At 66.2% G+C, this 57671-nt stretch carries 47 protein-coding genes, 1 tRNA gene and 1 riboswitch (1 of these 49 running past the window's edge); of the genes, 16 read left to right on the top strand and 32 right to left on the bottom strand.

Annotated elements, in window-relative coordinates:
* Nucleotides 1-26 precede the first annotated feature (26 nt).
* Nucleotides 27-1079 (bottom strand): glycosyltransferase family 2 protein, encoded by a 1053-nt coding sequence (locus tag KO490_RS00525; RefSeq protein WP_216017451.1) that lies wholly within the window; start codon nucleotides 1077-1079, stop codon nucleotides 27-29.
* A gap of 106 nt (nucleotides 1080-1185) precedes the next feature.
* Complete coding sequence (locus KO490_RS00530) at nucleotides 1186-1791, bottom strand: TetR/AcrR family transcriptional regulator (protein ID WP_252726921.1); 606 nt, start codon at nucleotides 1789-1791, stop codon at nucleotides 1186-1188.
* Nucleotides 1792-1939: 148 nt separating this feature from the next.
* Between KO490_RS00530 and KO490_RS00535 the strand changes: the two genes are divergently transcribed.
* Nucleotides 1940-2503: a carboxymuconolactone decarboxylase family protein gene (locus tag KO490_RS00535; RefSeq protein WP_216017453.1), complete on the top strand. Its 564-nt coding sequence runs from the start codon at nucleotides 1940-1942 to the stop codon at nucleotides 2501-2503.
* 870 nt (nucleotides 2504-3373) lie between these two features.
* Here the strand turns inward: KO490_RS00535 and KO490_RS00540 are convergent.
* The 4 genes from KO490_RS00540 to KO490_RS00555 form a co-directional block, all read right to left on the bottom strand.
* Complete coding sequence (locus KO490_RS00540; protein WP_216017454.1) at nucleotides 3374-4441, bottom strand: hypothetical protein; 1068 nt, start codon at nucleotides 4439-4441, stop codon at nucleotides 3374-3376.
* Nucleotides 4438-6150, bottom strand: coding sequence for a hypothetical protein (locus KO490_RS00545; protein WP_216017455.1), 1713 nt, complete (start codon nucleotides 6148-6150; stop codon nucleotides 4438-4440). The genes KO490_RS00540 and KO490_RS00545 overlap by 4 nt, the downstream gene beginning before the upstream one ends.
* Before the next feature lie 729 nt (nucleotides 6151-6879).
* Nucleotides 6880-7128, bottom strand: a complete 249-nt coding sequence (locus tag KO490_RS00550) for a DUF6552 family protein (RefSeq protein WP_216017456.1) — start codon at nucleotides 7126-7128, stop codon at nucleotides 6880-6882.
* Complete coding sequence (locus KO490_RS00555) at nucleotides 7118-7822, bottom strand: SDR family oxidoreductase (RefSeq protein WP_216017457.1); 705 nt, start codon at nucleotides 7820-7822, stop codon at nucleotides 7118-7120. Before KO490_RS00555 ends, KO490_RS00550 begins: the two co-directional genes overlap by 11 nt.
* 135 nt (nucleotides 7823-7957) lie before the next feature.
* Here KO490_RS00555 and KO490_RS00560 point away from each other — a divergent pair, with 135 nt between their 5' ends.
* Nucleotides 7958-8827 (top strand): LysR substrate-binding domain-containing protein, encoded by an 870-nt coding sequence (locus KO490_RS00560; protein ID WP_252726922.1) that lies wholly within the window; start codon nucleotides 7958-7960, stop codon nucleotides 8825-8827.
* Between the two features lie 228 nt (nucleotides 8828-9055).
* Here KO490_RS00560 and KO490_RS00565 read toward each other — a convergent pair whose 3' ends face one another.
* The 8 genes from KO490_RS00565 to KO490_RS00600 all read right to left on the bottom strand — a co-directional run bounded on the left by KO490_RS00565 (nucleotide 9056) and on the right by KO490_RS00600 (nucleotide 20891).
* Complete coding sequence (locus KO490_RS00565; protein WP_216017459.1) at nucleotides 9056-10309, bottom strand: MFS transporter; 1254 nt, start codon at nucleotides 10307-10309, stop codon at nucleotides 9056-9058.
* Nucleotides 10310-10468: 159 nt separating this feature from the next.
* Entirely contained in the window at nucleotides 10469-12679 is a 2211-nt protein-coding gene (locus tag KO490_RS00570) for a hypothetical protein (protein ID WP_216017460.1), read from the bottom strand.
* A 211-nt stretch (nucleotides 12680-12890) separates the two neighbouring features.
* On the bottom strand, nucleotides 12891-14648 hold the full coding sequence (locus KO490_RS00575) for a cytosine permease (protein ID WP_216017461.1): 1758 nt from the start codon (nucleotides 14646-14648) through the stop codon (nucleotides 12891-12893).
* A gap of 220 nt (nucleotides 14649-14868) precedes the next feature.
* The gene (locus KO490_RS00580; protein WP_216017462.1) at nucleotides 14869-15462 is read right to left on the bottom strand and encodes a hypothetical protein; all 594 of its coding nucleotides are present in this window, start codon (nucleotides 15460-15462) and stop codon (nucleotides 14869-14871) included.
* Between the two features lie 105 nt (nucleotides 15463-15567).
* Complete coding sequence (locus KO490_RS00585) at nucleotides 15568-17331, bottom strand: biotin carboxylase N-terminal domain-containing protein (RefSeq protein ID WP_216017463.1); 1764 nt, start codon at nucleotides 17329-17331, stop codon at nucleotides 15568-15570.
* Entirely contained in the window at nucleotides 17315-18880 is a 1566-nt protein-coding gene (locus tag KO490_RS00590; protein ID WP_216017464.1) for an urea amidolyase family protein, read from the bottom strand. The genes KO490_RS00585 and KO490_RS00590 overlap by 17 nt, the downstream gene beginning before the upstream one ends.
* The gene (locus tag KO490_RS00595) at nucleotides 18877-19647 is read right to left on the bottom strand and encodes a LamB/YcsF family protein (RefSeq protein WP_216017465.1); all 771 of its coding nucleotides are present in this window, start codon (nucleotides 19645-19647) and stop codon (nucleotides 18877-18879) included. The genes KO490_RS00590 and KO490_RS00595 overlap by 4 nt, the downstream gene beginning before the upstream one ends.
* Before the next feature lie 14 nt (nucleotides 19648-19661).
* Nucleotides 19662-20891: an NRAMP family divalent metal transporter gene (locus KO490_RS00600; RefSeq protein WP_216017466.1), complete on the bottom strand. Its 1230-nt coding sequence runs from the start codon at nucleotides 20889-20891 to the stop codon at nucleotides 19662-19664.
* A 209-nt stretch (nucleotides 20892-21100) separates the two neighbouring features.
* Between KO490_RS00600 and KO490_RS00605 the strand changes: the two genes are divergently transcribed.
* Nucleotides 21101-21760: a GntR family transcriptional regulator gene (locus KO490_RS00605; protein ID WP_216017467.1), complete on the top strand. Its 660-nt coding sequence runs from the start codon at nucleotides 21101-21103 to the stop codon at nucleotides 21758-21760.
* Nucleotides 21761-21799: 39 nt separating this feature from the next.
* Here the strand turns inward: KO490_RS00605 and gyrB are convergent, their stop codons facing one another.
* The 7 genes from gyrB to mutM form a co-directional block, all read right to left on the bottom strand.
* Entirely contained in the window at nucleotides 21800-24235 is a 2436-nt protein-coding gene (gene gyrB, locus KO490_RS00610) for a DNA topoisomerase (ATP-hydrolyzing) subunit B (RefSeq protein ID WP_216017468.1), read from the bottom strand.
* 98 nt (nucleotides 24236-24333) lie between these two features.
* Entirely contained in the window at nucleotides 24334-25410 is a 1077-nt protein-coding gene (recF, locus tag KO490_RS00615) for a DNA replication/repair protein RecF (protein ID WP_216017469.1), read from the bottom strand.
* Nucleotides 25407-26525 carry a DNA polymerase III subunit beta gene (gene dnaN, locus KO490_RS00620; RefSeq protein ID WP_216017470.1) on the bottom strand — a complete coding sequence of 373 codons (1119 nt, stop codon included), beginning with the start codon at nucleotides 26523-26525 and terminating at the stop codon, nucleotides 25407-25409. Before dnaN ends, recF begins: the two co-directional genes overlap by 4 nt.
* 89 nt (nucleotides 26526-26614) lie before the next feature.
* Nucleotides 26615-27967: a chromosomal replication initiator protein DnaA gene (dnaA, locus tag KO490_RS00625; RefSeq protein ID WP_216017471.1), complete on the bottom strand. Its 1353-nt coding sequence runs from the start codon at nucleotides 27965-27967 to the stop codon at nucleotides 26615-26617.
* A 544-nt stretch (nucleotides 27968-28511) separates the two neighbouring features.
* The gene (gene rpsT / locus KO490_RS00630) at nucleotides 28512-28778 is read right to left on the bottom strand and encodes a 30S ribosomal protein S20 (RefSeq protein ID WP_216017472.1); all 267 of its coding nucleotides are present in this window, start codon (nucleotides 28776-28778) and stop codon (nucleotides 28512-28514) included.
* Between the two features lie 154 nt (nucleotides 28779-28932).
* Nucleotides 28933-29709 (bottom strand): enoyl-CoA hydratase, encoded by a 777-nt coding sequence (locus tag KO490_RS00635; protein WP_216017473.1) that lies wholly within the window; start codon nucleotides 29707-29709, stop codon nucleotides 28933-28935.
* A gap of 73 nt (nucleotides 29710-29782) precedes the next feature.
* Complete coding sequence (gene mutM / locus KO490_RS00640) at nucleotides 29783-30628, bottom strand: bifunctional DNA-formamidopyrimidine glycosylase/DNA-(apurinic or apyrimidinic site) lyase (RefSeq protein WP_216017474.1); 846 nt, start codon at nucleotides 30626-30628, stop codon at nucleotides 29783-29785.
* A 76-nt stretch (nucleotides 30629-30704) separates the two neighbouring features.
* Here mutM and ubiE point away from each other — a divergent pair, with 76 nt between their 5' ends.
* The 12 genes from ubiE (at nucleotide 30705) to argC (ending at nucleotide 45073) form a co-directional block, all read left to right on the top strand.
* Nucleotides 30705-31451 carry a bifunctional demethylmenaquinone methyltransferase/2-methoxy-6-polyprenyl-1,4-benzoquinol methylase UbiE gene (gene ubiE, locus KO490_RS00645; protein ID WP_216017475.1) on the top strand — a complete coding sequence of 249 codons (747 nt, stop codon included), beginning with the start codon at nucleotides 30705-30707 and terminating at the stop codon, nucleotides 31449-31451.
* Nucleotides 31452-31455: 4 nt separating this feature from the next.
* On the top strand, nucleotides 31456-32994 hold the full coding sequence (gene ubiB / locus KO490_RS00650) for a 2-polyprenylphenol 6-hydroxylase (protein ID WP_216017476.1): 1539 nt from the start codon (nucleotides 31456-31458) through the stop codon (nucleotides 32992-32994).
* A gap of 550 nt (nucleotides 32995-33544) precedes the next feature.
* The gene (locus KO490_RS00655) at nucleotides 33545-34900 is read left to right on the top strand and encodes an ABC transporter substrate-binding protein (RefSeq protein WP_371822251.1); all 1356 of its coding nucleotides are present in this window, start codon (nucleotides 33545-33547) and stop codon (nucleotides 34898-34900) included.
* 67 nt (nucleotides 34901-34967) lie between these two features.
* Nucleotides 34968-35963: a carbohydrate ABC transporter permease gene (locus KO490_RS00660; RefSeq protein ID WP_216017477.1), complete on the top strand. Its 996-nt coding sequence runs from the start codon at nucleotides 34968-34970 to the stop codon at nucleotides 35961-35963.
* Nucleotides 35963-37090 (top strand): carbohydrate ABC transporter permease, encoded by a 1128-nt coding sequence (locus tag KO490_RS00665; protein WP_216017478.1) that lies wholly within the window; start codon nucleotides 35963-35965, stop codon nucleotides 37088-37090. Before KO490_RS00660 ends, KO490_RS00665 begins: the two co-directional genes overlap by 1 nt.
* Entirely contained in the window at nucleotides 37083-38627 is a 1545-nt protein-coding gene (locus KO490_RS00670) for an alpha-amylase family glycosyl hydrolase (protein ID WP_371822252.1), read from the top strand. Before KO490_RS00665 ends, KO490_RS00670 begins: the two co-directional genes overlap by 8 nt.
* 17 nt (nucleotides 38628-38644) lie before the next feature.
* A complete protein-coding gene (locus KO490_RS00675; RefSeq protein ID WP_216017479.1) occupies nucleotides 38645-39862 on the top strand; it encodes an ABC transporter ATP-binding protein in 1218 nt (405 codons plus the stop codon).
* Between the two features lie 82 nt (nucleotides 39863-39944).
* Nucleotides 39945-40916 carry a GAF domain-containing protein gene (locus KO490_RS00680; RefSeq protein ID WP_216017480.1) on the top strand — a complete coding sequence of 324 codons (972 nt, stop codon included), beginning with the start codon at nucleotides 39945-39947 and terminating at the stop codon, nucleotides 40914-40916.
* A 115-nt stretch (nucleotides 40917-41031) separates the two neighbouring features.
* Nucleotides 41032-42558 (top strand): aldehyde dehydrogenase, encoded by a 1527-nt coding sequence (gene adh / locus KO490_RS00685; RefSeq protein ID WP_216017481.1) that lies wholly within the window; start codon nucleotides 41032-41034, stop codon nucleotides 42556-42558.
* Nucleotides 42559-42658: 100 nt separating this feature from the next.
* On the top strand, nucleotides 42659-43732 hold the full coding sequence (locus KO490_RS00690) for a DNA topoisomerase IB (protein ID WP_216017482.1): 1074 nt from the start codon (nucleotides 42659-42661) through the stop codon (nucleotides 43730-43732).
* Nucleotides 43729-44058: a DUF779 domain-containing protein gene (locus KO490_RS00695; RefSeq protein WP_216017483.1), complete on the top strand. Its 330-nt coding sequence runs from the start codon at nucleotides 43729-43731 to the stop codon at nucleotides 44056-44058. Before KO490_RS00690 ends, KO490_RS00695 begins: the two co-directional genes overlap by 4 nt.
* A 70-nt stretch (nucleotides 44059-44128) precedes the next feature.
* Nucleotides 44129-45073 (top strand): N-acetyl-gamma-glutamyl-phosphate reductase, encoded by a 945-nt coding sequence (gene argC / locus KO490_RS00700; RefSeq protein WP_216017484.1) that lies wholly within the window; start codon nucleotides 44129-44131, stop codon nucleotides 45071-45073.
* 13 nt (nucleotides 45074-45086) lie between these two features.
* On the opposite strand, the gene KO490_RS00705 is transcribed toward argC, so the two are convergent.
* The 8 genes from KO490_RS00705 to gcvT all read right to left on the bottom strand — a co-directional run bounded on the left by KO490_RS00705 (nucleotide 45087) and on the right by gcvT (nucleotide 53536).
* Nucleotides 45087-45350, bottom strand: a complete 264-nt coding sequence (locus KO490_RS00705; protein WP_216017485.1) for a DUF982 domain-containing protein — start codon at nucleotides 45348-45350, stop codon at nucleotides 45087-45089.
* A 122-nt stretch (nucleotides 45351-45472) separates the two neighbouring features.
* Nucleotides 45473-45679, bottom strand: coding sequence for a cold-shock protein (locus KO490_RS00710; protein WP_216017486.1), 207 nt, complete (start codon nucleotides 45677-45679; stop codon nucleotides 45473-45475).
* A gap of 860 nt (nucleotides 45680-46539) precedes the next feature.
* Nucleotides 46540-46615 (bottom strand) — tRNA-Ala (locus tag KO490_RS00715).
* A gap of 94 nt (nucleotides 46616-46709) precedes the next feature.
* The gene (locus KO490_RS00720) at nucleotides 46710-48602 is read right to left on the bottom strand and encodes a pyrroloquinoline quinone-dependent dehydrogenase (protein WP_252726924.1); all 1893 of its coding nucleotides are present in this window, start codon (nucleotides 48600-48602) and stop codon (nucleotides 46710-46712) included.
* 5 nt (nucleotides 48603-48607) lie between these two features.
* A complete protein-coding gene (locus KO490_RS16375; RefSeq protein ID WP_252726925.1) occupies nucleotides 48608-48970 on the bottom strand; it encodes a hypothetical protein in 363 nt (120 codons plus the stop codon).
* Nucleotides 48971-49130: 160 nt separating this feature from the next.
* Nucleotides 49131-51968, bottom strand: coding sequence for an aminomethyl-transferring glycine dehydrogenase (gcvP, locus tag KO490_RS00725; RefSeq protein WP_216017488.1), 2838 nt, complete (start codon nucleotides 51966-51968; stop codon nucleotides 49131-49133).
* Nucleotides 51969-52043: 75 nt separating this feature from the next.
* Complete coding sequence (gcvH, locus tag KO490_RS00730) at nucleotides 52044-52403, bottom strand: glycine cleavage system protein GcvH (protein ID WP_216017489.1); 360 nt, start codon at nucleotides 52401-52403, stop codon at nucleotides 52044-52046.
* A gap of 11 nt (nucleotides 52404-52414) precedes the next feature.
* Nucleotides 52415-53536: a glycine cleavage system aminomethyltransferase GcvT gene (gene gcvT / locus KO490_RS00735; RefSeq protein WP_216017490.1), complete on the bottom strand. Its 1122-nt coding sequence runs from the start codon at nucleotides 53534-53536 to the stop codon at nucleotides 52415-52417.
* 153 nt (nucleotides 53537-53689) lie between these two features.
* Nucleotides 53690-53779, bottom strand: a riboswitch (glycine riboswitch).
* A 146-nt stretch (nucleotides 53780-53925) separates the two neighbouring features.
* Between gcvT and KO490_RS00740 the strand changes: the two genes are divergently transcribed.
* Nucleotides 53926-55653 carry a glycosyl transferase family 90 gene (locus KO490_RS00740; RefSeq protein WP_216017491.1) on the top strand — a complete coding sequence of 576 codons (1728 nt, stop codon included), beginning with the start codon at nucleotides 53926-53928 and terminating at the stop codon, nucleotides 55651-55653.
* On the opposite strand, the gene KO490_RS00745 is transcribed toward KO490_RS00740, so the two are convergent.
* The 3 genes in view from KO490_RS00745 to rpe are tightly spaced (at most 51 nt apart) and all read right to left on the bottom strand, a layout consistent with a single transcriptional unit that may run on beyond the window.
* On the bottom strand, nucleotides 55617-56726 hold the full coding sequence (locus KO490_RS00745) for an ABC transporter ATP-binding protein (protein WP_216017492.1): 1110 nt from the start codon (nucleotides 56724-56726) through the stop codon (nucleotides 55617-55619). The two genes, KO490_RS00740 and KO490_RS00745, sit on opposite strands and share 37 nt — an antisense overlap.
* A gap of 19 nt (nucleotides 56727-56745) precedes the next feature.
* Nucleotides 56746-57525: an SDR family oxidoreductase gene (locus KO490_RS00750; RefSeq protein WP_216017493.1), complete on the bottom strand. Its 780-nt coding sequence runs from the start codon at nucleotides 57523-57525 to the stop codon at nucleotides 56746-56748.
* A gap of 51 nt (nucleotides 57526-57576) precedes the next feature.
* Nucleotides 57577-57671, bottom strand: partial view of a ribulose-phosphate 3-epimerase gene (gene rpe / locus KO490_RS00755; RefSeq protein ID WP_368500150.1) — the 3' end only. 583 nt of this gene lie beyond the right edge of the window; the window shows 95 of its 678 coding nt (coding positions 584-678); the start codon falls outside the window, past its right edge; it ends in the stop codon at nucleotides 57577-57579.

Below are 57671 nucleotides of genomic sequence, written 5' to 3' on the forward strand. Positions count from 1 at the left end.
ACCGTGGAAACGCAAGGTGACGATGGTCACGCCCCGCCGCGCAGCAAGGTCTCGTTGCGACGCATCCGGAACAGCGCATTCAGCAGACGGACCTGCGTGTCCATGTCGAATTGCGACCCCCGAAGATGCCGAAGCACGCGGCTGTAGAGATAGAACGGCTCCGATCGAAGGATCAGCTCCTCGAAACGCCGACGCCGCCAGGCAACGCCCGCAAGGTGAAGTCCCGCCAGGATCTCGTCGCGCATGAACATCTCGATCAACGTGCCAAGCGCGGCATCGTGCCGCCCGATCGAGCTGTCCGGCACCTCGTTCAGATCCCGGTCCATCCAGTAGTCCAGCCCGATGCCCTGATCCAGGTGGTTCGGCTTGCCACGATCGGCCTTGACGATGAAGCTCTCCAGTGAACCGAGCGGATAGTGGTTGATCTGCGCCAAACCGTATCGCGGACCCGTCTTCGGAACCACCGTTCCCATCACGCGCGAAAGGCGGTCCCCGTTGTCGTCGTGCCATCGCAGCCCCGTCTCGTCGGTGGCGGATGACCGCGATTGCGGCTTGTGCACCCCCAGCCGAAGCCGGTCCGGATCGTTTCGATAGAACGCCTTGAACTGCACCGCACGCCACGGCCAGACCAGGGCCTCGGGCGCGCAGCGCGTGAACTGGCGCGTCACCGGAACGTCCTCGAACTCCACGGCTCCGCCGCTTCCGAACATTCGCCATGACAGCAGGAAACCGTCTGCCGATGGGCAGGCGCCGATCAGGTCGTCCAACCTGCCGGTCCCGGTATGGATGTTCAGGAACTCGTCGCAATCGGCAACATAGAGCCATTCGGAATGCTTCACATAGGGGTGGTTCTCGGCCCGCTTCAGCGCCGTCCATTGGACGGGCTTCTTGCCGCGACGCGGGTTGCGCAGATGGGCCAGGTAACCAAGCTCCTGAAGCCGGTCCAGCATGGCATCCGTGCCGTCGTCGCAATCGTTGCTGTAGACCAGAATGTTGTCGAAACCGATGAGCCGGTGATAGGCGACCCATTCCAGAATGAACGGCGCCTCGTTGCGCATGGTCGTGACAACGGTCTTCATCGGCTATCCAAGGTTGTGCAACTGACGGGGTTCACCGGGCAAATATGGCATGCCGCCACACTGGCCCGTGGGGCCGGCGGGGACAACCGCCCATCATGCGTGGGGATCAGGCGTGGCCTCGATGCGCGGGCGTCACCGTCAGGCGGCCGATCTCGTCCGCGAGGTCCGCACAAAGGCTGTGCATGCGTTCGGGGTCGCTTTCGCGCTGCGCCTGGATCTTCAGTCCGAAGATGTAGGTCTGCAACCGTCGGGCGATGCGTCCCGCATCGCTGTCCCGCGGGATCTCGCCCAACTGGGCCGCTCGGGTCACTGCCTGCGTCAGAAGCGCCTCGATCCGGTCCAGCTGGTCCATGATCGCCCTGCGCAGTTCGTCCCCCGCGGAAACTTCGAGAAGGGATTTCACCAGCATGCAGGCGGTCGAGGGTTTGTCGCATGGGGCAAGATCGGCCAGGCCCAGCAGATGCGCCTGCAGCGCAGCGATGGGCGAGGGGGCATCCGCGATCAGCGTTTCCAGATCATGGGCCATGCGCGCGGCATAGCGATCGATGGTGGCGCGGAACAGCGCCTCCTTGCTGTGGAAGGCGGCATAGATGGATCCCGGGCGCATCTGCAGCGCATGTTCCAGATCCTTGAGCGAGGTCGCATGATAGCCTTGGGCCCAGAACAGACCCATGGCCGCGTCCAGCGCCGTATCCCGATCATATGAAGCCATGCGTGCCATCGTCACTAGATACGCCCGCTCGCGCATAAAATGAAGGGGGTCGGAAAAAATTTGAGCGTTTGCTCAAATTGCCCCTTGAGTGAGCGCTCAAGAATTGCCATCTGTTGTCGGCAAGCGAATGACAGCAAGGATTATCGCCATGACCAAGTTCGAGCGTTTCGACGAGAACACCGCCCCCGAAGCCGCCCTGCCGCTGATCGAGAAGTCCAAGAAGGCATTCGGTCGCCTGCCGGGCCTGCACGCGGTGATGGCCGGTTCGCCCGCCCTGCTGGACGGCTATCAGGTTCTGCACCGCCTGTTCGCCGAGGAAACGGCCTTCGACGCCGATGAGAAGACCGTCGTGTGGCAGACGATCAACGTCTATCACGAATGCCATTACTGCGTTCCGGCCCATACCGGCATCGCCAAGGCGATGGGCGTCAGCGACGACATCTCGAACGCGCTGCGCGACGAGACGCCGCTGCCGAACGCCAAGCTGGAAGCTCTGCGTGATTTCGTCCTGATCATGCTGGACACCCGCGGTAACCCGACCGACGCGCAAATGCAGGCCTTCTTCGACGCAGGCTATGAACAGCGCCACGTGTTGGACATCATCCTGGGCATGGCCCAGAAAGTGATGAGCAACTTCACCAACCACGTGGCCCAGACCCCGGTCGATGCGCCGATGCAGAAATTCGACTGGACGCCCAAGTCCAAGCGCTGATGCGTCCGCAGCGATGATCGGCATGCGGGCACCCTTCGGGGTGCCCGTTCGCATTTCCGGACCTGTTCGTCCAGGGCGACCGTCCTGCCCCCGGGGGCCTTCGACATCTGACAGTGCGGGGCCTGCGTTCCCATCGGTGTCGGTCGGAAGACGATGCGGCCCAAGCGCCCGCCCGTCATCGGCATTTCGGGCCGAAGGGTCGCGCACGATCTGAATGTCGCCAAGGTCCAAGGCAACCGCCTACATCTTCGGCGACGCCTGCGCCCGGCCCAGCTGGCGGATCGTCCTGAAACGGGCCGGAAAACGGCGTTGCTAGGCGCCGCATCGCCTCGGACAAACCGCTGCAGAATTCTTTCATCGAAGCGTTCGACGACCACGGCGCGACGAGCTGCAGATCTTTCGATGCCTTGGCTGATAAGCCCCGTGAAATCGCTCTTTGGCCCTACTGCAATGACGTCACGCCGCGTTCCCCGTTCGCCAAGCGGAGGCCGCTCGAGGAGCGCCGCCCTGAAACCAGCTGGCGACTGGTAATCCCGAGCCGGCTTGAATGCAGGGGCAGGTCAGGGATCATCGTGCCTGACGATGCGGCGGACCCGACGTTCCGACAGGAAAGCTTGCCGCGCAGATCCGTGCGACGGGCCCATTTCGCGCCGTTGCCGGCTGATTTCGCGACCATACGGCAGAAACCGAGCGGCGCAGAGCGGTTGCAACCCCTGCGGCCGCTGATCGGAAGGCGTCAGACCCGGCCTTGTGCCGTGCCGAATCGCAGGGGAACTCGGCGAATGGGGTGACCGTATCAAGGTCCGGCCAGGATCTTGCCGACAGGGCCGCAGCTGACCACTGACGGCCTGCCTTGAAGAGGATGGCCGTTCAGGGGCCGTAGATGCTCCAGAAGAACAGCCGCAGCTTGTCGCTTGGTTGATAGCCCTCGAAATTCGCCTCGAATGCGGCATCCAGCAGCGAAGGCCGGGTCAGCACCAGCTCGGACAATGTGCGCGAAAACCGCATGAGAAGCTGTGCCTTGACAGGTTCGGCATCATCGGGATTTCGCATGAAGATCACATAGCGATCATCGCTGTAGGTCGTGGCAGCGGGACGGAAGTCGCAGGTGCCGAACAGCTTCAGGGCCCGGTTCACGATTTCCAGATCCCCGACGTAATACTGCAGCCGACCCGCACAGAAGGCCTCGGCGACCTGTTGGTGGTCGTCGAAATCCATGATGGGCGGGCTTCTCGGCTGGGGCGGTGCATCGATGGCCCCAAGGTCGTCCGATCCTTCGGGCGCCGACGCCGGTTCGGGCTGGGCCGTCAGGCCGCAGGTCGGGTTCGACGCCATCCAGCCTGTCGGGTTGTGCATGTATTTCAGAAGCCCCTCGCGATAGTTCTTCCATTCGTTGCCATCGAGAATCCGCATCAGCCCCTGATCGAAGGCGGTGGTGCTCTTGACCAGCCCGATCTGGGGCGGGCAGGGCGATTGCCGGATCTCCTCGCGCGGCTGCGCGGCAAAACCGATGCCGGACATGTAGAGCGGCAGCGAGGCCGTGAATTCCCGGACCCGGTCGCGCGTGACGGTCGCCGGGTCGCACAACACGTCCACCGCATCGTCGACCCCTTGGGCGCGCAGCTTTTCAAAGCGGTTTGCGGCGGTTATCTCAACGATGCGGATGTCCAGGCCTGCAAGGCTGCCGCGTTCTTCCATCTCATCGAGGACGCGATCGCAGATATAGACCATGTACCCGGCATAGCCCTGGCCGGCCAGCCGACCGCTGCTGGTCCCGGGCGGCAGCAGCGTATCGCCCGGCCGGTAGGAAAAGGGCGGCGCATCGGCCCGCACGGCAATGACCAGCTCGGTGCTGCTGTCGGCCTGCGCGGGCGCCTGATCGGGCTGCGCGGTCGCAAGGGATGCCGTGGCGATCAGGATTGCTGCGGCTCTGATCATGTCACCTGCACCTCCTGTGTTGCGTCCGGGTTCTCGGACAGTTCGAGCAGCAGGGCATAGGCGGCCAGAAAGATCGTCATCGGTGCCAGAAGGAACAGGGTCTCGCGCAGGGTCCACAGGCTGCGCATGAACGGGCTGGTCCCGGTGCTGAAATTCGGGACCGCGAAGACGACGCAGCTCAACGCGACGACGAAGGCGGGGATCGCAACCATCAGGGTCGATCGCAGCGTCATGCGTGCGGCCAGTTCGTCATGCTGATCGGTCGCCATCAGGACACCGATCGACACCAGCGTCGCCAAGGGAATGAAGAACACGAGATACAGCGCCATGCCTTGCAGGAAATAGGCCAGCTGCGCCTGCGTGGTGATGCGTCCCGCCCCCCATTCCCAGATCACCATGATTGCACCCACGGCCGCCATCCCCAGAAGCCCCGGCACGATGGAGGTCGTCAGCAACCGCGCATAGGGAGGAGAGGAGAGCGACCATTTCCGCCATTTGCCCTGTTCCCGCCGGATGTCACGGATCAGCAGCGCAAGGGCACTGCTGACAAAGCACATCGCCGGCGCGGTCAGGGCGAAGCTGGCAGAGTCGCCGGCGATCGTCGCGATGATATCGGTCGAAAAGCGCATGCCATCCAGCGAAGCCGGCGGCGCGATCAGGACATAGATCACATAGAGCAGTCCGACCGCCACGAAGGTGCCGACGGCACAGGCCAGGGTGGCACCCACGACGGCATCCATGTTCGCCTCGGTCTCGTGGCGCAGACGGTCGTTGATCTGGCGCAGCAACCTGTCGCGCGGCCGCGTCGAGGTTTCCGACAGGGTCGAAAAGTTGCGCCCGTTGCGGATGAACTGGACCGCGAAAAGGGCCAGCACATTGTCGCGCAAATCGCGTGCGTGATCGTAGAACAGCGTCTGCTGTTCCAGGCCGCTGCCCTCCCATGCCGTCAGGTCCTGGCGCAAGGTGGCATAGCTCTTGCTCAGCGCATTGCGCAGATCGCCCATCGAGGCGGTGGACGATGTGCTGAACAGCCGGTTGCGCGCGGCCCCCGTCACAGTGGGCAGCAGCAGGTCGATCTGGGCCAGATAGCTGCGCAGATCCTCGCGCGCGGTGTCCGGCAGGTGCCACTTGTCGCCCTTCGGGATCTTGAGATCGAGCAGGGCGACCAGTTGCCCGCCTTCTTGTTCAAGCGCCGCCTGCACATCCGGATTGCCAAGGTCGAAGGTTTCCAGCCCGTCCACGATGCGGAAGACACCGTTGGGAATATTGGCCGCCCTGTGCGCGACATTGCGGATCGCACGTTCCACCGGGGCCAGGATGCCCGATACCATCGCGACCATGATTGCCGTCGCGATATAGAAGGGTCGGGCCAGATCCTTGTCGACGGCCAGTCCCTGTCCATTCCCGGGGTCGTCCGCAAGAAAGTCGATGCCGCTCGGGCCGACCCGGTCGCCGGATGCATCGGAAAAGATCCGATACAGCTCATCCGAACCGATCAGGACCGCATACAGCACCAGATAGATCAGGACATACAGCGTGGCGCCCCGGGCTCGTTCGCCCAGGGTCGAGATCGAATCGATCTGAACGCCGCGCAGGATCGAGAACCGATCGGTGGACACGTGCTGCGAGGGCTTTCGAAACTGCTGGATCGCCTCGGCCGCAAGCACGATCGCACCAGCAAGCACGACGGTCAGACTGGCAAAACTCATGCCCGCACCTCAGAGGCAGGTCTTGGCTTCAGGGTTGCACGGTCCGACAGCGACGGGGGCATCGGGACCCTGCAGGGTCGCATCAGACAGAATGATCGCAAGCATGCCGGCAAGGGCGATTTTGGATAAGGAAAACATGGGGCACCTATTTTACGAAGTTACCACTGGAATATAACATATTAATTATTTCCGGTCATTAATTAGATTCTTGAATATATTATGTGCGCATCAATTAATTTGATAATATAAATGAATTGCGTTTATCACCTATTTAGGCAAGGAGGCGGTAAGACCATCCAGATGCCGGCTCGGTTCTGCCTTTCCGTCATCTCGATGTATCTCGGGCGATTCTTCAGCGCTCTTCTTGGCTGAACATCCGTCGCGCCGAAATGTCCTGGGTGGCGAAACGAGCGGGCAGTCCGGGTGATCACCGAACTGAAACCGCTCGCTGACATCTGGCCGCGGATGCCGAATGAGATGTGTCCGGCAGGGTGTGAATGGACGATCGGCAGAGATTCTCCGCATTGCGGCTCGGTGACCCTGTCGGTGCTGCGTGGTCGAACCTGCCGACCGGGGCTCGACCAATGCGGGGACCGTCGTCTCCAGGTCACGCTGGCCCCCGCCGCAGGGCCACAGGCCTGCTGCGTTTAATGCTCGCACCGAACTAGGGCGTCCTCCTTGGCTGTGATGGAGGGGCCGCCGTGAGCCTGAGGTGTAAGATCTGTCAGGTCACTGAGCAGCCATCCCCGCCAGCATGGAACCCAGAGCGACGAGATGTATCAGCATGATCGCCCTGTCGTTCCAGAGGATGCCGACGATCAGCCATCCCAGAACGCCGACGAGGAACAGATAGAGGTTCCAGGGCGTCCAGCCGAAACCGGTTCCGGCATAGCCGAGAATCTGGATGATCGAGGCCACCCATTTCACCACGAACGCCGTCCGGCCGTGCCCGCCGATGGTCGTTGCATCAGACGCCATGGGTCAGTCCTCCGTCGATCCGCCAGTTCTGCCCGGTGACATAGCTGCCGCCTTCCGATGCAAGCCATCCGATAAGCGAGGAGACCTCTTCCTCCCTGCCGTATCGGCCCATCGGGATGCGCGTTCGGCGTTCCTCGGTTTCTGGCAGGCTGTCGATGAAGCCCGGCAGGACATTGTTCATGCGGATGTTCTGCGCGGCATGCTTGTCGGCAAAAAGCTTGGCGAAACCGGCAAGCCCGGCGCGGAAGATCCCCGAAACCGGAAAGAGCGGGTCGGGCTCGAAGGCTGCGAAGGTCGAAATGTTGATGATCGCCCCGCCACCCTGCGCCGCCATGATCGGGGTCACGAGGCGGGTGGGACGGATCACGTTCAGAAGATAGACATCCAGTCCTGCATGCCAGTCATTATCGGTGATCTCGATGATGTCGCCATTGGGTCCATGCCCGGCAGAGTTCACCAGGACATCGATGCGGCCCCACCGGTCCACCGCCCCGTTCACGAGGCGCGCAAGATCCTCGATCGACCGGTTCGATCCGGTGACGCCGAAGCCACCGAGACCTTCGGCAAGCGCCTTCCCCTTGCCCGAGGAAGACAGGATGCCGATCTTGAAGCCGTCGGAGGCCAGGCGTTTCGCGGCACCGGCGCCCATCCCGCTGCCTCCTGCCGTGACCAGGGCCACTTTTTCTGTCTCCATGATCCTGCGCTCCTTACCCGGCCCAAGATGCCGTCTGCCTCTGTCATCCTGCAGATAAGGGGGATAGGGTCATCTGACCAACCAGCCGGGCTGTTACGAGAGTGTAGGAAATCTATCGTGTCGAATGATATCGGCTTGCCTCCCCTGAACGGCCTTCGGGCATTCGCGGCGGCAGGCAGGCATCTGAACTTCCGCGCGGCGGCCGAAGACCTCGGCGTGACCCAAGGGGCGGTGGCCCAGCAGGTCCGGGGGCTCGAGGATCATCTTGGCCTGCGCCTGTTCCTGAGAGAGCCGCGCGGGCTGACCTTCACCGAGGAGGGGCGCGCTTATCACGCGGCGGTTTCGCGGGCTTTCTTGCAGCTGTCGGAGGCGACGGCGGCACTTCGGGCGGCACCATCGCGGGTGACGATCAGCGTGACCCCCACCTTCGCGTCGAAATGGCTCATCCCGCGACTTGCAGAGTTCACCGAGGCCCATCCCGGGATCGACCTGCGCATCACCGCGACCGAGCGTGTCTCGAGCTTCCATGCCGACGGGATCGACCTTGCGGTGCGGCAGGGACGACCGCCCTTCGGGGCGAGCCTGCGCGCCGATCTGCTGTTTGCACAAGAGGTCGTCGCGGTCTGCTCGCCCAACCTGATCGCCGGTCGGGACCTTCCGCTTGGCGCGGCGGATGTGTCGCGCATGGTGCTGCTGCACGATTCGCACGATCTGTGGCCAAGATTCATCGAGGCGGCCTTCGGGGATGGGACCGAGCTGTCGCGCGGAGTTCGGTTCAACCAGACGACACTGACCATCGACGCGGCCCTGGCAGGGCAGGGTATCGCGCTGGCAAGCCGTTTCCTCGTTCAGCGGGACCTGAAGGCCGGGCATCTTGTGCAACCGCTTAACTGCGCGCTGGACGGTGGATTGGACTTCCACCTTCTGACGCGGCGTCAGGGCGCGTCCGATGCCGCGTTGCGCGTCCGGGACTGGCTGCTTGGCATGGCGAACCGGCGCGACTGAGGCGATCGACCTGCTTCGTCGCGCAGAAGACAGCTTGTCCGCCGGACCGGCCTGCGGGACGGAACGGCGGGGCCACCCCACCGCTTTTATCGGGTGATAGGCTGGTCGTTCCATATCGCGCCGCAGAAGGTGCTGGCCATGGGCAAGGGCGGATCCCAGGGCCTTGGACCCGGGGCCTTCCACGCAGCATTGGGCAGTCCGGTAGGAAAGGCAGGGCGGCTTATGGCCTCAGCCCTCTCGCTCGTTCGCCGCCTGCTCGGCCGACCAGTTGCCTGCGGCCTCGACCGCGATGGGGGATGTCGTGGGAAGGACCCCGAGATAGCTTTCGGTCTGATCGACCGGAACGGTCGTGGTCTGCGTCATCCGATACAGCGCATAGACCGCGATCATCGCGAAAAGCGACCCCAGAACCGCCCAGAAGGCGAAGGGGCCGAAGCTCTGCATGGCCCAGCCCGCGACCAGGGGGCCCGCGATCGCACCGAGGCCGAAGGTGAAGACCAACCCGCCCGAGGCGGCGGGCATGTCCTCGACCGGCAGGGCATCGTTGGTATAGGCCAGAAACAGCGCATAGAGCGGCGTGGTCACCCCGCCGGCGAAGAATGCGGCCGCCATCATCCCGATCAGGTTCCAACCCGCCAGGCTGCCCGCCGCGCAGCAGGCCGCACCGATGGCCGAGGCCGCGAAGATGAGCCTGCGCCGGTCCATCCTGTCGGACAACCAGCCGATCGGAACCTGCAGCAGCAACGCGCCCGCGAAGAGCATGGCCACGAACAACGAGATCTGTCCCGAACCCATCCCGATCTGCGTCCCGAAGACCGCGCCCATGCCCGATTGCGTCGCATAGACGGCACCCAGCAGAAAGATCCCGACCGTGCTGAGGGGCGCGGCCTTCAACAGCGTCGCCATGGACATCGGTCTGGTGATCTCGGCGACGGGGGCGGGGGTGACCGACAGCAGGATCGGCGCGAAGGAAACCGAAACGAGGATCGAGGCGCCGATGAACAACTCGGACGTGCCGGCATCGCCAAGCGTCAGCAGGCCCTGCGCCCCGATGATCCCCAGGGTCTGCGCGATCATGTAGGCCGACAGCACCTTGCCGCGCGTCTCGTTCGTCGAGGCCGCGTTCAACCAGCTTTCGGCCGCGACATAGATGCCCGACATGCAGAAGCCCACCAGCAGGCGCAGCATGGTCCATGCCCAGGGCTCGGTCAGAAGCGGCAGCGCGATCAGGGCAGCCGACATGAAGCTGCCGAGCGCGGCGAAGACGCGGACATGGCCGACGCGGCGGATCATCACGGGCGTGTAGCGCGCCCCCGACAGGAACCCCATGAAATAGCCCGAGGTCACGACGGCCAGCTGGACCGAGGAGAATCCCTCGATCCCGCCGCGCAGGCCCACCAGCGTGAAATGCATGCCGTTGCCCAGCATCAGCAGCACGATGCCTAGCAGCAGCGCCCAGACCGTCGACAGGATGGTGATCATTCCGCATGCCTTTCCGCGATAAGCGATCCGGCCTGCATCTGGTCACGGAATCCCGGCCCGGGCCAGCCATTGAACGGCAGCGCCCCGGCGGTTTGCGACATGTCCGGCATGCAAGGTCAGAATCCGGGCACTGCCCGCCGGCCATGCGCGCCCTGGGGGTCAGGTATCGCGCCCGTCACCAAGGGCTTTCATGCCCAGCCTGACCGCCCGGTTCGGTCCGCGCGCCAGCACCCATCTGCCGACCCTGCGCGCAAGGTCCGGGCGTTCCCGCGCCACGGCACGCTTGAACAGCTCCTTGTGATAGCGCGGGAAATCGCGGCGGGCGCGGAGCGTGCGATAAAACTCGACCTCGTCCAGATCCCCGGACAATGCGCGCAGGATCGTCGGCGTCAGGATGCCCATCTGCGACAATGACGATCCGAGCCGGTGGCCCATCAGCGGACAGCGCAGCTTCACCACGTTGTCGCTAGTGAAGCGGCCGACATGCCCGCTGTCTAGCGGCTCGTAGGGGTCATAGAGGATCGTGACCTTCGCCGCCGTTTCGCTGACCTTCGCGGCATCGCCATAGGGCCCCGAATAATCCAGATCCCAGGCCGTGCGGTATCGCGTTTCCCAGGGCACAAGGCTGCGGTCCAGCGTGGATTGCGGGCTGATCGCGACGACATGGGCGCCGGGGCAGGCGGCACTGAAGGCCGCAGCCGCATAGCCGCCCATCGACGCGCCGTAGAAGACCACCCGCCGGAATCGGGCGAAGAAGCCGCTGTCGCGCAGGCGGTCGAATTCCTCGGCCACCCAGGGCTCGCGGTACCAGGTCCACCCCCCGGCCAGCACGCCCAGCATGGACCAGCCCTGCTTCTCGATGAAATCGTGGCCCCATGGCCGCCGATCGGGGCGCTTGTTCATCGCGATGTCCAGATTGTCGAACGTGACCACCAGGACGTCGGAATTGCGGGGGACGTGCAGGAAGCTGTGCCCCTTCGGTCCTTCGCGAAAGAAGCCGTCCGTGCCGGCAAGCTGGGTGGCGATTTCGGCCCAGCTGCCGTCGGATTGCGGCGCAGGCGGGTCTGGCTGCATCACGACGCGCCGGACGGTGCCATTCTCGCGTTCGGACAGGATCTCGGTGTTGCCATGCGCGTGGAAGAAGGGGAAGGCGCCCGAACCCTTGCGGATGTCGGAATAGAGGCGGCTTTCGGAATGCAGGCAGCGTTCGAGGATCGGGGTCAGGCGCTTGATCTTGGCCTGATCGCCGAAGCCGCGCAGGTTCAGCAGCACATCGGCCGGCGCAAGGTCCTGCTCTCGGGTGATGATGCGGATGGCATCCGGATCGACGCCGTTGCGCACCAGCGTCGCCCGGTAATCCTCCATCGCGTCGGGGCGCTGGCCGAACCTGCCGTCGCGGTCCATGTCGATCAGCCGGACCTCGCAGCCGTCGCGCATGTGAAGCGAGATGACCAGCGAACGCGCCCCGCCGCTGATATCGCAGACCGCGCCCTCGATCGCGGGGATCCGCTCCAGCAGGGCGGTATCGAAACTGGCGATGTTGCGGCCCGTGATCGGGGCCAGTGCGGGTTCGATCCCGTGCTTTGCCAGCGCCTTTTGCCACCAGGACCCCGGCGGCGGCAGGCCGAGGTGATGCTTGCCCAGTTCCCTCTTGTTCGAGGCCCAGACATGCATCGCGGTCGTCCGCGGCGCGATGCGTTCCTCGACCCGTTCGGCGTGGCCGTTGAACAGCATGCATTCGCGGAACGTCACCGGATAGAATGCGGCCACGGGCTGCACGCGATCCGTCAGACCGAATTCCCGGATGTAATGGGTCAGCATGGTCGGGCCCCAGATGCCCCAGGGCTGCTGGCAGACATGGACCGGACGGCCCGCATCGCGCGCCGCGGCATAGGCCTTGCGATCCGCCATGGACAGGAAGGGCGCGATGGAGTGCCGATCCGACGTGAATTCGATCATGGCCGCCAGGGCGGGGCTGTCGGCAGGCATGCCGAGGACCGCGTTGTTCACCCTGTCGCTACCTGGCAGTTCGAAGCCGAAGACGTGGTCGTCATCGTAATCCATCACCTTCTGGCAATAGACATCCGTATCCACCCAGATCATCCCGGGATTGCACCGGATCATGTGCAGACGGAACAGGTCCGCGAACAGGGCATAGCTGTTCTTGCGTTCATACTTGATGAAATCGTCGGTATCGATCACCTCGCGCCCGTCGCGACAGATCACCCCATCGGGGACGTTCGGGATATCCTCGTAATGGAACAGGGTGATCTTCTGACCGGCATCGACGAAGGACATGAGGCAGAGCTGTTCCATCCAGCTCAGGGCGCCACCGATCCACAACGTGCCGACTTCGCGCATCCTGCCCATGCCGATTTCTTCCCCCCATTGCCCGCAACCCCGCCGGTCGCGGAACGCGCCTCTTCCCGAGGCTTGCGTCATTGCTATCGTTGAAATGGCGGCATCGCAAACGTCCACATCCGCAAGTTGCGAAGATCGGGCATGCCCTCTGGGCGACATGTGAAAAACCCCGGCGGACCGCATGGTCTGCCGGGGTGTTTCGATACTGCTGATGTCGCGATCAGCCGGCGGCGACGCTGGCCGTCGCAGGCGCATGGGTGCGCGACTTGGACCGTTTCAGATCCCACCATGCGAACAGGAAATAGACCGCCGTGCACCAGATCGTCAGGTCGTAGAACAGTTCCCGGTTGGCATGGTAGCTTGCCAGATCGGGGCTGGCGAACAGCACCCGCGCGGCAAGGATCGCGGGAACCAGCAGGCCCACGATCATCCAGGTTGCCCGGATCGCCTTGGTCGCGAAGGAACCGTCGCGCACATGCTCGACCGTTTCGGTCGCTTCCAGATGGCGGTGGTGATCGGCGATGGCCGCGTTCAGCTCGTCCAGTTCCCGCTCGGCCTGGGGCCAGCTGCCATTCGCGCCCGCGCGGCGCGCCAGCAGCGTGTAGGTCGCGATCGACAGCATCCAGGTCGGCACGAAGAGATAGTAGAACGGCATCACCTGCAGCAGGTTCAGGCCGAAGCCGAAGACCAGCGCGACGGCCCAGGTGACGATGGCCGGCAGGTTCTGATGCGACCCGCTCAGCTTGTGCCAATAGGTCTTCATGCCCAGTTTCGGGAACAGATGCTGTTCGGCGAAGACGATGCCGCCGACCGGGACCAGCAGAAGGCCGGCATAGGTCAGAAGCGGCAGGAAGCTGCGATAGATGATCGGGAAACAGCTGCCCACGACCACGGCGGCCCCCACGATCAGCGTGACCTTGGTGCGCGACGTGTTGGGAAAGACTGCCTGCGCGGCCAGGCCTGCCCGATAGAGGTTCGAGTTGGCCGTCGTCCAGCCCGCCACGATGACGATCACGAAGCCGCTGGCCCCAAGCGCCAGATAGGCCACGTCGCCGGGCGACACGACCGCGATCGAGGTCTGCATGAAGCTGGCGGTGGCCGCGCCCATCATCGCGGCCGAGATCCAGGCCACGTAATGGCCGAACATCATCCCGGTGGCGGTGGCCAGGCCATAGCGTTTCTTGCGGGCATAGCGCAGCAGCGCCATGTCGATCAGGCCGAAATGGGCGAAGGTGTTGGCGGCCCAGCCGAAGCCGATGACCTCCCAGATGCCGATGCCCGGCTGGCCGTCGGCATTGGTGCCGGTGAAGACGGTCGCGCCCGCAAGCTCGAAGAACTCCGAGAAGCTGGCAAGCATGGTGTGCCCGGTCAGCGATTCGTTCAGTGCGGGGATCAGCACCATGCCGCCCGCGGTGAACATCAGCATCAGCCAGGGCGCGCAGATCGAGGCGAATTCGCTCAGGACGTTGAAGCCGTAATAGGCCACGAGAACGGCGATGACGCTGGCGGATGCGGCGACCGCGACGAAGGCGGGGCTGGTGGGCCAGGGTCGGATCTGCGGGGGAATGTCGAACAGCAGCTGCAGCGCCGTGGCGGACACGGTGATCATCGCGGCCGAGATCACGACGAAGATCAGCACGTTGGCGCCGTTGTACAGCCTCGAGAACATCTCGCCCATGTTCTGTTCGAGATAGGTATAGAGGCTGAGGCGCGTCTTGACGGCGATCGGCGCGGTGATCAGCCAGAAGCTGAGCACGGCCAGCAGGTTGCCGATCAGAAGCCCGATCAGGATGTCGTGGATCGTCGCGCCAAGCGCCACGAAGGCCGCCCCGATAACGAATTCGGTCGCCGCGACATGCTCGGCCGCATAGAGGCCCAGGAAATGTCCGGGTCCGTGAAGCCGGTGCCGGGGCACGGGAAGCTGCTCGTCATCCATTCCAGCAATGGCCTGGCGCATTTCGACTGAAGTCTTTGCCATCTCGTCCATTCAATTCTGTCGGCCCCGATCGGCGGCGCGATGCGCTTCGGGGACGTGTTCGTACCGGGAAGGCGGCTGGATCCTCCGATGCGGCCACCTGTCGCATCCCCGCGGGAAGGGTCCCGCCGGGCGTCCGGGGCTTCTAGCGCCAGAATGTCCCGCATACCAGCGGGTGATGGCTGTCCCCGTCAGGCTGACGCTGCGTAAACCGGGGCGCGGCTCAACTAGCCGCCTCGTAGAGTTCGAACTCGCGCGGGAGTTCGCGTTCCAGCAGCCGGATATCGGCGGGCGTGACCTGGTTCTCGCGCCTGGGCGAACGGTTGAGATCCTGCGGCGGGGCGACCCTCGCACCCAGCCGCTCGCACAGGAAGGCATCCGCGGCAGACCGATTCTCGTGACGATAGAGGATGTTTGCGCGGAACGGGGGCTCGGGGGATGTCAGCATGATGCTCTGCCGCCCGACATCGGCGCGGGGCGGGGGGGCCGCGGACAGGTGTTCGCGCAGGAAGGTGGCAAAGCCGATATCGGCGGTCGATCCGGGGCGGCCCGCGATCTCGGGGCGGCTGCGATACCGATACCAGCTCCAGAGCCAGTCCGCCGGATGCCGCACGAAGCCGAAATGATCGAGGCCCTCGCGGTTCTCGGGCAGCAGCGGCAGGATCTTCTTCGTGAATCGGCGCAGGCCCATGTGCTTGATGGTCGTCGGATGGCGGAAGACCATGTCGGCATGGGGATGCAGATGGTCGATATAGCTGTGGGTCCCGGTCCTGGGGACCGAGAACATCACCAGCGACTTGCGCCAGAAGATCATCATGGGCGGGGCCTTTCTGCCGGACGGGGCGGCGTCACGCTGTGCCGGATACCGCCCCGATGCAAGGCTTGCCCTTGGTGCAGGGCCCGCCCCTGTTGCATTGCCGGATCAGGCCTCGATCCGCGCCACGGGCGCGTCATGGGCCAGCGTGTCGCCCTCGGTCGCGATGCGGGTCAGCCGGCCGTCGCGATGGGCCTCGATGCGGGTCTCCATCTTCATGGCCTCGATCACGGCGATGACCTGGCCCTGCCGGACCTCGGCCCCGTCCTCGACCTGCCAGGCCGACAGGGTGCCCGCGATGGGGGCGGGGACCGTCGCCTCGTCGTTGGTCTGCTGTTCGGCCACGGGGGCGGCGCTGCCCATGCCCGCCAGAAGCGATTGCGGCAGCGCGATCATGTGACGCCGACCGTCGATCTCGATCGGCAGGCGCAGCATCACGGGATCGAGGTCGGGCGAGACGCGCGGTGCAGGCGTCAGCGCCGCGTCCAGCCGTTCGGCAAAATCGGTCTCGATCCAGCGGGTATGGACGCCGAAATCGCCATCCTCGGCGCGGAACTCGGGGGCCTTCAGCACTTCGCGGTGGAAGGGCAGGACCGAGGCGACGCCTTCGATGCGGAATTCCGCCAGCGCGCGCGCGGCGCGGGCCAGCGCGGTTGCGCGGTCCGGGCCGGTGACGATCAGCTTGGCCATCATGGAATCGAAGGCACCCGGCACCGTGCCACCCTGTTCGACACCGCTGTCCAGCCGCACGCCCATGCCGCCCGGGGCGGCGAAGACCTCGATCGGGCCGGGGGTGGGCAGGAAGCCGCGGGCCGGATCCTCGGCATTGATGCGGAACTCGATCGCGTGGCCGGTGGGGGCGGGCACATCCTCGTCCGCCAGCCGTGCACCTTGGGCCACGCGGATCATCGCGCGGACGATGTCGATGCCGGTCGTTTCCTCTGTCACGGGATGTTCGACCTGCAGGCGGGTGTTCACCTCGAGGAACGAGATGGTCCCGGATGCCGACAGCAGGAACTCGACCGTGCCTGCGCCGGAATATCCCGCATGGGCGCAGATCGCGCGGGCCGAGGCATGGATACGGTCGCGCTGGTCGTCCGACAGGAAGGGGGCGGGGGCTTCCTCGACCAGCTTCTGGTTGCGGCGCTGAAGCGAACAGTCGCGCGTGCCCAGCACCTTGACCCGCCCGTGGCGGTCGGCCAGCACCTGCGCCTCGATATGGCGGGGCTTGTCGAGGAACTGCTCGACATAGCATTCGCCGCGACCGAAGGCGGTGACGGCCTCGCGGGTGGCGCTGTCGAACAGCTCCTCGACCTCGTGCAGGGACCAGGCGACCTTCATGCCGCGACCGCCGCCGCCATGGGCCGCCTTGATCGCCAGCGGCAGGCCGTGTTCCTGGGCGAAGGCCAGCGCCTCGGCGCCGCTGTTGACGGGGCCGGGGCTGCCCGCGACCAGCGGCGCGCCCACGGCCTCGGCGATCTCTCGGGCGCGGATCTTGTCGCCCAGGGCCTCGATCACCGCGGGATCGGGGCCGATCCAGATCAGGCCGGCATCCTGCACGGCACGGGCGAAATCGGCGTTCTCGGACAGGAAGCCATAGCCGGGATGGATCGCCTGCGCGCCCGTGCGCTGGGCGATCGCGATGATCTTCGCCCCGTCCAGATAACTGTCGGCAGGTTTCGCCCCGCCAAGCGCATGCGCCTGGTCGGCCAGCCGCACGAAGGGCGCGTCGCGGTCCGGGTCGGCATAGACGGCGACGGATTCGATCCCCTCGTCCCGGCAGGCGCGGATGACGCGCAGCGCGATCTCTCCTCGGTTGGCGATCAGGATGCGGGTGATGGGCGAATGCCCCGTGTCAAGAAACAGCGTCATGGGAAGGCTCCAGTGTCAGCGGGGCAAAGGGGTCGCGGGCGACGAAGCGGATGCGTGCGCCGGGCGGGATCTGGGCGGCATCGTCCAGTGCGGAAGGGTGGACCGTCGCGATCACGGGATAGCCGCCGGTCAGCGGGTGATCGGCAAGGAACAGGACCGGCTGGCCCGAATGCGGGACCTGGATCGCGCCGATGGCCGTGCCTTCGGAAGGCAGCTCGGCCCCGTCGCGGGTCAGCGCATCGCCCTGCAGCCGGATGCCCACGCGCGACGATTGCGGCGTGACCTGCCAGTCCTGCGACAGGAAGGATTGCACCTGATCGTCGGTGAACCAGTCGGTGCGCGGGCCCAGGGTGACGGGCAGGGTGACGGTCTGGCCCACTTCGGGCAGTTCGGGCGCGGGTTCGGGCAGCCCGGTCGCGTCGGCGGGCAATCGGGCGGGCGTCAGCGCATCGCCCGCCTTCAGCGGCTCGGGTCCGATATTCGACAAGGTGTCGGTCGAGGCCGATCCCAGCACGGGGGCCACATCGAACCCGCCCCGCAGCGCCAGATAGCTGCGCATGCCGCGCGCGGGCGGGTCGATCCGCAGCCGGTCGCCCGCATCCATCGCGAAGGCCGCACCGGGCGCGATCGGCGCGTCGTTGACATGCGCCGTCGCGGCACCCGTCAGGGCCAGGGTTAGCGCTTCCTCGGCCAGCATGTGGACCGGCCCAAGCGTGATTTCCAGAACCGCATGGCCATGCGGGTTCCCCACGGCCCGGTTCGCGCGGCGCATCGCGCCCAGGTCCAACGCGCCGGATTCCGTGACGCCCTGCGCGGCCTGACCGGCGCGCCCTTCGTCCTGCAACAGGATCGGAAAGGCGGTGCGTTCGATCCGCAGCCCCTTGGCCGGCGCCGGTGTCGGCACCGTCACGGGATGCGGCTTTGCACGGCCTTCGACGAAGCGCGCGCGGGTGCCCGGTTGCAGCAATGCGGGCGGATCGCGGGTCAGGTCGAACATCGGCAGCTCGGTCCGGCCGATCAGCTGCCAGCCGCCGGGGCTGGCCTGCGGATAGATCCCGCCGAAACGTCCGGCCAGCGCGACCGAGCCCGCCGGGATCCGCGTGCGCGGTACCGCGCGGCGCGGCAGGTCGAAGCGCGGATCGTCGCAGGTCATATAGGCGAAGCCGGGCGCAAAACCGCAAAAGGCCGTCTGCCAGGTCGCGGCCTGATGGGCGGCGATCACCTCGGCCGTGGTCAGGTCCATGAGGCGGGCGACCTCGTCCAGATCCTCGCCGTCATAGGTGACGGGGATCTCGATCAGGCGGGCATCGCGGGGGGCGGGGGCCGTGCCCGGACGCGGCGCGGCCTGCGCGATGCGTCGGGCCAGCGCCCCGTCGGCAGGGGTGCCGGGCGCGGTGCGGATCATCAGGCTGCGGGCGGCGGGAACGATCTCGGCCACGCCCGGGACCGGATCGGCGGCCAGCGCGTCGAACAGCGCCAGCGTGGCCTCCAGATCGGCAAGCTCGATCAGGAAAGCGCGGGGGCCTATGGGCAGGAAACGCAGGCTCATGCCGCGCCGCCCGCGAAGGGGGCGATGTTCACGCCCTCGGCCAGAAGCAGGTCGCGGATGCGGGCGGCCATGGCGACGGCGCCGGGGCTGTCGCCATGCACGCAGATGCTGTCGGCCTGCAATTCCAGCATGCTGCCGTCGATGGCCTGAATGCTGCCCGTGCGCGCCAGATGCAGCATCCGCGCGGCCACGGCATCGGGGTCGTGCAGCACCGCGCCGGGATCGCGGCGCGACACCAGCGCACCGCCGGGGGTATAGGCGCGATCTGCGAAGGCCTCGGCCACGGTGGCCAGCCCGGCATCGCGGGCGCGGGCCAGGATCGGCGCCCCGGCCAGCCCCATCAGCACCAGCGACGGACCGACCGCCAGGATGCCCGCGATCACCGCATCCCCCTGACGCGCATCCGATGCGATGGTGTTATAGAGCGCGCCATGCGGCTTCACATAGGCGACGCGCGTTCCCGCCGCCTGCGCCAGCCCCTGCAGCGCCCCGATCTGATAGATGACATCGGCGGTCAGGTCACCCGGCGCCACATCCATCGCGCGCCGTCCGAAGCCCACCCGGTCGGGATAGCTGACATGCGCCCCCACGGCCACGCCGCGTTCGGCGGCCATCCGCAGCACCGCCAGCAGCGATGCCGGGTCGCCCGCATGAAAGCCGCAGGCGATGTTGGCACTGCTGACGATGTCCAGCATGGCGCTGTCGTCGCCCATGGTCCAGGCGCCATAGCCCTCGCCCAGATCGCTGTTCAGGTCGATCGTCGTCATGGGGATACCCTTTCCTACTGTCCCAGGAAGGCGAAGATCGTGCCGACCGATGCCGCCCCCATATACCATGTCAGCGCACAGATGACGGCGCTGGCAAGCAGCAGCGGCCGGTTGTAACGGTGTCCGCCCATCAGATCCGACCGCGCGAAGCCGACATAGGTGAAGATCGTCAGCCCGATCGGCAGGATAAGGCCGTTGAACCCGCCCACGAAGACCAGAATCGCCGCCGGAGCCGTCCCCAGGCCCAGATAGATCGCCAGCGAGAAGGCGATGAAGCCCACGGTCGCGCGCCCCCGGGCCGCGTCGCTGCGCACGCCCGCCACGTCGAGGAAGCTGACCGAGGTATAGGCCGCGCCGATGACCGAGGTCAGCGCCGCCGCCCAGAGGACGAGCCCGAAGAGCCTCAGCCCGAACTCTCCTGCCGCTGCGGCGAAGGCCTGGGCTGCGGGGTTCGCGGCCTGGCCCGACAGGTCCAGCGTCACCCCCGACGCGACGACGCCGAGGATGCCGCAGAACAGGACGAAGCGCATGATGCCCGTCATCACGATGCCGGTCAGCGCCGCGCGCGACACGGCGGCTAGGTTCTCGGGGCCGGTCAGCCCCTTGTCCAGCAACCGATGTGCGCCGGAATAGGTGATGTATCCCCCCACGGTGCCACCGACGATGGTGGTGATCGCGGCAAAGTCGATATGCGAGGGCAGCACCGCCTGACGCAGCGCCTCGCCCACGGGCGGGTTCGACTGGAAGGCCACGAACAGGGTCAGCAGGATCATCACCACGCCCAGGACCACGATCATCCGATCCAGCAGCAATCCCGCGCGATGCGACAGGAAGATCGCGATGGCCAGCCCGGCGGAAATCGCGCCCCCGATCTTCGGGTCCAGCCCCAGCAGCGCATTCAGCCCCAGGCCCCCGCCCGCGATATTGCCGATGTTGAAGGCCAGCCCCCCGATCACGACCAGGGCCGACAGCAGGTATCCCGCACCGGGGATCGCGGCATTCGCGGTCTCGGAGGCGCGCTTGCCGGTCAGCGCGGTGATCCGCCAGACGTTCAGCTGCACCACGAAGTCGATGACGATGGATGCGAGGATCGCGAAGGCGAAAGCCGACCCCATCTGCGCGGTGAAGCTGGCGGTCTGCGTGATGAAGCCCGGCCCGATGGCCGAGGTCGCCATGAGGAAGATCGCGGCAAGGAATCCACCCCGCAAGGTGGCTGTCGCGGCTGTCGGCGCGCTGGTCGTCATGAAACTCTCCCATCCGTTCTTGGGGTGAAGGTTCCATGACACGGGGGCGATCAGTCAATAATTTTTGGACAAGACTGGCAATATTGTTGAACAATGCATCTATAATTCGCCGACATTTGCCTGCCTGATGGGCATTCCAGTTCGGCATATCGTTCGGGCATCTTGCCGTCGCGCCGCGCGCAGGCGAAGATCGGGATCTTATGACAGACATGAACCAGACCCCGCCCGCCGCCAGCCTTGCCGAGGGAATCGCCGCCGAGCTGCGCGACCGGATCACCGGGGGCATCCTGCGTCCGGGCCAACGCCTGTCGGAAGCGGCGCTGGCCGCCGATCTGGTCGTGTCGCGAAACACCCTGCGCGAGGTGTTCCGCCTGCTGACGCGCGAAGGGTTGTTGACGCATCTGCCCAATCGCGGCGTCTCGGTCGCGGTGCCTTCCATGGCGGCGGTGCTGGACATCTATCGCGTGCGGCGGCTGATCGAGGTTCCGGCCATCGCCAATGCACGCCCCCGGCACCCGGCCATCGGCGCGATGGCCGCCGCGATGGCTGCGGCGCAAGACGCGCGCGGCCGGGGGGATTGGCAGGGGGTGGGCAGCGCCAACATGCGATTTCACGCCGCCATCGTCGAACTGGCCGACAGCCCGCGCCTGACATCCTTCTTCGCGCAACTGACGGCCGAGCTGCGGTTGGCCTTCGGGCTGATCGACGATCCGCAGGAACTGCATGGCAGTTTCATCGACACGAATGCCGATCTGCTGGCGGCGCTGCAGGCGGGGGATACCCAAGGCGCGGCCGACCGGCTGACCGCGTATCTGGACCAATCCGAGAGACTGGTGCTGGAAGCCTTTGCCCGGATCGAGCTGCGTTGATGCGAAAACGCCCGGACGGTGGGTCCGGGCGTTCTGCGATCAGGTGTCCAGGTTCTCGACGCTGAGCGCGTTCTGCTGGATGAACTCTCGGCGCGGTTCGACCACGTCGCCCATCAGCTTGGTGAACAGGTCCTCGGCCTCGGCCACGTCCTCGATCCGGACCTGCAGCATGGTGCGTGCGACCGGGTCCAGCGTGGTTTCCCACAGCTGGTCGGGGTTCATCTCGCCCAGACCCTTGTAGCGCTGCAGCGACAGGCCCTTCTCACCTTCGAGGAAGACCGCCGTCAGCAACCCGAGCGGGCCGTAGATCGGCTGTTCGCGATCCTTGCGGATCAGGGTGGCGGGCTTGGCATAGATGTCCTGCAGGGCCTGCGTCATCTCGCCCAGGCGGCGGCTCTCGCCGCTGCGCAGCATCTGTCCGTCCAGCACGCGGGCTTCCTCGACGCCGCGCAGGGTGCGGGTCAGGCGAATGCCCGCGTCCTGCGTCGGACGCCCCTGCCAGCCACGCTCGTATTCTTCGGCGATCAGGTCGAGGCGCTGGGCGATGGCATCGGCCACCCCTTGCGAATCCTCGTCCACCCGGCCCGGACGCAGGGCACCCGCGATGGCCGCCTGTTCGGTGATGTGGGGCGGGTAATGCGTCGGATAGGCGCGCAGCACGCGGCGGGCGATCCGCGCCTCCTCGACCACGCGGGCAAGGTCGTTGCCGGTGATCTGCTGGCCGTCGGCCAGGCGCAGGGTCGCGCCTTCGATGCCCTGCTGGATCAGGTAATCCTCCAGCGCGGCCTCGTTCTTCAGATAGACCTCGGACCGCCCGCGCCCGACCTTGTAGAGCGGCGGCTGCGCGATATAGAGATGCCCCGCCTCGATCAGTTCCGGCATCTGGCGGAAGAAGAAGGTCAGCAGCAGCGTGCGGATATGCGCGCCGTCCACGTCGGCATCGGTCATGATGACGATCTTGTGGTAGCGCAGCTTGTTCAGGTTGAACTCGTCGCGTCCGATGCCGGTGCCAAGCGCGGTGATCAGCGTGCCCACCGTTTCCGATGACAGCATCCGGTCGAAGCGCGCGCGTTCCACGTTCAGGATCTTGCCACGCAGCGGCAGCACGGCCTGGTTCTTGCGCGAACGGCCCTGCTTGGCCGAACCGCCTGCCGAGTCGCCCTCGACGATGAACAGTTCGGACAGCGAGGGGTCCTTTTCCTGGCAATCGGCCAGTTTGCCGGGCAGCGAGGCCACGTCCATCGCGGTCTTGCGGCGGGTCAGTTCGCGCGCCTTGCGGGCGGCTTCGCGGGCCAGGGCGGCTTCGATGATCTTGCCGACGATCTGGCGGGCGTCGTTGGGGTTCTCCTCGAACCACTCGGCCAGCTTTTCGCCCACCAGCCCCTCGACCGCGGGACGCACCTCGGACGAGACCAGCTTGTCCTTGGTCTGGCTTGAGAATTTCGGATCCGGCACCTTGACCGACAGCACGCAGGTCAGGCCTTCGCGGGCGTCGTCGCCGGTGAAGTCGACCTTTTCCTTGCGGGCGATGCCGCTTTCCTGCGCGTATTTCGTGATGACGCGGGTCAGCGCCCCGCGGAAGCCCGCCATATGCGTGCCGCCATCGCGCTGCGGGATGTTGTTGGTGAAGGGCAGCACGGTCTCGTGGTAGCTGTCGTTCCACCACATCGCGACCTCGACCCCGATGCCGTTCTTCTCGCCGGTGATGAAGATCGGCGCCTCCATCGTGGTGGTCTTGGAACGGTCCAGGTATTTCACGAATTCCCGCACGCCGCCGTCGTAATAAAGCTCGGTCTTCAGCGGTTCGGCGGGGCGCTCATCCTCGATGATGATGCGGACGCCGCTGTTGAGGAAGGCCAGTTCCCGCAGGCGGTTTTCCAGCGTCTTGAATACATAGTCGAGATTGCTGAACGTGCCTTCCGGGTGGATCGTCTTCGACGAGGCCATGAAGCGCACCTCGGTCCCGGATTCGCCCGGTGCATCGCCCACGACGCGCAGATGCTCGGCGGTCTCGCCCTTCTCGAAGCGGGCGTAATGTTCCTGGCCGTTGCGCCAGATGCGCAGTTCCAGCCAGTCCGACAGCGCGTTCACGACCGAGACGCCCACCCCGTGCAGACCGCCCGAGACCTTGTAGCTGTTCTGGTCGAACTTGCCGCCCGCATGCAGCTGGGTCATGATGACCTCGGCCGCGCTGACGCCTTCGGTGGGGTGCATGTCCACCGGGATGCCGCGTCCGTTGTCGCGCACGCTGACGCTGTTGTCGGCGTGGATCTTCACCCGGACGAAGTCGGCATGCCCCGCCAGCGCCTCGTCGATGCCGTTATCCACGACCTCGTAGACCATGTGGTGCAGGCCCGATCCGTCGTCGGTGTCCCCGATATACATGCCGGGACGCTTGCGCACGGCCTCGAGGCCCTTGAGAACCTTGATGGAATCGGCGCCATAGCTGGCGGGTTGCGCGGCGGTATCGTTCATGGATGAGGGTTCCTTGTCGTACTGTCCCGATATATCCCCTCGGGCGGGCAAAGTCACGGCTTTGGCAGGGTTTTTCACCCCTCGCGGCAGGTTTTCGATCAGTCCGTCCAGGCGGCCTGCGAACGGCTGCCGTCGCGGGTCACGGACAGGGCGCGGGCGCGGGTGCCGAAGGCCTCGAACAGCTCGGGGCCGGTGCCGGTCAGAAGGCTCTGGGCGGGCATCGCGGCGATCCGGTCATAGAGCGCGGCGCGCCGGTCGGCATCCAGATGGGCCGCCACCTCGTCCAGCAGCAACAGCACCGGCTGGTCGGACAGCGCGCGCGCATTGGCCAGGATCAGCGACAGCAGCAGCGCCTTCTGTTCCCCGGTCGAGGACAGCGCGGCGGGCATGTCCTCGGGGCCCCAATGCGCACCCAGATCGGCGCGGTGCGGCCCGGTCAGGCTGCGTCCGGCAGCCATGTCGCGCGCGCGCATCGCGGCCATGCGATCCGCGATGGATGCCGGGTCGGTATCGTCGGCATGACCTTCGCCGGGCAGCAGCGTCAGGCGCGCGGCGGGAAAGTCGCGCCCGCCTTCCTGCGCGGCGTCGATGCGTTCCAGGGCCGTCAGCCGGTTGCGGGTCAGCGCGGCGCCGGCCTCGGCCATCCGCGCCTCCAGCGCGCGATACCAGCCCGGATCGGACACCTGGTCGCGTAGCAGGCGGTTGCGTTCGCGCATGGCCTTTTCATAGGTCAGCGCAAGATCGGCGTGATCGGGCATCAGCGACAGGGTGACCCGGTCCAGGTATCTTCGCCGCCCCTCGGGGGCCTCGGTCCACAGGCGGTCCATCGCGGGCACCAGCCAGATGACGCGCAGCAGGCGCGCAAGTGCGGTCTGGGGAACGGATTTGTCGTCGATGACCACAACGCGCGATTGGGCAGGGGCGGCCTGGGTCTCGATCAGGTGGTCCTGCAGCCCTGCGCGGATGCGCCAGCCGGCCTCGACGCCCTTGCGGGCCTGTTCGGGCGCGGGGGCCGCGCGGAACCCGCGACCCGGTGCCAGCATGGATGCCGCTTCGAGGATGTTGGTCTTGCCCGAACCGTTCGGGCCGAAGATCGCCAGCGGGCGCGCGTCCAGATCAAGATCCAGTCGCGGCCAGGACCGGAACTGCGCCAGCTCGATCCGCTGCAGCGTCACACGCGCATCGGCATGACGACATAGACCGCGCTCTCGTCGCTGCCCTCGCGGATGAGGGCGGCGTCGCCCGATCCGTTGAACATGAACACGGCATTGTCGCGATCGACCTGGCCCGCGATCTCCTGCAGGTATTTCGCGTTGAAGCCGATTTCCAGCGGCTCGTCGGCATAGGCCACGATCAGCTCTTCCTCGGCGGCGCCGGCGTCGGGGGCGTTCACGGACAGGATCAGGCGGTCCTGGTCCAGCGCCAGCTTGACCGCGCGCGACCGTTCGCTGCTGACGGTGGCCACGCGGTCCACCGCGCGGGCAAAGTCCGAGGCGTCCACCTCGAGCTTGCGGGCGTTGTTCACCGGGATGACGCGGCTGTAATCGGGGAAGGTCCCGTCGATCACCTTCGAGGTCAGCGTCAGGGTCGGGGTGGCGAAGCGGATCTTAGTCTCGCTGACGGACACGGCGATCTCGGCCTCGTCATCGTCCAGAAGCTTGCGCAGCTCGCCCACGGTCTTGCGCGGCACGATCACGCCCGGCATGTCGGCCGCGCCCTTGGGCAGTTCGGCATCGATGCGGGCCAGGCGGTGGCCGTCGGTCGCCACGCAGCGCAGGAACTGTCCCGCGGGGCTGTCCGAGACATGCATGTAGACGCCGTTCAGGTAATAGCGCGTCTCTTCGGTCGAGATCGCGAATTTCGACTTGTCGAACAGCCGCTTGAGCACACCGGCAGGGGCGGTGAAATTCGCGGCGTATTCGCTGGTCGCCATGACCGGAAAATCCTCGCGCGGCAGGGTCGCGAGGTTAAAGCTGGACCGGCCCGCCTGCACCTGCAGGCGTCCCGATTCCGTATCGGCGCTGATCTGGACCAGCGCGCCGTCGGGCAGCTTGCGGGCGATCTCGTTCAGCATGACGGCGCTGACGGTGGTGGCGCCGGGGCGCACGACCTGCGCGGGTGCGCGGTCCACGACCTCGGTGTCCAGATCGGTCGCACGGAAGCTGACGCCGTCATCCGTCGTCTCGATCAGGACGTTGGCAAGGATCGGAATCGTGTTCCGACGCTCGACGACGGATTGGGCCTGTGCGACGGCCTTGACCAGCACGGCACGCTCGATCGAGAATTTCATCAGCTTCCCCTGTCCCAGACGGCCATCGGAACGACGACCGGACCCGATGTGTAACCATCCCCGGCCCGCCGCTCAAGACGCAAGATGGATCAGCCTTCCAGCATCCGGCGCAGGACCGCGACGTCCTCGGCCAGGGCGGTGTCGTCGCCCATCAGCTCGTCCACCTTGCGCACACCATGCATGATGGTCGTGTGGTCGCGACCGCCGAAACGGCGGCCGATCTCGGGCAGGGACCGGCTGGTCAGCTGCTTGCACAGATACATCGCGATCTGGCGCGGGCGGGCGACGTTGCGGGCGCGCTTGGGGCCGATCATGTCGGCCAGGCGGATGTTGTAATGCTCCGCCACCTTGCGCTGGATGTCGTCGATCGAGATCTTGCGGTCGTTGGTGCGCAGGATGTCGGTCAGGCATTCCTGCGCGACCTCCAGCGTGATCTCGCGGCGCAGCAGGCTGGCATGTGCGAACAGACGCTGCAGCGCGCCTTCCAGCACGCGGACGTTGGTGCTGATGCGATGGGCCAGGAATTCCAGCACGCCCGCGCCGATCACCAGGTCGGGATGCTGACGGTGGAAGGCCTCGGTCTTGGATTGCAGGATGCCCAGGCGCAATTCGTAGGTGGTGGGGTGCAGATCGACGATCAGGCCGCAGGACAGGCGCGACTTGATGCGTTCCTCGAGGCCCTTGATCTCGGCCGGGGCGCGATCGGCGGAAATGACGATCTGCTTGCCCTGATCGACCAGCGCGTTGAAGGTATGGAAGAATTCTTCCTGCGTGCTGTCCTTGCCGGCGATGAACTGCACGTCGTCGACCATCAGCATGTTCACGTTGCGGAACATGCTCTTGAAATCCATGATCGAGCTTTCGCGCAGCGCCTGCACGAAGCGGTACATGAACTGTTCGGCCGACAGGTACAGCACCTGCGCGTTCGGATGGCGGACACCGTATTCATGCGCGATCGCATGCATCAGGTGCGTCTTGCCCAGGCCCACGCCGCCATAGAGGAACAGCGGGTTGAAGCCCACGGGGCCGCCTTCGGCCACGCGGCGCGCGGCGGCATGGGCCAGCTCGTTCGGCTTGCCCACGACGAAATTCGAGAAGGTGTAGCGCGGATCCAGCGGCGCACCCAGATCGGCACGCGGGGCGCTGCGGGTGGTCGGCTGGGCCGCCACGCTGTCATTGGCAGGCGCGGGCTTGGGGGCCGCGCTGCCCACGTCGAAACGCAGGCGTTCGACGGTGGCGCCGTTGCGGTTCAGCACGTCCAGGATCTGGTTGCCGTAATGGCGGTTCACCCAGTCCGAGATGAAACGCGTCGGGCTGACCAGCCGGGCCGCACCCTCGTCAATCGAGGTGAGGCGCAGCGGCTTGATCCAGTGATTGTAGTTGTGCGGCCCCACGCTGCTTTCCAGCTCTGCGCATGCCTGACCCCAGATCTTGTCCATCATCGCCCGTATCCCGTGCCTGTCCCCGATCCCCGCCGGTTCATCCGGCGGGACAGAAGTTTTTGCGCGCGCCGACGGGATACGGCACGGACAAAGCATCCCTGACGGTCGAAGCGACCGTTTCAGGGCGTGTTGCCCGCATACCTTCAAAGACACAGGACCCGAACCGACCGATGGCAGCCGACCGATGCGGATCCGAGGGGCGTGAGACAGCATGAACTGCTTGAACGCCCGGCCGTGCGACGCATGGGAATCATGCGTCAGGTTCGGCCCGTCCCCCGACAGCGACGTGAATCGCAGGGAGGAAATTAGCCCCGTCCCGACGATCCCCGCAACCGAACTATGTGCTTGACAGTAAGTTTCCAGATTCGAATCTCGGAGGTCGTTGAGTCTTCGGACAAAAAAGACACAGCGCTGAAATCATTGAGTTTTTAGAAACGACTTTTTCTGCGCATGCAAAAAGGGCACATGTACGAGGCATGTACCCTTTCTGTTAACTTCCAGCGGAATCGGCTGAAGCCGGGGGCGGGAAACGCCCCTTCGCGGATCAGGCCTGAACGGCCTTCACGCGTGCTGCCAGGCGCGAGATCTTGCGCGAGGCGGTGTTCTTGTGGACGACGCCCTTCGTGACGCCGCGCATCAGTTCGGATTCGGCGGCGATCAGCGCTGCGCGTGCGGTTTCGGCATTGCCCGAAGCGATGCCTTCCTCGACCTTGCGCAGGAAGGTGCGGATGCGCGAACGGCGGGCCTTGTTGATGTCGGTGCGACGTTCGACCTGGCGGGCGCGTTTCTTGGACTGGGCGGTATTGGCCATGGTGGTGGCTCCTGTAGGGTCTGTTGCGTTCGATTCGCGCAAAAGACCCAAGGCGACCGCTTCGATGAAGCGATCCTGATTCTTGCCTTAAGCGGGCCCACGCGCATGTAAGTCCGGGCCTATAGGACAAAGCGGCCCGGAATGGAAGCCCCGATCAGCGATCGCGGAACTGCGGCTCGCGCTTTTCGAGGAATGCGGCCATGCCTTCCTTCTGATCCTCGGTCGCGAATAGCGAATGGAACGCGCGGCGTTCGAACAGCAGCCCTTCCTGCAGCGTCGTCTCGTAGGACCGGTTGACCGATTCCTTGACCGTGCGGGCGGCGACCATCGACTTCTCGGCGATCTTGCGCGCGGCGGTCATCGCCTCGGAGATCAGCTTGGGGGTCGGGACGACCCGGCTGACAAGGCCCGAACGCTCGGCCTCGGCGGCATCCATGAAGCGACCGGTCAGGTTCATGTCCATGGCCTTCGACTTGCCCACGAAGCGCGTCAGGCGCTGCGTGCCGCCGATGCCCGCGCAGACGCCCAGGTTGATCTCGGGCTGGCCGAACTTGGCGTTCTCGGCGCAGATGATGAAGTCGCAGACCATCGCCAGTTCGCAGCCGCCGCCCAGGGCATAGCCGCTGACGGCCGCGATCAGCGGCTTGCGGACGCGGGCGATCTGTTCGATCTGCGCGCCGAACAGGTCGTCGTCGCTGACATCGACGAAGCTCTTGCCCGACATCTCCTTGATGTCGGCGCCGGCCGCGAAGGCCTTTTCGCTGCCGGTCAGGACGATGCAGCGCACCTTGTCGTTGCGGTCGGCCTCGGTCAGGGCCGAGGACAGCTCTTCCAGAAGCGTGGCGTTCAGCGCGTTCAGCGCCTCGGGACGGTTCAGCCGGATCAGGGCGATCTCGTCCTCGATCTCCACGATGATGGTTTCGTAAGCCATGGTGCCTTTGGACCCCTTGCCGATTTGCACTGCGTGCGAGTCCTAGCAGCACTTGGCACCGAAATCCAAGCGTTCAGCGCTGACAGGACGCACACCAGAAGCTGGATCGCCCCGATTGCACGATGCGGCGCACATGGCCCGTGCAACCGTCGCGCAGGCAGGGCTGCCCCTCGCGGTCATAGACGCGGAAGCTGTGCTGGAAGTAGCCCAGCTCTCCGGTGGCCTGCCGGTGATCGCGCAGGGACGACCCGCCCGCCGCGATCGCGTCGGCCAGAACGTCGCGGACATGCCCCGCCAGGATCGCGATCCGCGCGGCCCCGATGCGGCCTGCCGCACGGCGCGGATCGATCCCCGCGCGAAACAGCGATTCGCTGACATAGATGTTGCCCAGGCCCGCCACGATGCGCTGATCCAGCAGCGCCTGCTTGACCGGCACGCGCCGCCCCGCGAAGGCCGCGGCAAGGTAGGCGGGCGTGAAGGCATCGTCGAAGGGCTCGGGGCCCAGGTGATCCAGCAGCGGATGGCCCCCACCCTCGCGGATCAGGTCCACCATCCCGAAGCGGCGCGCATCGTTGAAGGTGATCGTGGTCCCCGTCTCCATCCGCAGGACGACATGGTCGTGGCGGGCATAGATCGAGGGGTCGCGGTGGAACTCTCCGGGTGCATGGCCTTCGATCAGCATGCGGCCGGACATGCCCAGATGCCACAGCACGGTGCCGCGATCCTCAAGGTCGGCCAGCAGGTATTTCGACCGGCGCCGCAGGGCCGTCACCCGTGCGCCTGTCATCACCTGCCGCAGATCGGGCGGCAGGGGCCAGCGCAGGTCGGGGCGGCGTATTTCGGCGCTTGCGATGCGCAGGCCCTCCATGTGCGGCTGAAGGCCGCGCCTGACGGTTTCGACTTCCGGCAGTTCTGGCAATCCATTCCCTTTCGTCGCATTGTGCCCGCGGCGGGCCGGGATTATCTGGCGTCTGAACAGGCAAACGGCAAGCGGCATGACACACGGCAAGCAGACACATTTCGGTTTCCAGACCGTGGACGAGGATGCCAAGGCGGGCATGGTCCATGGCGTCTTCTCCAGCGTCGCATCGCGATACGACCTGATGAACGACCTCATGAGCGCGGGCATCCACCGTTTGTGGAAGACCGCGCTGATGGACTGGCTGGCGCCCCGCGACGGACAGCACCTGCTGGACGTGGCCGGCGGCACGGGCGACGTGGCCTTCCGCTTTCTGGAACGTGCGCCGGGCGCGCGCGTCACCGTCTGCGACATGACCGAATCCATGCTGGTCGAGGGGCAGAAGCGCGCCGAGGCCGTTGAACGCGCCGACCGTCTTGCCTGGGTCACGGGCGATGCGATGAAGCTGCCCTTCGCCGATGACAGCTTCGACCGCTACACGATCAGCTTCGGCATCCGCAACGTCACCCGCATTCCCGACGCCCTGGCCGAGGCATACCGCGTCCTGCGTCCGGGCGGGCGGCTCGTGGTGCTGGAATTCAACCAGATCCCGGTGCCCGCGGCGCAATGGGCCTATGACCGCTACAGCTTCAACGTGATCCCCGCGATGGGGCAGGCGGTGACGGGCGATCGCGACAGCTATCAGTATCTGGTGGAATCGATCCGCAAGTTCCCCGACCAGGAGACCTTTGCCCAGATGATCCGCGATGCGGGCTTCGGACGGGTGCAGTATCGCAACCTGTCCATGGGCATCGCCGCGCTGCATTCGGGCTGGAAGATCTGAGCCCATGCGCGGACCCCTGAACATCCTGCGGCTGATCCGGACGGGCGCCACCTTCGAACGGACCGGCGCGATGGCCGCCGTGCTGGACGCGGTGGATGCGCCGATCCGCCTGCGGATGGCCGCCCGCGTCATGGGCTGGCCCTTTCGCTGGTTGGGATACAAGGGCGATCCGAACCTGCCGCCGATCACACGTGCGATCACCGCCCTGGGGCCCGCCTACATCAAGTTCGGCCAGATCCTGTCCACGCGCGCCGATGTCGTGGGGCCGGAACTGGCCGGTCAGCTGCGGATGCTGCAGGACCGCCTGCCGCCCTTCGACACCGCCATCGCCCGCAAGGTCATCGAGGCCGAGCTGCGCGCACCCGTGGACGAGCTGTTCAGCGAGTTTTCCGAGCCCGTCGCCGCGGCCTCGATCGCGCAGGTCCACCGCGCCCGCATCCGCGAGACGGGCCACGAGATCGCCATCAAGGTCGTCCGCCCCGGCATCGGCCCGGCCTTCAAGCGCGACATCGACGCCTTTCATTTCGGCGCCCGCCTGATCGAGATCGTGGCCCCCTCGTCGCGCAGGTTGCGGCCGCGCGACGTGGTGCGCCATTTCGAACAGACCGTCACCGCCGAACAGGATCTTCGGCTCGAAGCTGCGGCCGCGTCGGAATTCGCCGATAACACCGCCGAGGATGCGGGTTTCCAGGTGCCCCGCCCCGAATGGGGACTGTCCGCCCGCCGGGTGATGAGCGCGGACTGGGCCGAGGGCCTGCCCATGGGCGACCGCGATGCGCTGATCGCGGCGGGCCATGACGTGACCGACATCGCGACCCGCGTCATCCAGCTGTTCCTGTCGCACGCCCTGCGCGACGGCTTCTTCCATGCCGACATGCATCACGGCAACCTGAAGGTCGCGGCGAACGGCAATGTCATCGCTTACGATTTCGGCATCATGGGCGAGATCGACGAATACACCCGCCGGGTCTATGCCCAGATCCTCTACGGCTTCATCCAGCGCGACTATCGCCGGGTGGCACGCGTGCATTTCGAGGCCGGATACGTCCCCCGCGACCGCGACGAGGCCGCCTTCGCCCGCGCCCTGCGCGCCGTGGGCGAGCCGATCTTCGGCGCCGATGCCAGCCGGATCAGCATGGCGAACCTGCTGTCCTATCTGTTCGAGGTAACCGAGCGTTTCGGCATGCCCACCCGGACCGAGCTGATCCTGCTGCAGCGCACCATGGTCGTGGTGGAAGGTGTCGCCCGTTCGCTGGACCCGCAGCTGAACATCTGGGACGCGGCCAAGCCGGTCGTGTCCGACTACATCAAGAAAAGCATCGGCCCCAAGGCGGTCGCCCACGACCTGGGCGAGGTCGCGCAGACCGTCGCCCGCTTCGGTCCGCTGCTGCCGCGCATGGTCGAGCAGGCGCTGTGGGAACGTGCCCACCCCGAAGAGGCACGCCTGACCGTCATCGCCCCGCGTTCCGCCGTGCCGATCTGGCTGGTGACGACGCTTGCGCTGGCGGCCGGCACGGGAATCGGGCTGGCACTGGGCGGCTGATCCGCCCCGGCATCCTTGGCAGGCATGATCGGGTTGTTCGCGCAGGCCGCTCAGCGGATCGGACGCACCGATGCGATCGGCCTGCGCGCAAACCGTCCGTGGGCGCCCTCCATCGCCCCCGGGCGGTATTCCATGCCGGGGGTCGAAACTGTCCCGGTAGGGCGTCAGCTTAGGCAGCTGGATTGGAAAATCAAGTCGTTCGTACAATTCCCCGTGACCGCGCGTTCCGCCCCCATGCGGCCCCGGCCACCGACCCCGCTTGACGGCGATGGCGCCAACGGGCTGAATGATCGCAAGGGCCCTGCATGTCGGGACGACAGGGCCGGGAAATGCGGGGGTGCCTGATGAACCGACCGGCGATTCTTCGTGAAATCCGTATTGCGGACCGCCCCGCGATCCTGGCGATCCGGGACGTGACGTCGCGTCCGATCCGACCTCGGTCGCGATCCGGATCGGCCCGGAAGCGTTTGACATCCGGCGACGAACTGCCGGATGTTCGGCCCCAGGACCTGCCCTGCGGGGGCAGTCATCGACAGTCAGGGAGGACGAGTTGAAACACAGGATCATGACGACCGCCGCGGCCATCGCGCTGCTGGCAGGGACCGCGCAGGCCCAGCTGGTGATCGAACCGGGCAGCGACGACCGCATCGACTGGGACAGCCTGGAGGAGTTCAAGGCGGCCCATCCCGATCTGGAGGGCGAGAGCTTCGACATCCTCGGGCCCTGGCTGGGCGGCGACCAGGAGCTGTTCAGCTCGGTCATCGCCTATTTCAACGAGGCCACCGGCGCGCGCGCGAACTATTCGGGGTCCGACAGCTTCGAACAGCAGATCGTCATCGACAGCGAGGCCGGATCGCCCCCCGACGTGGCCGTCTTCCCGCAGCCGGGCCTTGCCGCGGACCTTGCCGCGCGCGGCTATATCCAGCCCCTGGGCGAGGAGAAGCGCCAGTGGCTGGTGGACAATTACGCCGCCGGCGAAAGCTGGGCCAAGCTGGGCACCTATGCCGGCCAGGACGGGACCGAGCAGCTGTTCGCCTTCCCCTACAAGGCCGACGTGAAATCGCTGGTCTGGTACGTCCCCGAGAATTTCGAGGATTTCGGCTACGAGATCCCCGAGACCTACGAAGAGCTGAAGGCCCTTACCGAACAGATGGCCGAGGATGGCGAGACGCCCTGGTGCATCGGCCTGGGATCGGGCGGCGCGACCGGCTGGCCCGCGACCGACTGGGTCGAGGATCTGATGCTGCGCACCGCCACCCCCGAGGATTACGACGCCTGGACCTCGAACGGGATGCCGTTCAACGATCCCAAGGTCGTCGCGGCCATCGAGGAATTCGGCTGGTTCGCCAAGAACGAGGACTTCGTCGCAGGCGGCGTGGGTGCCGTTCCGGTGACCGATTTCCGCGAGAGCCCCGCCGGTCTCTTCGACAGTCCTCCGGGCTGCTACATGCACCGCCAGGCCAGCTTCATCCCGACCTTCTTCCCCGAAGGCACGATGATCGGCGAGGATGCGGACTTCTTCTACATGCCCGCCCCCGAATCGGGTGATTTCGGCCAGCCCGTGCTGGGTGGCGGCACGATGTTCGCCGTCATGAGCGAGAACCCCGCCGCTATGGCCTTCATCGACTTCCTCCAGACCCCCGCCGCGCATGAGATCTGGATGGCGCAGAAGGGCTTCCTGACGCCCTTCAAGGGTGCCAATCCCGAAGCCTATGGCGACGAGACGCTGAAGCGGATGGGGCAGATCCTGCTGGATGCGACGGTGTTCCGCTTCGACGGGTCGGACCTGATGCCCGGTGCGATCGGTGCGGGTGCGTTCTGGACCGGCATGATCGACTTCGTCGGCGGCGATTCCGCGCAGGAGGTGGCCGACAGCATCCAGGAAACTTGGGCCTCGCTGGACTGATCCGGCCATGAACCGGGGCATGGCGATCGCGCCATGCCCGACGCGATACCGCAGGGGGTAGGACGACATGGAACTGTTCTGGCTGGCCATCAGCACCATCGCCATCGGCGTCTTCGGATGCGTGGCGTGGTTCTGGGGGTCGAACTGGGTCCTCGACAGGATCTTTCCGGCCAAGGGGCCGAATGCGGGGACGAACATCGGCCGCGCCAACCAGATCAGGCCGTGGCTGTTCCTGGGGCCCGCGATCATCTTCCTGGGGATGTATCTCGTCTATCCCGTCTTCGACAGCCTGTGGCGTTCGCTGTTCAATTCGAACGGCGAACGTTTCGTCGGGGCCGACAACTATGTCTGGTTGATGAATGACGGCAAGTTCCGCGAATCGATGCTGAACAACATGCTGTGGCTGCTGTTCGTCCCGGCGGCCTCGACCGCGTTCGGCCTGCTGGCGGCCCAGCTGACCGACCGGATCAGATGGGGCAGCATCGGCAAGTCGCTGATCTTCATGCCCATGGCCATCAGCTTTGTCGGCGCCGGCGTCATCTGGAAGTTCATCTACGAATACCGCGCCGAGGGTGAGGCCCAGATCGGCCTTCTGAACTGGATCGTCACCCGCTTCGGCGCCGAACCCCAGATCTGGCTGAGCCTGCCCTTCTGGAACAACTTCTTCCTGATGATCGTGCTGGTCTGGATCCAGACGGGCTTTGCCATGGTGATCCTGTCGGCGGCCCTGCGCGGCATCCCCGAGGAAACGGTCGAGGCCGCGGTGCTGGACGGCGCATCGCCCCTGCAGGTCTTCTTCAAGATCAAGGTGCCGCAGATCATGGGGACCATCGCGGTCGTCTGGACCACCATCACCATCGTCGTGCTGAAGGTCTTCGACATCGTCTTCGTCATGACCAACGGGCAATGGGGCACGCAGGTACTGGCGAACCTGATGTACGACTGGATGTTCCGCGGCACGCCCGATTACGGGCGCGGCTCGGCCATCGCCATCGTCCTGATGATCCTCGTGACGCCGATCATGGTCTGGAACATCTGGAACGCCCGCAAGGAGGTCCGCTGATGGAGGGGATGGCCGGACAGAAATCCTCGCTCGGCTGGGCGGTGAACATCGCGGCGTTCCTTCTGGTGCTGCTGTGGACGATCCCGACCCTGGGGCTGTTCGTGTCGTCGTTCCGCGACCGCGACCAGATCGCGCAATCGGGCTGGTGGCAGAGCTTCTCGGGGTCCGAGCAGACCGGCTTCGTGCGTTCGGGAACGGAAGGCGTGCAGCAGGACGGCGTCTGGGTGATCGAGGGCAGTGTGACCGAGGGCGGCCAGACCCTGGTCGGCTGGGGCACGAATGCGCGCGAACCATCGGCCTTCGAACCGGGCGCGACCGCCGAGATCGACGAGGGCATCGACATCACCGTGGCGGATGACGGCACCTATCGCATGGTGTCGGACACGCCGTTCGACATGCGCCGGGGTGAACGGATCTTCGTGACCACCGCGACCCCGCCCAGCTTCACGACCGACAACTATTCCCGCGTCCTGTCGGCGACGGGGCTGGGGCGCGCCTTCATGAACACGATGACGGTGACGATCCCGGCGACGGTGATCCCCATCATGATCGCGGCCTTCGCGGCCTATGCGCTGGCATGGATGCAGTTCCCGGGCCGTGCGCTGCTGACCGCGGCGGTGGTGGGTCTTCTGGTGGTGCCGCTGCAGGTGGCGCTGATCCCGCTGTTGCGGATGCACAACGAGATGGGCATCGGCAAGGGGTATCTGGGGATCTGGCTTGCCCATACCGGCTTCGGCCTGCCCCTGGCCGTCTATCTTCTGCGCAACTACATGGTGGGCCTCCCGCGCGAGATCATAGAATCGGCACGCGTGGACGGAGCGACGGATTTCCAGATTTTCCGCCGCATCATCCTGCCGCTTTCCTTCCCGGCCCTTGCCAGCTTCGCGATCTTCCAGTTCCTCTGGGTGTGGAACGATCTGCTGGTCGCCACAGTCTTCCTGGGCAACACCCGCGAACAGCTGGTGATGACCGGCCTCCTGCGAGAGCTGATGGGCTCTCGTGGCGGGGAATGGGAGATCCTTGCGACATCCGCGTTCATCTCGATCGCGGTGCCGTTGGGGGTCTTCTTCGCAATGCAGAAATACCTGGTCCGCGGATTGCTGGCCGGCTCCGTGAAAGGTGGATGACTTGACGGAACAGACGACGGATTGGTGGAAGGGCGGGATCATCTATCAGATCTACCCGCGCAGTTTCCAGGACACGACCGGCGACGGCGTGGGCGACCTTGCGGGGATCGCGCAGCGGCTTCCCTATGTCGCATCGCTTGGCGTGGACGCGGTCTGGATCTCTCCTTTCTTCACGTCTCCGATGAAGGATTTCGGTTATGACGTCAGCGATTACCGCGGCATCGATCCGCTGTTCGGATCGATGGACGATTTCGACTGGCTGATCGAACGCGCCCATGAACTGGGCCTGAAGGTGATGATCGACCTGGTGATGTCGCATACCTCGGACCAGCATTCCTGGTTCAAGGAAAGCCGCGCCAGCCGCAACAACGCCAAGGCCGACTGGTATGTCTGGGCCGATCCCCGGCCCGACGGCACCGCGCCCAACAACTGGCTGTCGATCTTCGGCGGCAGCGCATGGCAGTGGGACGCGCGGCGCGAACAGTATTACCTGCACAACTTCCTGTCGTCGCAGCCGGACCTGAATTTCCACAACCCCGAGGTTCAGGACGCCCTGCTGGAGATGGCGAAGTTCTGGCTGGAACGCGGCGTGGACGGCTTCCGGCTGGACACGATCAACTTCTATTTCCACGACGCCCAGCTGCGCGACAACCCGCCCCTGGCGAAGGAATTGCGCAAGTCCGACACCGCGCCCGCCGTGAACCCCTACAACCACCAGAGCCATCGCTTCTCGAAGTCGCAGCCCGAGAACCTCGCCTTCCTCGAACGCTTCAGCGAGACGATCAAGCCCTGGGGCGCCGTCGTCGTGGGCGAGATCGGCGACAGCGAACGCGGGCTGGAACTGCTGGAACAATATACCGGCGTGCCGGGTCGCGTGCAGATGTCCTATGTCTTCGACTTCCTGTCGGGCGACGACCTGCCCGCGTCCCGCATCGTCGAGACCTTCCGCCAGCTGCACGAGGCCGCGCCGAACGGCTGGGCCTGCTGGGCGATGTCGAACCATGACGTCGTGCGCCACATCACCCGCTGGAACCTGTCCGACCAGGCGGCCAAGGCCTATTGCACCGTGCTTCTGTGCCTGCGCGGTTCGGTCTGCCTGTACCAGGGCGAGGAACTGGGCCTGCCCGAGGCCGAGATCGCCTTCGACGACCTGCGCGACCCCTACGGGATCGAGTTCTGGCCTGAATTCAAGGGCCGCGACGGGTGCCGGACGCCGATGGTCTGGGACATGGGCGTGAACGGCGGCTTCTCGACCTCGAAGCCCTGGCTGCCCGTGCCCCATACCCACCTGCAGCGCACCGCCGTCGCGCAAGAGGCCGACGCCCAGTCGCTGCTGCACCACTATCGTTGGGCCATCGGCCTGCGCCGCAAGCACAGCGCGCTGCGCCATGGCGACATGACCGAGATGGCGTCCGAGGGGCCAATCCTGTCCTTCCGGCGCGAGGACGACGTCCAGAGCCTGCTGATCCGCGCCAACCTGTCCGAGGACGAGGTGGACGGCCTGCGGCCCTGGCAGGTGCAGATCATCGAAGGTTAAGGGGGGAAAGACCGAAGATGGCAGATCTCAGGCTGGACGGCGTCGCCAAGTCCTATGGCGACGTGCAGGTCCTCAGCGATATCGACCTCGACATCCGCTCGGGCGAGTTCATCGTCTTCGTCGGGCCGTCCGGCTGCGGCAAGTCCACGCTGCTGCGCATGATCGCCGGGCTGGAACAGATCAGCGCGGGCACGCTGGATATCGACGGGCAGCGGATGAACGACATCCCGCCCAGCCAGCGCGGCATCGCGATGGTGTTCCAGTCCTACGCGCTCTATCCGCACATGACGGTGCGCGACAACATGGCCTTCGCGTTGAAGATCGCGGGCCAGTCCAAGGACCAGATCCAAGAGGCGACGGATCGCGCGGGCAAAATGCTGCAGCTGACGCCTTATCTGGACCGGCTGCCCAAGGCGCTGTCGGGCGGGCAGCGTCAGCGGGTGGCCATCGGGCGGGCCATCGTGCGCGATCCCAAGGTCTATCTGTTCGACGAGCCGCTGTCGAACCTGGACGCGGCGCTGCGCGTCGCCACCCGGATCGAGATCGCGCAGCTGAAGGCGTCCATGCCCGACCGCACGATGATCTATGTCACCCATGACCAGACCGAGGCCATGACACTGGCCGACCGCATCGTGGTCCTGGCCGGCGGCGGCATCGCGCAGGTCGGCGCGCCGCTGGAACTGTACGAACGTCCGGTCAACGAATTCGTGGCCCAGTTCATCGGCAGCCCCGCCATGAACCTGCTGCCCGGTCGCGTGACCTCCATCGGTCCGATCACCACGGTCGAGCTGGATGGCGGACTGACCGCCCAGGTGGCGATCCCCACGCGCGCGGGCGACGAGGGGATGCCCGTGAACCTGGGCGTCCGCCCCGAGGACATGCGCGAGACCGACGGCCCCGGACTGTTCCAGGGCAAGGTGGATCTGACCGAGGCGTTGGGCGAGGTGACGCTGCTCTATTTCGGGACCGGCAATGCCGAGGTGGTGCCGATCATCGCCAAGCTGCCGGGCATCCATCCGGGGCTGAACGGCAAGACGGTGCACTTGACCGCCGATCCGCAGGCGCTGCACCTGTTCCACAAGGGTGCATCGCTTCTCTATCGCGACGGGGCGGATGCGCTGCCGCCCTATGCGCCGCGGGTCGCCCCTTCGGGCGCGCCGGGTGGGACCGATCCGGGCGAGGGCACGGATCGCGGCATGGATGGCACCATCAAGCCCGAGGGTCCGGTCCGCTAGATCCTGCCGATTTCCGGTCCGCGACGAAACTCGCGGACCGGAACGCATCCGTCATGCTATGATCCCCGACAGGGAGGATCACATGAGCGAACGAACCCACGCGGATCTCGTGGCCGCGCGGTCGCAATCCAATTCCGCGACCTCGGCCCTTGCGGCGTCCTGGCGCCGTTCACTGATGAAGCACGGGCTGGACCCGGCCGACCGCCGCGCCCCCGACCGATTGTCCGAAGGCCAGCTTGCGCGAAGACGGCAGGCCATGTCGGGTTTCCTGGACGTCGCGACACCGCAGCTGGACCAGCTGTACAACCTCGTGGGGCTGTCGGGCTGCAACGTGATGCTGACCGATGCACAGGGTGTCGTGCTGGATCAGCGCGTCTCGGATGCCGATGCGCAGCAGTTCCGAAGCTGGGGTCTGTGGGTCGGGGCCGACTGGTCCGAGGCCGTGCAGGGCACCAACGGCATCGGCACCTGCCTGGCCGAGGGGCGGCAGGTCACCATCCATCGCGACGAACATTTCCACACCCGCAATACCGGCATGTCCTGCATGGACGCACCGATCTGGGGGCCGGACGGGCGGCTTCTGGCAGCCCTGGATGTCAGCAGCGCGCGCGCCGATCAGACCGAACGCTACAACCGCCTGATCTCGGCGCAGGTGGTGCAGACCGCCCGCGCGATCGAGGCGATCTTCTTCCGCAGCAGTTTCGAAGGCGCGCGGATCGTCATGGCATCAGGGGTGGGGGGCGATGCATCCGCGCTGCTGGCGGTCGATCGCGACGATCTGGCGGTGGGCGCCACGCGCGCGGCGCGGCGGATGCTGGGGCTGGAACGCGAGGGCGCGATCCGTCCGCGTCCCGCCGCGGACCTTCTGGGCGGACAGGCCGACCTGCCCGCGCTGGACCGGGCCGAACGCGCGGCCCTGATGCGGGCACTGGCACGGGCCGACGGGAACGTGACGCGGGCCGCGCGGGCCCTGGGGATCGGGCGCGCGACCATGTATCGGCGCATGTCGCGGCTGGGGATCGGGCATCAGGACGACCGACCGTCCCACGACTGAGACAGCTTCTGCACTGCGGCACGATCGGGAGATTGCCGCGAATCGTGCCCCTTGCAACCCTTGGACCACACCCGGAGCGGGAGATCCGGGCCACGGACATCCATGGGAGGATACGATGCCGAACGACCAGACGCATGAATTCAAGGGCGTGGGCGTGATGCCCTTTGCCAGCCGCTACGACAATTTCATCGGAGGCAAATGGGTCGCCCCGCGGTCGGGGAAATACTTCACCAACGTGACCCCCATCACCGGCGGCGAGATCGGAGAGATCGCGCGGTCCAATGCCGATGACATCGAGGCCGCGCTGGATGCGGCCCATGCTGCCAAGGACGGCTGGGGGCGGATGTCGGCGACCGAACGGTCGGGCATCCTGCTGAAGATCGCCGATCGGATGGAACAGAACCTGCAGCTTCTGGCCACCGCCGAGACATGGGACAACGGCAAGCCCATCCGCGAGACGATGGCCGCCGACCTGCCTTTGGCCGTCGATCATTTCCGGTACTTCGCCGGGGTCCTGCGCGCGCAGGAGGGCGGCATTTCCGAGATCGACCAGGACACCATCGCCTATCATTTCCACGAGCCGCTTGGCGTTGTGGGGCAGATCATACCGTGGAACTTCCCACTGCTGATGGCCTGCTGGAAGCTGGCGCCCGCACTGGCCGCCGGGAACTGCGTGGTGCTGAAACCGGCCGAGCAAACGCCCGCCAGCATCATGGTGTTCCTGGATCTGGTGGGGGACCTGCTGCCGCCGGGCGTGCTGAACGTCGTGAACGGCTTCGGCCTGGAGGCGGGCAAGCCCCTGGCCAGCAATCCGCGCATCGCCAAGATCGCCTTTACCGGCGAGACGACGACGGGCCGTCTGATCATGCAATACGCGTCCGAGAACCTGATCCCCGTCACGCTGGAACTGGGCGGCAAATCCCCCAACGTCTTCTTCGAGGACGTGACCCGCGAGGATGACGATTATTTCGACAAGGCCATCGAGGGCTTCGTCATGTTCGCGCTGAACCAGGGCGAGGTCTGCACCTGCCCGTCGCGCGCGCTGATCCACGAGAAGATCTACGACCGCTTCATGGAACGTGCCCTGAAGCGCGTCGAGGAGATCGTGCAGGGCGATCCGCGCGACAGCGCCACGATGATCGGCGCGCAGGCCAGCAGCGAGCAGCGAGAGAAGATCCTGTCCTATTTCGACATCGGTCGGAAGGAAGGCGCCGAGGTCTTGACGGGGGGCGAGGCCGCGGATCACGGGGGCGAACTGTCCAACGGCTACTATATCAAGCCAACCGTGCTGAAGGGGCACAACAAGATGCGCGTCTTCCAAGAAGAGATCTTCGGCCCCGTCGTGTCGGTCACCACCTTCAAGGACGATGCCGAGGCGCTATCGATCGCCAATGACACGCTCTATGGTCTGGGGGCGGGCGTGTGGTCGCGAGAGGCCAATACCTGCTATCGCTTCGGGCGGGCCATCCAGGCGGGACGCGTGTGGACGAACTGCTATCACGCCTATCCGGCGCATGCGGCCTTCGGCGGCTACAAGCAGTCGGGCATCGGGCGGGAAAACCATCGCATGATGCTGGACCATTACCAGCAGACGAAGAACATGCTGGTCAGCTACAGCTCGAAGAAGCTGGGCTTCTTCTGAGCCGTGCATCGGGGCGGTCCCTGCCGGGCCGCCCCATCGCCGCAACCGCCGGGGGGTGCCGGACGTTGTGGCACCAGTTCATCCACTGCCGGAATGCGCCATGCCCAAGGATACGGTCGAGGACGACGCCCGCGTCGTCGATGCAGGGGATGCAGCCCGCAGCATCGGGCTGTTCCATGTCGATGGCGACATGCCGGGCCTTGGCCGCAGGGGATGCGGAAAGGGGTTCACCTATCTGGATGCGGATGGCGCCACGATCCGCGACCGCGCCCTGCGCAAGCGGCTGGAGGGGTTGGCCATTCCACCCGCCTGGCGCGAGGTCTGGATCTGCCCCGACCCCCGCGGCCATATCCAGGCGACGGGCCGCGATGCCAAGGGGCGCAAGCAGTATATCTATCACCCCGATTTCCGGGCGCTGCGGGAATCGGCGAAATACGACCACATGCTGGAATTCGCGGATGCGCTGCCCGGCATCCGGGCGCGGGTCGATGCCGACATGCGCAAGCGGGGCCTGGGCTTCGACAAGGTCGCGGCGACCATCGTGCATCTGCTGGAACACAGCCTGATCCGCGTGGGCAATGCGCGATATGCCAGGACGAACCGGTCCCACGGACTGACCACGCTGCGTGAACGCCATGTGGATCTGACAGGCAGCCGCATCCGGTTCCGCTTCACCGGCAAGTCGGGCAAGGAATGGGACCTGCGCCTGACCGACCGCCGGGTGGCCCGCGTCATCCGCAACCTGCAGGACATTCCGGGCCAGCACCTGTTCCAGTATCTGGACGATGACGGGCAACGCCGGCCCATCACCTCGGGCGAGGTGAACGACTACCTGCGCGAGATCTCGGGGCGCGACGTGTCGGCCAAGGATTTCCGGACATGGACCGGGACCGTGCTGGCCGCGCTGGCGCTGGCCGAATGCGAACGCGACGACACCCGGACCGGCTGCGACCGCACCCTGCGCGAGGTGATCGAATCCGTCGCGGCGCGGCTGGGCAACACGCCCGCCATCTGCCGCAAATGCTATGTCCATCCCCAGATCATCGAGGCGTGGATGGCCGACGAATTGCTGCTGGAGATCCGCGGCAGGATCGACCGCGACCTTGCGGGGCAGGGGCTGGATCCCGACGAACGCAAGGTCCTGAATTTTCTGAGGAGGAGGCTGAAACCATGAGCACCGTCACCGCAACCCCCGAGGCACTGGCCCTTCTGGCCGAGATCGAGGCCGATCACGGCCCCGTCCTGTTCCATCAATCGGGGGGGTGTTGCGACGGTTCCTCGCCCATGTGCTATGCGCAGGGGGACTTCAAGGTCGGGGAACGCGACGTGCAGCTGGGGCAGGTGGGGGATGCGCCCTTCTACATCTCGGCCAGCCAGTACGAGACGTGGAAGCATACCGACCTGGTGATCGACGTTGTGCCCGGGCGCGGCGGCATGTTCAGCCTGGACAACGGGCGCGAGCGGCGCTTCCTGACGCGTTCGGACATCTGCGCGACCTGATCGGGCAGGGGCGTTGTCGGACCGGGGACGATCGTCTAAGGATGTGGCTGTTCGATCAGAGGGATGTCCCATGACCCATAGCGTGTTCATCGATGGCGAAGCCGGCACCACCGGCCTGCAGATCCGCGAGCGGCTCCAGCGCCGTGACGACATTCGTCTGGTCCAGGTCGATCCGGCCCGCCGCAAGGATGCCGATGCCCGCGCCGAAGCCTTTGCCGAGGCCGATGTGGCGATCCTGTGTCTGCCGGACGATGCCGCGCGCGATGCGGTGCAGATGACGCAGGACATGGATGTCCGGCTGATCGATGCCTCGACCGCGCATCGGATCGATCCCGACTGGGTCTTCGGTTTCGCCGAACTGGCCCCCGAAATGCGCGAGCGCATCGCCTCGGCGCGTCATGTCAGCAATCCCGGCTGTTACAGCACGGGTGCGATCGCGATGGTCGCGCCCCTGATCGCCGCGGGCCTCATCGAAGAGACCGAGGCCCTGTCGATCCATGCCGTCAGCGGATATACCGGCGGCGGCAAGGCGCTGGTCGCCGAATACGAGGCGGGCACCGCGCCCGCCCATTTCGTCTATGGCCTGAACCAGCGCCACAAGCACATCCCCGAGATCATGACCCATGGCGGCCTGCTGATGCAGCCGGTCTTCGCGCCCTCGGTCGGGAATTTCGCACAGGGCATGGCCGTCCAGCTGCCGCTGCACCTGGATGACGACCGCAGCATCGGCGCGCTGCACCAGGCGCTGGCCGATCACTATGCCGGGCAGGAATTCGTGAAGGTCGTCCGCGCCGAGCCCCTGGGCCCGCGCATCGACCCGCAGGCGATGAACGGCACCAACGGGATGCGGATCAGCGTCCATGGCGACGAGGATGGCGGCTGCGCGCTGGTCGTCGCGGTGCTGGACAATCTGGGCAAGGGGGCGTCGGGCGCCGCGGTCCAGAACCTGAACCTGATGCTGGGCCTGCCCGAGGGGCTGGGCCTGGAAGCGCCCGAGGGCGTCTCCGAAAGCTGAGGCGAAGGCCGCCTCAGCGCAGTTCGATGGCCGGGGCCTCCAGCCGGAGGCCAGCCGAATTCGCGGCCGACAGGAATGCGCTGCGTGCCGATGACACGGGCACGATGCATTCCATCGCCGCGTCGATCTGGTTCATCGCCTGAACGCGCCTGTCGTCGTCGATGGGCCAGCTCTTGCGCAGCCAGTGCTGGGCCTGTTCGATGGTGGTGATGCGTCGGGTGCCGCCATGGGCGTCGGTGGTGAAATGAAGCGGGCTGCCCCACTGGATCTCGATCATATGTGATGTCCTTCCATCCGCCGGACTGCCGGTCGGATGTTCGTTTCGAAAAAGGGAATGATAAAAACAAGGGCGGGGCCGGCACGCGCCGACCCCGCCCCCAGAATGTCGCGAGCTGCGGCTTATGCCAGCGCGAGGTTCACAGCCGATTCGCGGCCGCTGCGATCGCTTTCGAGATCGTAGGTGACGGCCTGGCCGTCATTCAGGCCGCGCAGACCTGCACGCTCGACTGCCGAGATGTGCACGAAGACGTCCTTGCTGCCGTTCTCGGGAGCGATGAAGCCGAAGCCTTTGGTGGCGTTGAACCATTTCACGGTGCCGTTGGCCATATCCGTATTCCTTTTAGTATGTCACCCGCAGTATGCGGCGACCCGGCAAAGCTGAAGATCGAAGCTGAGCCGTAAAAAGGAGCAGTGTTCGAAAATAGAGATGCAGCCGCAACTTAACCGAGTTCGCAGGATAAAGCGAGCGAAAGCTGACATGCCTGCGTCACTGTGACGGACAGGGCTGTTAATGCTGGATAAACGGGGCCTCGGATCGCCTGACTTGGCCCGGTTCGAGGCATCTGCAAGGCGGTTTCGGGACGCGGATGCCCCCGACGATGACCGGGATTCGCGAATCCCAGGGCGGCATCGAGCCGGCCAGCAGGCTATTTTAAGTTTGGCCGCATTTCGCCACGGATGCATATGACCCGGAACGTCCCGCCCGTAATCTTCGTGAAGGCGAATTCAGGCTGCCGACCGGAACCACGATGCCGTCGGCGCAGCCTAGGGCAGGGTTGGATCCTTGGACGCTGACGGGTGATGCTGCGGGAGACCTTGCTGTCGAGCGGATCCGGGTCGGCATTCCATCGTCAGATGTCCATAAAAAGGAAACTTCGATGGAAACTGCGAAGTCGAACGATGGCACGAGCGTTCTGTAATGCCGATCCCCGGGAACGTGCATGTCAGTGGCGCTGAGGCACGCGATGGCAGGGCCGGGTGGTGCAAAGGTTGAGCGCTGTAATACGGCACCGCACTACGTTGCCGAGGACGCATACGGGAAAAGGCTACTTTACACTGCGCAGGGAAATTTGTCCGGTAGAGTGGCGGAACGTATGACGGGTGCAAACCCGACACGCCGCCATGCGCAAGACCCCGGCGAAAGCGGCGCGTCCGTCCAGCCGTGTTCGGCATGAAGATGGATGTGGTGGTGGAGCCGAGGGGAATCGAACCCCTGACCTCGTCATTGCGAACGACGCGCTCTACCAACTGAGCTACGGCCCCGATGCGCAGATTTTTTGCGCGCGTTCGCGGCCTTGTCAAGACCCGCAGCAGGGGCCCCGGGCAAGGGGCCCCCGCAAGGTTCCTGGCAGTGCGGTCAGTCCTCGGGCAGGGCGAAGGCCACCAGTTGATCCGAGACCTGCGGCTTGATGATGGAATTGCCGCCGACCGCGAAGACCACGTATTGGCGATCGTCGTAATCATAGACCGCGGGCACCGAAACGGCGGGGGCATCGACCTGCGCCTTCCACAGCGTGTCGCCCGTCGCGGCGTCCAGCGCCCTGACCCGTGCATCCATCGAGGCCCCAATGAAGATCAGCCCCGAGGCGGTGACGACCGGACCCCCGATGGTGGGCGAGCCCCAGCTTTCGGGCATGTAGAAGCCCCATTTCTGGACCTGGCCGAAGGGAACCTCCCATAGGGTTTCGCCCGATTTCAGGTCGATCGCGCTCATGACGCCGAAGGGGGGCTTCCAACAGGGCATGCCCATCGGGTTAAGGAAGTTCGTCAGCCGGAAACCGAAGGGCGCACCGGTCTGCGGGAACAGCCCGCCCGTCGCCTCGGACCCGCCCGAGGTCAGCTCGGAATATTCCTCGCGCTCGATCAGTTGGTAGATCTGCGCCACGCGAGAGCTGTTGATGTAGAGGATGCCGTTTTCGGGATCGACCGCGCCGCCGCCCCACTGCATCCCGCCCGCCGTGGCCGGAAAGGCCAGCGACCCTTCGGTCGAGGGCGGGGTGTAACGCCCTTCGTAGCGCAGCTCGTCGAACTTGCGCGAGCAGTATCCGAAGGACGCGATGTCGGCCAAGCCGAAGACCCCGCCCCAATCGTCGCCGATGGGCGATTTCGGCAAGCTGGGATAGGGCTGGGTGGGCGATGAGACCTCGCCCTCGACATCGGTCTGGGGAACCTCGCGTTCCTCGATCGGGAAGATCGGCTCACCCGTGAGGCGGTTCAGAACGAAGGCCAGGCCCATCTTGGTGGGCTGCACCAGCGCGGGCGTGCTGCCGCCTTCGCCGGGAATATCGACCAGCGTCGGCGCCGATACGGTATCGTAATCCCAGATGTCATGATGGACCAGCTGGCGCGACCACTCGACCTCTCCGGTATCGCCGTTCACCGCCGTGACCGAGGTCGCCAGCGGGATCTCGTCCAGGCGCGTGCCGCCATAGAAATCCGGGCTGGGGCTGGAGACGGGCAGATAGACGAGGCCGTTTTCCTCGTCGACGGACATGGCGGTCCAGACGTTCGACGTGCCGGTCAGGCCGTCGTAATCCTCGGGGATGGAATGGAAGGTCCAGATGCGTTCGCCGGTGCGGGCATCCACGCCGAAGACCGACCCGAGCGGATTGTCCGCATCATGCCAGTCCTTGCCCGCCCAGCCGACGATCAGCTTGTCGCGAAAGACCGTGGGCGGTTGCAGCTGGGACAGCGGAAAATTGGCGTCCGGGGTGTTCCACTGGTTCACGTTCAGGATGCCGCCGTCGCCGAAGCCCTCGCACAGCTGGCCGTCATCGGCATCGACCGCATGCAGATGCGCGTCCATCGTGCCGATGATGACGCGCCGCGTGCAGGGACCGTCGCCGCCCTCGGGATCCTCCCAGTAGGTGACGCCACGATTCTTCAGCTCGGGCTGGGTCAGGGGTTCCAGTACCGTCTCGTCGGGTTCGTAGGTCCAGACGACTTCGCCGGTGTCGGGCTCGATCGCCAGGATGCGGTAGAACGGCGTCCCGATATAAAGAAGGTCGTTGGCCAGGATCGGGGTGGCGGACCAGACGGTGCCCGCGATCTCGCCCGACCCGTCCGAGACGTCGCCGGTATGGACCTCCCAGACCTTTTCCAGATCGCCGACATTGTCCGGGGTGATCTGGGTCGAGGCGCTGTATTTCTGCGCCATCTTGTTACCGTGGAAGGTGGTCCATTCGGTCTGCTGGGCCAGCGCGGTCGCGGGCAGTGCGGCCAGGGTCAGAAGGGTCAGGTGCAGCTTCATGGCCGTTACCTCGCGATCAGGATGAAAATCAGCCATGCGATCAGCATGACGGCCACCGCAAGCATCACCCATGCGGCCTCCAGGAACCATGCGCACAGGATGGTCAGCAGCCCGCCCACCAGCAGCATCACCGTCAGGAAGGTCCGAAAGCCACCGGGTCGCAGCGCGCCCACCAGCAGCGCCCCAAGGAACAGCGCGGCGGTGGCGGCGACGGCCAGCCATGCGCCGGGCGTGCCCGCGATGCCCGAGCCGGTCCAGAAGACCTCGATCAGGGCGGCGATCAGGGCGAGGGCCGCGGGAATGGCCATCAGCCTTGCGGCAAGCTCTTCCCTGGCGTGAAGATGGGGGGTGAGGGTGCTTGAAGGCATGAGAAACCTCTTGGAACTGATGTCACGTCGGCGTGTATCCGGAAGGCGTACCCTTCAACAGCGCGTGAGCGGCGTGATCGTTCCATGGTTTCATGCGTTTGCCGCGCGCGATGCCTTGCGGGCGGGCAGTGGCGGCCCCCGAAGGGACCGCCTTGCGGGTTCACTCGGCCGCCTCGGCATAGGTTTCCAGGGGCGGGCAGGTGCAGACCAGGTTGCGGTCGCCGAAGACGTTGTCCACGCGTCCGACGGGCGGCCAGTACTTGTCCACGCGGAACGACCCTGCCGGGAAGCAGCCCTGTTCGCGCGAATAGGGGCGGTCCCAGTCCTTGACCAGATCCTCGACCGTGTGGGGGGCGTGGCGCAGCGGGCTCAGTTCCACCGCGATGCGTTCCTCGGCCACGTCGGTGATCTCGTCGCGGATCGACAGCATGGCGGCGATGAAGCGGTCGATCTCGGCCTTGGTTTCCGATTCCGTGGGTTCCACCATCAGCGTGCCCGCCACCGGCCAGGACATGGTCGGCGCGTGGAAACCGTTGTCGATCAGGCGCTTGGCGATGTCGTCCACGGTCACGCCATGATCGGCGAAGGGGCGGGTGTCGATGATGCATTCATGCGCCACGCGACCGCGATTGCCCATGAACAGGATCGGATAGGCCCCGGCCAGGCGCGACGCGATATAGTTCGCGTTCAGGATCGCCACGCGGGTCGCCTGGGTCAGCCCCTCGCCGCCCATCATCAGGCAATAGGCCCAGCTGATCAGCAGGATCGAGGCGCTGCCATAGGGGGCCGCGCTGACCGCGCCCTCGCCCGTGCGCGGATCGCCCGGAAGGAAGGGCGCCAGGTGCGACTTGACGCCGATGGGGCCCATGCCCGGGCCGCCGCCGCCATGTGGGATGGCAAAGGTCTTGTGCAGGTTCAGGTGGCTGACATCGCCGCCAATCTCGCCAGGTTTGACCAGCCCGACCAGCGCGTTCATGTTGGCCCCGTCGATATAGACCTGCCCACCGTGGTCATGCGTGATGTCGCAGACTTGGCGGACCGTATCCTCGAAGACGCCATGCGTGCTGGGATAGGTGATCATGACGGCGGCCAGCTTGTCGCCTGCCTTCGCGGCCTTGTCGGCGAAATCCTGAACGTCGATATCGCCGTTCGGAGCCGATTTCACCACCACGACCTTCATCCCGCACATCTGCGCGGTTGCGGGGTTCGTGCCATGGGCCGACATCGGGATCAGGCAGATGTCGCGCTGATCGTCGCCACGCGAACGGTGATAGGCCTGGATCGTCAGCAGCCCCGCATATTCGCCCTGCGCGCCGCTGTTGGGCTGCATGGAAAACGCGTCATAGCCGGTGATGCGGCACAGCTTCTGGGTCAGGTCGGTGATCGCCTCGTGGTAACCGGCGGCCTGATCGGCGGGGGCGAAGGGATGCAGTGCGCCGAATTCGGGCCAGGTGAAGGGCATCATCTCGGCCGCGGCGTTCAGCTTCATGGTGCAGGACCCCAGCGGGATCATCGCCCGGTCCAGCGCCAGGTCGCGATCCGACAGGCGACGCATGTAGCGCATCATCTCGGATTCGGCACGGTTCATGTGAAAGACCGGATGGGTGAGGTAGTCGCGCTCGCGCAGCAGCGCCTCGGGGATGGCAGGGCTGTCGGCGCGGGCAGCCTGATCCTCGATCCCGAAGGCGTCCAGCAGGCGGGCGATGACGCCTGCATCCGTCGTCTCGTCGACGCTGATGCCCACGCGGTCGCGGCCCACGCGGCGCAGGTTGATGCCGCGATGGCGGGCGGCGGCCATGATGCCCTGCTGACCGACACCGACCTTGACGGTCACCGTGTCGAAGAACGCCTCGGGCGCGACCTCGGCCCCGGCGGCGCGCAGCGCATCGGCGATGGCGACCGCGTTCAGATGCACGCGCTGCGCGATGGCGCGCAGGCCCACGGGGCCGTGGAACACCGCATAGAAGCTGGCCATGACCGCCAGCAGCGCCTGCGCGGTGCAGACGTTGGACGTGGCCTTCTCGCGGCGGATATGCTGTTCGCGGGTCTGCAGCGACAGGCGATAGGCCTGGTTGCCCGCCGCATCGACGCTGACGCCCACGATGCGGCCCGGCATTGCGCGCTTCAGCTCGTCCCGGCAGGACATGAAGGCCGCGTGCGGGCCGCCATAGCCCATCGGCACGCCGAAGCGCTGCGCGCTGCCCACCGCGATGTCGGCGCCCATCGCGCCCGGTTCCTTCAGCAGGCACAGCGCCAGCAGGTCGGTCGCCACGATGGCCAGCGCCTTGGCTTCGTGCAGTGCCTCGATTTCCGGGGTCAGGTCGCGGATATGGCCATAGGTGCCCGGATACTGGAAGATCGCGCCGAAGACCTGATCGGCCTGCAGATCGTCGATCGACCCCGTGACGATGCGGATGCCCAGGGGGGCGGCGCGCGTCTCGATCACGGAAATGGTCTGGGGATGCAGGTCATGGGCCACGAAGAAGGCATCGGCCTTGGATTTCGACTGACGCCGCGCCATGGCCATCGCCTCGGCCGCCGCCGTCGCCTCGTCCAGAAGCGACGCATTGGCCACCGGCAGGCCGGTCAGATCCGCGACCATCGTCTGGAAGTTCAGCAGCGCTTCGAGCCGGCCCTGCGCGATCTCGGGTTGATAGGGGGTATAGGCGGTGTACCAGGCCGGGTTCTCCAGGATGTTGCGCTGGATCGCGGGCGGCGTGACGGTGCCGTAGTAACCCTGCCCGATCAGGCTGGTCATGACGCGGTTCTTCTTGGCGACCTCCTCCATCCGGGCCAGCAGCGCGGCCTCGGACAGGGCGGGCCAGTCGAGGCGGTCGTCCTGGCGGATCGCCTTGGGAACGGTCTGGTCGATCAGCGCGTCCAGGCTGTCGGCGCCCACGGCGGTCAGCATCTGCGCCATCTCGGCAGGCGAGGGGCCGATATGGCGGCGATTGGCGAAATCGTCGGGGTTGTAGTCGGTGGGGTTCCAGCGGGTCATGCGCGCATCCATCCGGGGCGGGTGCCCCTTGCCTTGGTGTGAGAACGGGGGCCGTCCGGGCCCCCGTGAAACATGTCAGCCGATCAGCGCCTGATAGGCCGCTTCGTCCATGAAGCCTTCGACAGCCGAGGCGTCGGTGGGCTTGATGCGGAAGAACCAGGTGCCCATCGGGTCCTCGTTCACGGTGGCGGGCGCATCGGCCAGGTCGGCGTTCACGGCGGTGATGACGCCCGCGACGGGGGCGGTGATGTCGGACGCGGCCTTCACGGATTCGATCACGACGATCTCCTCGCCCGCCTCGACCTCGCGGCCCTCTTCGGGCAGTTCGATGAAGACGACATCGCCCAGCTGTTCGCTGGCGTGCTTGGTGATGCCGACGGTGACCTCGTCGCCGTCGCTGCGCAGCCATTCGTGATCTTCGGTGTATTTCAGCATGGGGACGCTCCTCAGCGCTTGTAGCTTGGGGTGATGAAGGGAAGTGCCACGACCGTTGCGGGAACGCGCTTGCCGCGCAGCTCGGCATGGACGGTGGCACCTTCGGGAATCTCGGCGGGGATGCGCGCCATGGCGATCGGGCCGCCGACGGACGGGCCGAACCCGCCCGAGCTGACGGTGCCGATCGGGTCGCCGCCCGCGGCGTCAGGGAAGATCACGACGCCTTCGCGAAGCGGCGCGCGTCCTTCGGGGCGCAGGCCCCGGCGCATGGACGCGGCGCCCTGCGCCAGTTCGGTCAGGATCACGCCCGCGCCGGGAAAGCCGCCTTCGCGCGCGCCGCCGGTGCGGCGGGCCTTGGACACCGCCCAGCCCAGCCCCGCCGCGCCGGGTGTGACGCCCGCATCCATGTCGTGACCATAGAGCGGCATCCCTGCCTCCAGCCGCAGGCTGTCGCGGGCACCCAGGCCGATGGGCGCGACCTCGGGGTGGTCCAGCAGCGCGCGGGCGAATGCCTCGACCTGCGCCCCGGGGACCGAGATCTCGTAGCCGTCCTCGCCCGTATAGCCCGAGCGCGAGAACCAGAGCGCGTGGCCCTGCCAGTCCAGCGTCAGGCTGTCCATGAAGCGCATGTCCGCGGCCTCGGGGATGATCCGGGCCAGCACCTCGGCGGCCTGCGGACCCTGCAGCGCCAGAAGCCCGCGATCGGTGACGGGGGTGACGGTGACACCCGCCACGCCCTGCAGGATCGCGATGTCCTGATCCACGCAGGCCGCGTTCACCACCAGAAGAAAGTGATCGCCGCGATTGGCGAACATCAGGTCGTCCAGGATGCCGCCTTCGTCATTGGTGAACAGCCCGTAGCGCTGGCGCCCCTCGGGCAGCGAGGCCACATCCGCCGCGATCACCGTTTCCAGCGCAAGGGCCGCGCTGGCGATGTCGCCGTCCTGCGGATGGATCAGCACCTGGCCCATGTGGCCCACATCGAACAGGCCCGCCTTCTGACGGGTGTGAAGATGTTCGGCCATGACCCCCATCGGGAATTGCACGGGCATGTCCCAGCCCGCGAAGGGCACCATGCGTGCGCCCAGTTCCCTGTGCAGATCGTTCAACCCGGTTCGACGCGTTTCGGCCATGCCGGCCCTCCCCTGTCATCGCTTCCTGCCGGTCAGCCGGCATCGGTCCTGCGGGGAAGATCCCCGCGCTTCGATGCCCCCTCTGTCCCTGTCCTTGCGGACGCCTGAGATCGTTATCCCTTCGGCGGGCCGATCGGCCACTCTCCAGAGTTCTGGTGGAAGACGGTCCTTTTGCCTGAGAGTTCGCCGGGGCGGCTGCTCCTTCGGCCCCGGCGCATGGCCGGTGTCTCCCGAATTCCTGTTTTCGCTGCTAGCTTCCGTCGCATCGCATGGCAAGGGATTTGTCGCATCCGGTCGCCGAAGCGGCGTTTTCCGCCCGCCAAAGGGGCAGCATTGACAGCCGGCAGGGCGGGTCGCATCGTCCGGCCAATTTGCTGAAGGGACGGCACATGCGGGACGGGGCGACGGGGGGCAAGCTGTTCCAGATCGGGTTCAACAAATGCGGCACGACCTTCATCGCGAAGCTGTTCGACATGAACGGCATTCCCGCCGCCCATTGGCTGGAAGGCGCCCTGGCCGAGGATATCGCCTATTCCCGGCTGACGGGTCGCAGGCCGCTGGCGCGTTGGGCCGACAGCGTGCAGGTCTTCACCGACATGGAATCGGTGCGGTTCCTCAACATGCCGGTGGTCGAGGCATTCAAGGAATACGCGCTGCTGGATCGGCATTATCCGGGGTCGGTCTTCCTGCTGAACACCCGCGACAGGGATGACTGGATCGCCAGCCGCTATCTGCATCGGGGTGGGGCCTATGCGCGCAGCTTCGCGGCCTCGTCGGGGGTGGGCCTGGGGGGTCTGGCGGATATCTGGGCGCAGGACTGGGACCGGCATCTGGCCGGCGTGCGCGCCCATTTCGCGGGCCGCCCCGAACTGGTCGAGATCGATATAGATCATGCGGCCCCCGGTGATTACCGCGATGCGCTGGCGCCGTGGTTCGATCTGCCGATCTGCCTCGAGCTTCCGGGCAAGGGCGTGCGTCGGGCGCGGGCCGACAGGCGTCCGCTGGTGGCCCGGATGGCGGCGACGCGGCCACTGGGGCGGGATATCGACGATGACACGCGGCGGAAACTGGCGGAACGGCTGGCTGCGAATGCCCGGCCCGCACGCAGCCATGCGGGCCGCGGCGCGCCCCTGCCCGCGGCGGTCTGCCTGGATCTGGATGCAGGCCGCGTAAGGACGCCCGAAGGGGGCGATCTGCCGTTGCGGCGCGGGCCTGACGGGCGGTTCCTGTGCGATGCCGAACGGCCCGGCCTGCTGCGGGTGATGAACGCGGTGAACGACATCGCCGGGGTGGCGGATGGCGGGCGATACTGGCTGGACATGCGCCCGGCCTGCACCGCGGGTGGGCCGGGTGGACCCGAGGCGGGCGGACCGGTCCTGGTCGGCCTGCGGCGCAAGGGGGCCGCGAACCTGTTCCTCTGGCCCGCGCCCTGGCTGCACCGCATCGGCAATGACGGCTTTCCGGGCTGGCCGCGCCCCGAGGGGCCGGATTTCGACGATCGCGACGACCTTGCCCTCTGGCGCGGGGGGCTGTCGGGATATGCGCCCGATACCTGCTGGACCGAACTGCCCCCTTCGGCCGAGTCCCTGACCGATCGCGTGCTGCAGGGCGATGCCCAAGCCGAGCTGGCGCTGACGCGTACGGCCCGCTGGCAGGCGGTTGCGGCACATCAGGGAATGGCGGGGATCGACATGGCCTTCGCCCCCGAACCGCGCATCGCCCGCGTGATCGCGCGCATGGGCGATGCGCTGCCCTGCGCGGCACCCCCGGCGGGGCATCCGCGCTATCGCATCTGCCTGGGCGGGACGGCGGGCGATGCGGATCTGATGCCGCTGATCGGCGGGCAGGAACTGGTCCTGCAAGAGGAGACGGGCTGGGAAGGCTGCATGACCGCGATCTTCAGGCCTTGGCGGCACTATGTTCCGCTGGCCCCTGCGGCGACCGATCTGACCGACCGCTTGGAATGGGCGCGACGCAATCCGGGGGAATGTCGTTCCATCATCGCCCGCGCGGCGCGGCTGTGCCACCGGCTGGCCGATCCGCAGGGACGCCGCCTGCATCTGGCGGGCGTGCTGGCGGATTACCGCGCGGCGTCGGTCGGCGCGGATTTCGGCTGACGGGGAAAGACGAAGACGCGGTCGCGGCGCAGCATCAGCCACATCGGCGTGCCCTCGGGCGGCAAGAAGACGCCGGGCACCGTCGCGTTCAGCAGGATGCCGCCCTCGTCGGTGGCGAATTCGACCAGCGATTCGCGCCCCAGATAGCGCGCGCGCCGGACACGAGCCCGCGCGGCGGTGCCGTTCTCGGCAGTGGGGGCGGGGCCCTGGCCCGCGCGGTCGAAATCGATCTTCAGATGCTGCGGGCGGATGACGATATCGACCTCGGAGCCGTCGGGCAGGCCGGGGGTCAGGAATTCGCCGAAGGGGGTCTGCGTCAGCGCCCCGGAGACGCGACCGGTCAGCAGGTTGATGTCGCTGAAGAACCCCGCCGCCTGCTTGTCCACCGGCGCATTGTAGAGATTGTAGGGCGCGCCCTGCTGCACGATGCGCCCGTCGCGCATCAGCAGGATCTGGTCGGCCATGCGCATGGCTTCGTGCGGTTCATGCGTCACCAGAAGGACGGCGGTGCCTTCTTCCTTCAGCAGGGCCAGCGTCTCGTCGCGGATGCCGTCGCGCAGGCGTTCGTCCAGACCGCTGAAAGGTTCGTCCATCAGCAGCACGCGCGGACGCGGCGCCAGGGCGCGGGCCAGGGCGACCCGCTGCTGTTCGCCCCCCGACAGTTCATGGGGATAGCTGTCCAGATGCGCGGTCATGCGCACACGGTCCAGAAGGTCCAGCACCCGGTCGCGATTGGCGGCGAAACCGCCCTTCAACCCGAAGGCCACGTTGTCGCGGACGGGAAGATGTGGAAACAGCGCAAAATCCTGGAACATCAGGCCGATCGCGCGCCGTTCGGGCGGCACGCGGAAATCGGTGTCGCAGATCAGCCGCCCATCGACGAAGATCCGCCCGTGATCCTGCATGTCCACGCCGGCAAGAATGCGCAGCGTGGTCGATTTCCCGCAGCCCGACGGGCCCAGCAGGCAGGCCACCTGGCCTGCCTCGACCGCGAAGTCGACATTGTCGACCACGGCGCGACCGTCGAAGCGGCGGGTGAGGTTGCGGACCTCCAGTCTGGGCGCGTCGGGCAAGGGTATTCCGTTTCGTTCCTCAGACGGTGACGTTCAGCGCCCCACCGTCGAGCAGGATGTTCTGCCCCACGATGAACCGCGCCTGCTGGCTGCACAGGAATGCGCAGGTCGCGCCGAAATCCTCGGCCGTGCCATAGGTGCCGGCGGGAATGTTCGCCTCGCGCTGCTTGCGGGCCTCGTCGCGGGTGATGCCCTGGCGGCCGGCCACCCCGTCGTCCAGGCTGTTGGCGCGGTCGGTGGCGTGGATGCCGGGCAGCAGGTTGTTCACGCAGACGCCGCTGCCTGCCACCTGGCGCGACATGCCCGCCACGAAACCGGTCAGCCCCGCCCGCGCACTGTTCGACAGCCCCAGTGCCGGAATGGGCGAGCGCACCGATTGCGAGGTGATGTTGACGACCCGACCCCAGCCGCGATCCATCATGCCCGGCACCAGCGCCTGCATCAGCGCGACCGCCGACAGCATGTTCGCATCCAGCGCGCGGATGAAGTCGTCGCGGTCCCAGTCGCGCCAGTCGCCCGGCGGCGGACCGCCCGCATTGGTCACCAGGATGTCGGCATCGCCAAGCGCCGCCAGAACCTTGGCACGGCCTTCCTCGGTCGTGATGTCGGCTGCGACCGGGGTGACCTCGACGCCGTATTTCGCGCCGATTTCGGACGCGGTGGCGGTGATCTCGGCCTCGGTGCGGCTGTTGATGACCAGATTCACGCCCGCCTCGGCCAGAGCCTCGGCGCAGCCGCGTCCCAGCCCCTTCGATGCGGCGCAGACCAATGCGCGCTTGCCCTTGATACCCAGATCCATCCTGCCCCCCGTCATGTCATGCGCGCAGGAAACGCCCGCGCGCGGGCTTTGTCAAACCGCTTCGACCGCCTTGCGGATCGCGGCCATGTTGCTGCCATAGGCCTCGGGATTGCCGACCGACCCGCCGCGGAACACGGCCGAGCCCG

This window comes from Paracoccus sp. C2R09 (genome assembly GCF_018860625.1).
Classification (GTDB): domain Bacteria; phylum Pseudomonadota; class Alphaproteobacteria; order Rhodobacterales; family Rhodobacteraceae; genus Paracoccus.

Coding starts and splice junctions, on each gene's coding strand:
- KO490_RS00635 (WP_216017473.1), bottom strand. CDS start 29,709: ATGGCTTACGAAACCATCATCGTGGAGATCGAGGACGAGATCGCCCTG.
- KO490_RS00535 (WP_216017453.1), top strand. CDS start 1,940: ATGACCAAGTTCGAGCGTTTCGACGAGAACACCGCCCCCGAAGCCGCC.
- KO490_RS00570 (WP_216017460.1), bottom strand. CDS start 12,679: ATGGGCAGGATGCGCGAAGTCGGCACGTTGTGGATCGGTGGCGCCCTG.
- dnaA (WP_216017471.1), bottom strand. CDS start 27,967: ATGATGGACAAGATCTGGGGTCAGGCATGCGCAGAGCTGGAAAGCAGC.
- KO490_RS00545 (WP_216017455.1), bottom strand. CDS start 6,150: ATGAGTTTTGCCAGTCTGACCGTCGTGCTTGCTGGTGCGATCGTGCTT.
- KO490_RS00575 (WP_216017461.1), bottom strand. CDS start 14,648: ATGGCAAAGACTTCAGTCGAAATGCGCCAGGCCATTGCTGGAATGGAT.
- KO490_RS00740 (WP_216017491.1), top strand. CDS start 53,926: ATGCGGGACGGGGCGACGGGGGGCAAGCTGTTCCAGATCGGGTTCAAC.
- KO490_RS00530 (WP_252726921.1), bottom strand. CDS start 1,791: ATGGCTTCATATGATCGGGATACGGCGCTGGACGCGGCCATGGGTCTG.
- KO490_RS16375 (WP_252726925.1), bottom strand. CDS start 48,970: ATGCCTTCAAGCACCCTCACCCCCCATCTTCACGCCAGGGAAGAGCTT.
- gyrB (WP_216017468.1), bottom strand. CDS start 24,235: ATGAACGATACCGCCGCGCAACCCGCCAGCTATGGCGCCGATTCCATC.
- ubiE (WP_216017475.1), top strand. CDS start 30,705: ATGACACACGGCAAGCAGACACATTTCGGTTTCCAGACCGTGGACGAG.
- ubiB (WP_216017476.1), top strand. CDS start 31,456: ATGCGCGGACCCCTGAACATCCTGCGGCTGATCCGGACGGGCGCCACC.
- KO490_RS00525 (WP_216017451.1), bottom strand. CDS start 1,079: ATGAAGACCGTTGTCACGACCATGCGCAACGAGGCGCCGTTCATTCTG.
- argC (WP_216017484.1), top strand. CDS start 44,129: ATGACCCATAGCGTGTTCATCGATGGCGAAGCCGGCACCACCGGCCTG.
- KO490_RS00720 (WP_252726924.1), bottom strand. CDS start 48,602: ATGAAGCTGCACCTGACCCTTCTGACCCTGGCCGCACTGCCCGCGACC.
- gcvH (WP_216017489.1), bottom strand. CDS start 52,403: ATGCTGAAATACACCGAAGATCACGAATGGCTGCGCAGCGACGGCGAC.
- KO490_RS00750 (WP_216017493.1), bottom strand. CDS start 57,525: ATGGATCTGGGTATCAAGGGCAAGCGCGCATTGGTCTGCGCCGCATCG.
- adh (WP_216017481.1), top strand. CDS start 41,032: ATGCCGAACGACCAGACGCATGAATTCAAGGGCGTGGGCGTGATGCCC.
- KO490_RS00680 (WP_216017480.1), top strand. CDS start 39,945: ATGAGCGAACGAACCCACGCGGATCTCGTGGCCGCGCGGTCGCAATCC.
- KO490_RS00705 (WP_216017485.1), bottom strand. CDS start 45,350: ATGATCGAGATCCAGTGGGGCAGCCCGCTTCATTTCACCACCGACGCC.
- KO490_RS00600 (WP_216017466.1), bottom strand. CDS start 20,891: ATGACGACCAGCGCGCCGACAGCCGCGACAGCCACCTTGCGGGGTGGA.
- KO490_RS00605 (WP_216017467.1), top strand. CDS start 21,101: ATGAACCAGACCCCGCCCGCCGCCAGCCTTGCCGAGGGAATCGCCGCC.
- dnaN (WP_216017470.1), bottom strand. CDS start 26,525: ATGAAATTCTCGATCGAGCGTGCCGTGCTGGTCAAGGCCGTCGCACAG.
- KO490_RS00710 (WP_216017486.1), bottom strand. CDS start 45,679: ATGGCCAACGGCACCGTGAAATGGTTCAACGCCACCAAAGGCTTCGGC.
- KO490_RS00590 (WP_216017464.1), bottom strand. CDS start 18,880: ATGAGCCTGCGTTTCCTGCCCATAGGCCCCCGCGCTTTCCTGATCGAG.
- KO490_RS00695 (WP_216017483.1), top strand. CDS start 43,729: ATGAGCACCGTCACCGCAACCCCCGAGGCACTGGCCCTTCTGGCCGAG.
- KO490_RS00690 (WP_216017482.1), top strand. CDS start 42,659: ATGCCCAAGGATACGGTCGAGGACGACGCCCGCGTCGTCGATGCAGGG.
- KO490_RS00595 (WP_216017465.1), bottom strand. CDS start 19,647: ATGACGACGATCGACCTGAACAGCGATCTGGGCGAGGGCTATGGCGCC.
- KO490_RS00565 (WP_216017459.1), bottom strand. CDS start 10,309: ATGATCACCATCCTGTCGACGGTCTGGGCGCTGCTGCTAGGCATCGTG.
- KO490_RS00540 (WP_216017454.1), bottom strand. CDS start 4,441: ATGATCAGAGCCGCAGCAATCCTGATCGCCACGGCATCCCTTGCGACC.
- rpsT (WP_216017472.1), bottom strand. CDS start 28,778: ATGGCCAATACCGCCCAGTCCAAGAAACGCGCCCGCCAGGTCGAACGT.
- KO490_RS00675 (WP_216017479.1), top strand. CDS start 38,645: ATGGCAGATCTCAGGCTGGACGGCGTCGCCAAGTCCTATGGCGACGTG.
- KO490_RS00555 (WP_216017457.1), bottom strand. CDS start 7,822: ATGGAGACAGAAAAAGTGGCCCTGGTCACGGCAGGAGGCAGCGGGATG.
- KO490_RS00550 (WP_216017456.1), bottom strand. CDS start 7,128: ATGGCGTCTGATGCAACGACCATCGGCGGGCACGGCCGGACGGCGTTC.
- KO490_RS00660 (WP_216017477.1), top strand. CDS start 34,968: ATGGAACTGTTCTGGCTGGCCATCAGCACCATCGCCATCGGCGTCTTC.
- KO490_RS00585 (WP_216017463.1), bottom strand. CDS start 17,331: ATGACGCTGTTTCTTGACACGGGGCATTCGCCCATCACCCGCATCCTG.
- gcvP (WP_216017488.1), bottom strand. CDS start 51,968: ATGACCCGCTGGAACCCCACCGACTACAACCCCGACGATTTCGCCAAT.
- KO490_RS00580 (WP_216017462.1), bottom strand. CDS start 15,462: ATGATGATCTTCTGGCGCAAGTCGCTGGTGATGTTCTCGGTCCCCAGG.
- gcvT (WP_216017490.1), bottom strand. CDS start 53,536: ATGGCCGAAACGCGTCGAACCGGGTTGAACGATCTGCACAGGGAACTG.
- KO490_RS00665 (WP_216017478.1), top strand. CDS start 35,963: ATGGAGGGGATGGCCGGACAGAAATCCTCGCTCGGCTGGGCGGTGAAC.